Raw genomic sequence first — 57671 nt, forward strand, 5'->3', positions numbered from 1 at the left:
CCTCACTACGAACCTAATTATTTTTACAATTTAAGTCTAATCTTTAGGAATTAAGAAGGACTAAAGTCCTCACTACGAACCTAATTATTTTTACAATTTAAGTCTAATCTTTAGGAATTAAGAAGGACTAAACTCCTCACTACGAACCTAATTATAGGTTCGTAGTGAGGACTTCAGTCCTCTCTTTTGACCGCGCCCTCAGACCAAACAGGTAATTGATTAATCTTTTCCAGCGTGATATCTACATACTTTTGACCGTCCGCCCCCACATTTTCCCCAAAATATCCATCATCGCCGTCGTGCTTGTGAGGGCCGCTGACAGCTTCTGCATGGCGGCCTTGCGAACGCGCTTGATTGAAAGGTGAAGTCGCGTACCAGTACCAGCGAGTGGGAAAAACGATGCCACCAATATCCTCAATTGTATCGCGAGTGCCACGAAAATGAAAAATGCGATCGGCTTCTGCAAAACCATTTTCTCCCGAAAACACGCCCCCAACCGAAACAACTGTAATTTCTGCATTCAGCCATTCTTTAAGATAACGAGTAGCACCTAAAGCAACTTGTGCGCCCCCGCTAGTGCCAATTAAAATAACTTGCAAAGGTTTTTGAGGATTAGCTGCAATCGGAGATTTAGCATTCATGCGATCGATAATTGCATTAGCAATTCCCTGATTGTATGCAAAACCGTAGCGATAATCTAGAGAAATTGCAAACCTCCAGAGATTGCGAATCTTGATGAATATGTCTCCCGCAATCGGCCCGATTTTTTCCTGTTCTGCAAACCGCCAAAAAGGAGCTAGCAACCGCTCTCCTCCCAAACTTTTGTTAGAAGCTGAATAAGGAAAAATATCGCCCACTGCTACGCACTGCGGGTGATTTTTAACTAAACGCTTGAGAAAAAACTCTTCTCCCGGTGTTAATTCGTTCCCCGAAAAATCGCCAACTCCCGGTAAAAAGATGATATAACAATTGATCGGCGAAGACTTGCGCGCTTCTAGATTCCCGTTGTTTGAGGGCAATATCCCCGGCGGATTTTTCTTGATACCCAAAGTTTCGGCACTTTGACCCAGCCACCAGATCACAGTTCCGATCGGCGAAAGAATGCCCCAAATTATCAGGATTACACCTGCAATGCTCAACAAATTTAAACTTCCCCCGCGCAGCCACGCAAGTATCTGCAAAATGAATCTTAGCATTTAATAAAATCTGGTAGAATGCCTGTTATACCAATTTAATGGGTCGTTGCACATATTCCGATCGCGCTTGGATCAAGGTACGTAGTTGCGCTTGGGCGCTCTTTATAATATTAGGAAAGAGCGCCCAAGCGCAACTACATACCTAATTTGTCTGGCGACAATAAAATTGCCCTGCTTATTCGGTGATTCTGCTGTATTAGAGCTTATTTTATCCAACTTGTCAACTATCTAGAGGAGCAGGGATTAAAGGTGAAGGGAGAAGATTCAATTACAGGTTTGCGGGCAACGCTTTGGAACGCACTTTCTTTGAACGGCAATTTTTATGAAAAAACTCCCTACACTGGCAAAACTAAGCGGATAGCTTTAACAATTGTAATTTTAGCAGCGGTGTCTCGTGTCTTGGGCAATGCTGTTATTTTGTTAATCAATCGAACTGAACTATCTGTGTTATTCTTAGCACTTTGGATAGATGGTTTGGCAGTCGTGGGTGGTTATTATTTTTGGAGTTTCACTATCTCGAAAATCGGGGACTGGCTGAAACCGGGTCACGTAACTTATGGGCAGTTGCTGGTGCCGATCGGATTTGCCTACGCCCCCCAAGTGCTGAATTTTTTAACGTTGATTCCGTTGCTGGGAGAAGGCATTGAGCGGATATTAGCTGTGTGGAGTTTGCTGGCTGTAATTGTGGCGGTTCGCCAAGGTTTGGATATTCAAACTCGCTGGGCGGCGTTAATTTGTCTGGTGGGTTGGCCGTTGATTCAAATTGCGATCGGCTTTGTGAAAGTTATTGAACAGTTGCTTGCACAATGGCTTTAAACAGTTGACAGTTGACAGTTGACAGTTGACAGTTGACAGTTGACAGTTGACAGTTGACAGCGAATTCTAAAATTAAGTCTGAGGATTGGAGTAATGAATAGTCTGATTTTAATTTCTCTATCAAAGGGCTGGGGCTTTCAACCAATTATTTCCGGTAAAATCAGGAAAGTCTTATGAGTTAAAAGGCAAAATCTCCGCAAAAAATGCTGAGTCTCAAGCCCTCGTAATTTATTGGGAAAGTAGGCGACTAATAGCAATTTAAAAACGCTGTCGATTTGGCCACAGGCGATCGCACGCCCGCAGCCGTCCCTTGACCTGTTAAAATAAAATTGCTTTAGGGTGCAATACTTTGGCTCAAAGCACGTGATTTGAAACAAAAGCATTCCCCGATCGCTCGAAGAGGCACTTTCGCTTGCCAATTTGAGAAAATGCTTGACACAGTGGCAGCCGCCAAGTAGAGTGAGATCCAATATTATTAGCCTTAATTTGCATTGCCACTTGTAGCTCGTATTGTAGAGCGTACTGCGAGACGGCAACCACACCCCTGCTATTCGGCTCTCCCCACTGTCCGCCCCTAATTACTAGCGATACATTGTTAAAGAAGGAAATACACAAAAATTTACATATATAATTTGTGTAGTATTTCAAATCGCTCCTCACCAGCAGCGATACAGCCCTCGCCAAGACAGTAGGAAGGAAAAAATATGTTTGAACGCTTTACAGAACAAGCCATTAAAGCAATAATGCTAGCCCAAGAGGAAGCGCGGCGCCTCGGTCACAATTTTGTAGGCACCGAGCAAATCCTTCTCGGACTCGTCGGCGAAGGCACTGGCATCGCTGCAAAAGTATTACTGGATATGGGCCTCAACTTGAAAGAGGCGCGCAATGAAATTGAAAATATCATCGGTAGAGGTTCCGGGTTTCTCCCGCCAGAAATTCCGTTTACACCCCGCGTCAAGCGCATTTTTGAGACGGCGTTGAATGAAGCGCGGCAGTTAGGTCACAATTACATCGGTACCGAGCACATTCTGCTTGGGTTGATTCAAGACGATGAAGGTGTGGCGGCGAAGGTGCTGCAAAACCTGGGGATCGATCGCCAGAGAGTCCGCACGCAAGTCATTCGTGCCGTGGGAGAAGTCGCGGCAATCCCCGGAGGCCGAGGAGATAGCGGTGGCGATCGCAAAATCCCAACTTTAGAAGAATTCGGCACTAACTTAACTAAGTTAGCAGCCGCCGGCAAACTCGATCCAGTCGTGGGTCGCGAAAATGAAATCGAGCGCGTGATCCAAGTGTTGGGGCGCCGCACGAAGAACAATCCAGTGTTAGTAGGCGAACCCGGAGTCGGCAAAACAGCCCTCGCCGAAGGCCTCGCCCAGCGGATTGTTAACAGAAACGTCCCGGAAATTTTAGAAGACAAACAAGTAATCAGCCTCGATATGGGTTCGCTGATTGCTGGTACAAAATTCCGAGGCGAATTTGAGGAACGGCTGACGAAAATCATGGCGGAAATTCGCGCGGCCGGCAATATCATTCTGGTAATCGATGAGATTCATACCTTAGTTGGTGCAGGCGCAATCCAAGGAAGCATGGATGCTTCCAATATGCTCAAACCAGCCCTCGCCCGAGGCGAATTGCAGTGTGTCGGCGCGACTACGTTGGACGAATACCGCAAGCACATCGAGCGCGATGCAGCCCTAGAACGCCGTTTCCAACCGATTAAAGTTGGAGAACCGAGTGTGGCTGAAACAATAGAAATATTGTACGGTTTGCGATCGGCCTACGAACAGCACCACCGACTGACAATTTCCGATGCAGCTTTAGAAGCAGCGGCTACACTGTCTGACAGGTACATTAACGATCGATTTTTGCCAGACAAGGCGATCGACTTAATTGACGAAGCAGGTTCTCGCGTGCACGTGCTGAACTCGCAAACCCCGCCCGAAGTTAAAGAACTCAAAAAACAACTTCCGTCCGTCAGTAAAGAAAAAGATGCTGCTGTGCGCGAACAAGACTTCGACAAAGCTGGTAAATTGCGCGATCGCGAATTAGAAATCGAAGCCCAAATCGCCGAAGCTACGATCAACAAAAGCCAAGTCAGAATCTCTCCCATCGTCACCGAAGAAGACATCGCCCACATCGTGGCAAATTGGACGGGAGTACCGGTTAGCAAGCTGACAGAATCGGAATCGGAATTGCTGCTGCACATGGAAGACACGCTGCACCAGCGCTTGATCGGTCAAGAAGAAGCTGTCAGCGCAGTTTCTCGGGCTATCCGCCGCGCGCGGGTTGGCTTGAAAAATCCCAATCGCCCGATCGCCAGTTTCATCTTTTCGGGCCCCACAGGCGTCGGTAAAACGGAACTGACAAAAGCCTTAGCAACATATTTCTTCGGTTCCGAAGAAGCGATGATTCGGTTAGATATGTCCGAATTCATGGAACGTCACACCGTATCTAAACTCATCGGTTCGCCTCCGGGTTATGTCGGCTACGACGAAGGCGGCCAACTAACAGAAGCAGTGCGGCGCCGTCCTTATACGGTAGTCTTGTTCGACGAAATCGAAAAAGCTCACCCGGATGTCTTCAACATGATGTTGCAAATCTTGGAAGACGGTCGTTTAACTGATGCCAAAGGTCGCACAGTAGACTTCAAGAATACGCTGCTGATCATGACATCAAACATCGGTTCGCGAGTCATTGAAAAAGGTGGCGGCGGTTTAGGTTTCGAGTTTGCTGAAAGTGCCGCAGACGGTCAGTACAACCGCGTTCGCAGCTTGGTAAACGAAGAATTGAAACAGTTCTTCCGTCCAGAATTTATCAACCGCTTGGATGAGATTATCGTCTTCCGCCAGTTGAACAAGGCAGAAATTAAGCAGATTGCTGACATCTTGTTGCAGGAAATTTTCAATCGCTTAACCGAACAGGGTATCACTTTGTCGGTGACAGACAAGTTCAAGGATTTGTTAGTTAAAGAAGGCTACAATCCCAGCTACGGTGCTCGACCTTTGCGCCGCGCCATCATGCGGTTGTTGGAGGATGTACTGGCTGAGGAAATGCTGTCTGGGAAGCTGAAAGACGGCCAAAGTGCGATCGTAGATGTGGATGAAAACGGTGTGGTTAAGGTGTTGCCCGGTGGCGAATCTGAACCGAGATTGCCGGAATTCGCCTTAAGCCATTAAGTGCGATGACAAAGCGATAAATAACATCTGATTAAAAACCCGGTTTCTTGCAGGAACCGGGTTTTTAATTTAAAAATACCAGTTTGTAGTGCAGTTTGTAGTGCGGACTTCAGTCCGCAAAATGAAAGCGGACTGAAGTCCGCACTACGAAATAAATCGCATTTTTTGGCATTAATCCTAATTAAATGAACAAACTAGCCGAAACTTTAAAATAATCGCCGAGTGCCTTAGCTTGTGCTTTGCTAATTGCCCGCTTGCCATTGACAACCTCAGAAACTACACCACTCGATCCAATAATGCCAACTAAGTCAGCTTGACGGGTGCCGCTGGCTTCCATGATGTGTTGCAAAATCTCGTGAGGCTCGGATTTGTCGATCGCATAGTTTTGCTCCTCGTAAACTTCAATTAAAGTTACCAATAACTTGTGTAAAGCTTTTTCTTCGGGAGTGCGGTTTTTGGCGAACGTCAGCCTCTGGGCGACTGCTAGGAGGCGATCGTATTCTTCCTCGGTTTCGATCGCCCGTGGAGCAACCTCTGCCAGCAAATGGCTATAATTAGCTCGATCGAAAGTAAGGGTCATTTTTCCATTTGTCCTTGTCGTATCAGGATGTCATAGATTCCTTCTGCTAAATAGGTGGTTAAACCTTGATTCATTGGAGAATTAGTTTTTGTTTGAGCCGATCGTAGTCGATTGCGGGCGATCGCACAAACTTTACCCAGAAGAATGGGTTTAAAACCTCATCCTTCGAGGGGGGAAATAAACCAAAATTATTCACTGTTTCAATCCTCAGACTTCTAGGTAGAGGTCGATCTCAAACTGTCAACTGTCAACTGTCAACTGTCAACTGTTAAATGTCGCCCCTGCTTTTCGTCAGACAAAGACTGCTGTTTTAGCAGTTTCTCCTCATGGTCTACAAGAGCTTTCTCTAACAGGAATGCTGCCAAATTGCTAGTGGATCGCCCTTCTTGCTGTGCCCATTCCTCAAGGCGAGTATAAATTCCGTCTGCTAAATATGTTGATAGGCGTTTGGTCATTAAAGATTCAGTTTTTCTCAATTTTAAGTGTATCGCCGATGATTTCGCACCAAGCTTATTGTGGATTCTGGTTTTGATTAGACGGCGGTGGCTGTTTTTGGATCTTTTCTTGATGTTCTCTAACAGCTTTCTGCTATACAAATACTAGACAAGTCTAGACATTTGCTTCTTACTTCATCGGGAGCATGGGAGCGGTTATCCCTCGGTAAGCTTTCACGGTTTAGCCAACCGTGATAAATTTATCGCTGCATTTAAATCCCTGTCCATCGAATGACCACAACTTGCACAATTATAAGTCCTTTCTTTTAGTGGCATATCTTGGATGTGTCCACAACTTGAACAGGTTTTGCTTGATGGAAACCAGCGATTAGCAACGATTATCTCACAACCAAACTTTTTAGCTTTGTACTCTAACTGACGTTGAAATTCATGGAATCCACAATCAGCTATTACCTGTGCTAGTTTGTGATTCTTTAGCATTCCACCGATATTCAAATCTTCTACTACTATTGTTGCGTGGTTTTTGCATAAGTAAGTAGTGACTTGATGTAGAGTGTTTTTCCTGAGATTTGCTATCTTTGCATGGTGTTTCGCTAACTGGATTTTAGCTTTATATCTATTTACAGAACCTTTGACTTTTCTCGCAAGAACTCTTGATAATCTCTTGAGTTTTGTGAGATGCGCTTTATAGTGCTTTGGGTTTGGAAATACTACGCCAGTTGAAAGGGTAGCCAACTCTTTTACTCCCAAATCTACTCCTACAATGTCATGACTTTTGACCGTTGGTTCGTGACTTTGTTCGTAAGCAAAAGCGATAAACCAATTGTCGGCAGTACGTGAGATGGTGATTGACTTACAGGTAGTGTGAGGCAATCCTTCGTGGGTTTTTACCCAGCCGATTGTTGGCAGCTTGATAGACGTACCGCCCACGGGTATCGGCTTGCCACCTGCATCAATCGTGAAAGAGTCGTGATGTCCTTTTTTTTTGAATTTGGGGTATCCACCCTTTTTAGAGAAGAAACGAGAAAAAGCATCACCTAAATTGTCAAAAGCATATTGAGTTATCTTCTGGCAAATTCCGGTCTCTTTTATCCATGTAAACTCAGGTTTCACATGATTGTTGAAGAATTTTTTGAGCAGGTATTTATTGGGCTTTAATCCATCTTTATAGAGATCGCTCCAAGTAGCCAGTCCCCAATTATAAGTAAACCTTGCTATTCCAGCGTGCTTACTCATGACCGTTTCTTGACTCTTATTTAGCTTTAGCTTTGTTTTGATGGATAAAAGCATTGCTCGACCTCCGACAGTTGATATTTCGCCCCTAAGCATTGTCTTTACTAACAATCCAAGGTTTTTGCGAATACACGCGAGTTTGAACAAGATGGTATATCGTAGATTTGTCTACAAGTGTACCACTTTGTCTATTTAATCACTACCTAGGTACTAACTCTAAAAATCAAAGAGAGCTATTACCATGATAAAACGTTCCAGCGACGAGAGCGAATTTTCTCGCGGCTATCAACAGGCTTTGGAAGAATTCGGCATCACACAACTTTTATCCTGCATTCGCAGCTACTCGGATGCGGATTTCGATGCCCAGCGGGTGCAGTTGCAGGAAAAAGAGGTCAAAAGCTTAGCGGGCCATCTAATCGAACAGTTGGCGGCCAACCTCACAGGCAGCCTCATCGCCAGTTATCTCGACATTCTCCGAAAAGCAGGTGCTAGGATAATTGCCGAATATTCTCCAAATCCGCAAGTAGCTGCACAGCCGGAAGATAATCTGCAAGTTACGAAAACCCCTGATTTATTAAAGCCGGATTGTGCTAAACCTTGGGTGATTGTGCGAGTTTTGTCGGATCCTCGAAACCACATTGTGGCGCGTTTCTGCAATCGCCAAGATGCGGACGATCATTTAAGGGCTTTGCGTCGGTTTGTGCGATCGGGAATTTTTGAAATTATGTTCGATCGCCCTTGCGAACCCGAGCGAGATTAAAGATTAACAGTGCTGCTTTATGGTGGGCTTCGGCCCATCTTCCCCTACAATTCTTTGCTGATTGTGGTTTAAGTTAGGCTCTCAAATCGCGGCGCAAAAAAAGGAATTTTTACCTATTGATTTGGGTTGATTTTTAAGGTATATTTTAGATAATGGAAGTGGTGACTTGAGTTTTAAAATTGCCACCACTTCCATTATGATATAATACCTTTTTGAGCGGAGAATGTCAAGCTTTTGACCCAAAAAAAAGGGCGTTTTTTTTACATTTTATCAGAAAAAAATATAGTTTTGGGAAGCTCGCTCTTGGGGCGCAACAGGATTTGAATAGAGCAACCGCAGATGTCATGCAGATAGACGCAGATTAACGCAGATATGAAGAAGGGAGTAAGAAGTCTATTGCGGAAAACTTAATCCCAAGATTGCAATTGTACAACCCAATGCTGCACGAAAGCCGAAATGCGATCGCGCCGCGTCTCAAAAGTAGCAGCAATCCAGATAAATACAATCCCAAAAGCCAAGCCAATTGCCCATTTAATCAGGGGATAGTCAAAAATCAGCACCACCAACTGATAGAAAACATTGATTAAGAAAATTCCTGTCCCCACAAACAAAAATGCCCGCACTCGCAGCGCTAAACCGGCTGCAATCGCTACCAAGCTAAAAAATCCTGCAACTAAACCGTGGTTGTGCTGAGTCAAAAGAGGTATCCCGCAAATCACCGCTGTGGCTAAGATTCGCAGGTTGTGGCGGAGGGTTTTTTGGGCTGGGAGTTGCAAAGCGCGATCGTACTGAGCAACATATAGGAAAGAAAGTCCTAAGGGTGTAAAATACCATTCGGGTTGAGTCAATCCGATTTGTCCAAACCAGCGCAGCAATACCCAGTCAATTATCGCTACACTCACGTAGGTAAAACGGACTTCGCGCTTTTCCCAAGCTAGGAAAACATAAAAGGCGGCAGCTATGAGGAAGCTAATCGGATAAAACTTAGCGGGACTTTCCACAATCGCGATAATGGGAATTACAGAAGCGATTATTTTCCAGGGATTTTTTGACCAACCCCAGCGCTCCCAAGGTAAGATGTAAATGAAATAGGCAAATAGAGAAGCGATCGCAACTTTCCACGGCCCGAGTGGCCCGGAAATGTACTTAACTAAAGGTGTATTGATCCAGTAAAGCCGGATGCCAAAGGCTTCTACCCATCCTAAGTAAATCCAAATGTCTGCCCATTGGCGATCGAGATTGTTTCGCCCTTGCAGGAAAGCGTATTGTACTAATAGAGCACCAGTGACTAATCCTAAATTTAGCCCGGATTTAATATCGTAGATTGAAGCTAAAATCAGGAGTAAGCTGCTAAAAGCCCAGTGCAGGTGAGCAAATATGTTTACTTCGGCATTGGTTAAACGTAAATAGCTGCTCAGCCAAGGAGATAAAATCCGATAGATGTATGTTAAAGTTGTGCCGAGAGTTGCTAGCACAATTAAGCCGTCGCCAAAAGCTCCTCCTCGTGTTTGGGAAAGTTGATATAGTAGGGATTCGTAAGCGGATGCTGATACGCCAATTAATCCTAAATAAATCAAAGGTTTAAATTCTTGCTGCCGCCTACCAATGCCGATCGCAATTAAAGACGCACCCAACGAGATTAAACCTGTACTATTGGTAAAGGTGTGCGATCGCAAAATCAAACCCAATACGCCGTAAAGTAGAGGTATCGCGTGAATGCTGGGTAAAATTTGGCGGTAGTCGGGGTTGCGCCACCGCCACCAATCGCCTAACAATTGCGTAACTAAGCCTAAGGCAATATTCGCGACTGCCAAATTAATCGTATTGCGTCCAATAAAGCTCAAACCGAGTGCTGTCAGCAACTCCAAACTCCAAGCCAAGGCATAAATTGCCAGCGGTGAAAGTTCGCTCAAACTTCGGAAAACAATTGCAACTACAGTTACCAAAGTAGCAGCCAGCACTTGAGTAGAGGCTGGTAAACTCAAGGTAGTGCGTGAATCGTAGAGTTGCAAGGAATAAAGAGTGATGTTTGTCAACAGCAAGCTGGTGAGTAAGATTGCCCAACCATCCAAAGCTCGATCGTAAATTTCAGCTAATGGGGAAGGTTCGGGCAAGGTGCTAGAATAACGAACGATCGTGCTGCGAAGCAACCAGAGACACAAAAGTGCGATCGCCCCAGCAATTGCCCAAGCCCAACCAGACAAAAATCCTAATTGATAAATTACCGCTGCTACGAAGCTGATGCCAAATCCGACTTGGATCGCAGCGGCTGGTAGTTCAATTAAATAGTAAGTATTGACTAACATCAACAGTGCAGCCAAGCCGAAACCGATTAACCTGTATACCGGAGAGTCAAAAATCAGCAATTGTGCGATGATTAGCGCGATCGAACTCAAGGTACTTGCAAGTTGTTTGTGCGAAGTTTCACTATATTTAGCAACAGCAGTCAAAGCCAAAGGAGTCGCCAGCCACATCAAACCTGACTGAGAGTGCATATTGCTGTACAGCAAAATAAAGCTCAATCCTGCCAAAACCAATCCCAGATACCAGGAACTTTGGAATAATGCAGGATGCCAGCGAAAGAATGCAGAACTTTCTTTGGTATTTGCCGATTTCATCCAGACAAAAAATCCCCATTCCGCCACCATCAAGATCAATAAAATTCCTGCCCAAACATTCTCTTTCTGGTTTGGCAAAAACAAGTCAATTCCCGAAGTGAAGCAGCACAAACCAGTAATGTGAGTCAGCAAAACCCACAATGCCGGATTTCCCTTGGAATCAACAGCAGAAACAGGCATCCCCACGAGTGGGGACTTCTCGGGAATTACGTATTCCCAAGCAATCCAACCTAAAGTTAGAGTAGAAATTAGTAAATTGAGCGATCGCCAAAACGGATTGACTGCACTAATAATAGTTAAAACACTGCCCAAACCCAGAGCAAGATTTTCGCCAAAATGGGCAAGTGGAAACTTTCGCGATCGGTAGAGCCACTGCGCCGCACTTACCGTTAAAATTAAATAAGGCAATAGCAAAACACCCCAAAAAGACAAAGGAGTTTGCCCGGGGTTGGTATTGCTAAGCTGATTTAAAACAGCAATAAATTGTGTTTGAATCGCTAAAGGAACTACTCGCCAAACCAGCCAAATGCTTTGAAGTCCCACGGCGAAAAGCATTAGCAAATCCAACTTTTGCCAAAACCGCACTAAGCGGTTATAAAAAAACCAAACAGCCAAGGCGCTAATTGCGATCGCCTGTAGGGGAATTTCGCGAAAACAAACCAGCCACCCCAAACCTAACAAACCCCCTCCGGCTAATTGCCAGTTAAAAAAGTTGCCGGGATTTTGCTCGTTGGATATATTGTTTCTAGTGGTTCCAGATGCAAGGGATTGCGGCCAATCCAGCCACGCTAAAAGTACGCCGCAAATTCCCAAGGCTAAACCCATTTCATGGATGTTGACATCCTTGACAAATATCGCCCGACCCAGTAAAATCCCCAAAGAATAAGCTACTAAAGCGGCTTTTTTGTAAGTCAAAAAATCTCGGCTGGAACTGAAAGCAGTAGGGAAAGTTTCAGTGTTTCCCCGACGTGTGATATATTGTACCCGTTGTTGCTGAACTTGATAAACCGTAGCAGCAGTAGTTCCCACCGTACCCAAGTAAACCGCAACTAGGGCAAACCCTCCAAATCCCCAACCCCAGTGCAAATAACTCAATCCCAAGTGATTGAGGGCGATCGAGGTAGTTACATTTTTCCCCCACAAACTTTGATACTGATCTTTAATAATTCCGCGCGTTATCCAAGTCAAAATAAATGCAGCGACGGTGGCGACTGCCCAATCCCAAGGATATTTCCACAATCCAAAGGTGTCCATCGCCCAAAAATTTATCGGCACTAGCAACAGAGTAACTTCTTGCAAAGTTTGAGCAGTCAAATGTAAATTAGACTGTTTTTTTGCCCAACTAGCGATCGCCCAAAAAGTTAAAGTATAAGCTAACAAAACTCCATATTGTCCGGCAGCAGGAAATTTTTCCCACTGACTGGCAGCCAAGACTCCTGAGGAGACAACTACCATGAAGACTCCTAAAAACAACAGCCACACAACGCTAATTTCGGCGATGAGCGACTGCAAAATTTGAGAGACAAAAGTTGGGGTTTGAGGGGTTTCTGTCCGCTCGGCAACCTTTTTTGTGGTTCTGGGTAAAGCTTTTTGTGTGGATGTCGCCGCTACTTGCGGTTCGGGAATAGGAGAGTTGGCGCGATCGTCAATTTCAGAAAGGCCCACAGCGGGCTCGGGCAGCGGGCAGACTAAATGCTGGCTGCACAATTGCTCAACCTCAGCGGGCGAAATCAAGCCTAGCCGCAGCCACGCATCCAAACCCGTCAACAACTGAGGATTCGAGGCTGAGATGCTGAATTCTATTTTGCTCGATCGACCTTTGGGAGACGACATCGGCTTAAACTGCTACTAGCTACATTCCAGCTATAGCCTAGATTTCTGCCGATCGCACATCTCCACATTCCGCCCTAACAATTGGCACAATGAGTATTTATTACTAGATGAGCGATCGGGCGATCGCAGGAGTTTTATCTGTTTTTATTAAGATAGTTGGGGTTAAAAGTGCGATCGTCTGCGAGGGCTTCGCGATCGAGGTGATGACATCACTTCGATCTACCTCGGATTTATTTGGGATTTAACAAACCTCAGTTTTCCTCAGTTTTCCTCAATAGCGATCGATCGCCCTGCTAACAAACCTCATATTTCCTCAGGAAATACCAGGATAATTCTTATTACTTAGTCATCGATCGTACTTGTTGTAAAAGTCATTACTTATATATTATATATTTTTGTAAAATAATCGCTCAAGTGCGCTCTACCTGTTTATATTGGGTTCACAGAAATCGGTTATCTTCATTTTAGTCAGCGGTGCAGTGCTATATATTTTAACCCAAAAAGGTTTGAGTATTCAAACCTTAGAGGGCTTTTATTGCAAATTTTGACCGATTAACTTCAGTAATAGTCGTTTCATTTTTTACAAAGAGCAGGTGTGTTATGCCAACCAAATTAATCAGCCAAGTGTCCGCAAGGGCGATCGTATTTATCGACAGCCAAGTCGAAGATTATCAAAGCCTGATGGCAGGCGTGATGCCCGGAACCGAAGCAATAGCGATCGACTCCCGTGCCGATGGAGTCGCGCAAATCACTCAAGTATTAACAAATCGCACCAAACTTGACAGCATTCACATCGTTTCTCACGGCAGTCCCGGCTGCTTGCAACTCGGAAAAACTCAACTTTGCAGCAGCAATCTAGAAACTTATCGCAAGCAATTGCGACAGTGGCGGCACGCTTTAAATCTTTATGCAGACATCCTGATTTACGGTTGCAACGTAGCAGCAGAAACCGAATCGGACAATACTGACTCTGAAGCAAATTCCACCAACGAATTAGACTCTTTTAAAACAGGCATAAATAGCGCCAACTTCCTCCAACGCATGGCGGCACTCACCGGAGCAAATATTGCCGCATCTACCAATCTCACCGGCAGTGCAGCCAAAGGTGGAGACTGGGAATTGGAATACACAACCGGAGATATTTCTGCTTCTCTAGCATTCAAACCGGAAACTTTAGCAACTTACAATAATGTTCTCCCACTTTTCGATCCAGCAACAAACTTTCCCGTAGGATTTAGCCCCTGGGCTGTAGCTAACGGTGACGTTAACGGAGACACTTTCCCCGATCTAGCTGTTACCAACTATCACAGTCATAATGTGTCAATACTTTTGGGTAACGGCATGGGTGGCTTCAGTCCCGCCACCAACTTTAGCGTCGGCGGAACCAAGCCAGTTCCCGTCGTTATTCAAGACTTTAACGGTGATAATTTCCCCGACTTAGCTGTAGGAAACTGGGAAACAGTTGATGTCTCAATACTGTTAGGCAATGGCCGAGGTAGCTTTGGTTCTCCCACTAGCTTTCCGGTATCACTACGTCCCAGTTCCATAGCTGTCGGAAACTTCAACAACGACAGCTTCCCTGACATGGCTGTCACTAACAGGAGTAGCGATCAAGTCTCAATTTTGTTGGGCGATGGTACGGGTCGCTTTAGTTCTCCCAGGACTTTTAATGTGGGATTTAGTCCCAGATTCGTAGCTGTGGGCAATTTCAACGGTGATAATTTTTCCGACTTGGCTGTAGCGAACGAAGACTCTAACAACGTATCAATTTTATTGGGGAATGGTACGGGTAGCTTTGCTCCTGCTACCAATTTTAGTGTCGGATCTAGTCCGTGGTCCGTTGCCGTAGCTAAATTTAACGGCGATAACTTTTCCGACTTAGTTGTCACAAATCAACAATCTAATAACGTCTCAATTTTGTTAGGAAATGGGGCTGGAGGTTTTGGGCCTGCCAACAACTTTAGCGTTGGAACAACGCCGAAAACTGTCGCTGTGGGAGACTTTAACACCGATAATTTCCTCGATTTAGCGGTGCCGAATGCCGACTCTAACAACATCTCAATTTTATTGGGCGATGGTACGGGTAAGTTTGGAAATCCTATCAACTTTAACCTGGGAATTGCTCCCCTGACTGCAACTGTCGGAAACTTTAACGCTGACAGCTTGCCCGACATAGCGGTAACAAACGTGAATTCCGCAACCAACAGTAGTCCTGCTTACATCTCAGTTTTGCTGAATTCTCTTAACATAAATTTCCAATCTCCCACCTACAGCGGCACAGAAGGAAATGCAGACACAGTAGTGAACATTCCTGTGACGCTCGATCGAGTTCCCACTCAAAACATCACCGTACCGATTAAACTCGGTACAGTCCCCGCTGGCAGTACCGCCGCGACTGAAGGTACTGACTTCATCCTTAATACTACCTCCGTCACCTTCCTCGCAGGCGCTACAGGTACAGCTTTAACTCAAAACGTTGCTGTCACCGTCAAACCCGACAACTTAGCAGAAAACGACGAAAAAGTTGTCCTAAACTTTGGAACAATTACAGGTGCAAGTGCCGGCATAATCCCTCAAACAACCCTAACAATTCCAGCGAACGATCGCATAATTTACGATATTGCAACCACTTCTCCCACAGTCATCGAAGGCAATTCTAGCACGACTCCACTAACATTTACCGTCAGCCGCAGCGGCAATACAGACGCAGCCAGCAGCGTCAATTATATCATTGATGGAACTGCCAATAACGGCAGCGATTACAACAATATCGGCGGCACTTCGGGGGGAACCAGCACAACAGGTATAATACTTTTTGGAGCGGGAGTTTTATCGAAAACTATTACCGTTGATGTCATAGGCGACACCGTAGCAGAACCCAATGAAACTATTACCGTTAGCTTATCAAATCCGGTTGGCTCTGGTTCTATTGCCAGTTTTGGTACAAGCGTTGCCACAAGCACGATCGTTGATGATGAAACTTTGGGTATTGCTGTTACTCCGACTAGCGGATTAGTCACCACCGAAGCAGGCGGCACAGCCAACTTTTCAGTAGTCCTCCAAACTCAGCCTACTGCACCTGTTACTATCGCGATCGACAGTTCTAAACCTTCGGAAGGAACAGTCTCTACTAATAGTTTGACCTTCACGGCAAATACCTGGAATGAACCGCAGACAGTAACAGTTACAGGTGTTGATGATAGCGTAGTTGACGGTACTCAAACTTACAGCATTATTACGGCTGCTGCTGTCAGTCTCGATCGCAATTACAACAATCTCAATCCTGCCGATGTCAGCATCATTAATACCGATAACGACACCCTAACGCCAACTCCAACACCAACTCCGACAATTTCCCCAACTCCCACAATTTCCCCAACGCCAACAATTTCCCCAACTCCGACAATTTCCCCAACGCCAACAATTTCCCCAACTCCGACAATTTCCCCAACTCCAACAATTTCACCAACTCCGACAATTTCACCAACGCCAACAATTTCCCCAACTCCAACAATTTCACCAACTCCGACAATTTCACCAACGCCAACAATTTCACCAACGCCAACAATTTCCCCAACTCCGACAATTTCCCCAACGCCAACAATTTCCCCAACTCCGACAATTTCCCCAACGCCAACAATTTCCCCAACTCCGACAATTTCCCCAACGCCAACAATTTCACCAACTCCAACAATTTCACCAACTCCGACAATTTCCCCAACTCCGACGCCAATCAAAATCAACCGCGCACCTGTACTTAATTACAGCCTGGATACCACCCCGTGGCATTACCAATTCCTAAAAACCAGCAATTCATCACAGTTTGAATACACTTTCCCGCAGAATACCTTCACAGATTCCGATCCTGGAGATACTCTGACTTATTCAGCTACTTTGATAGACGGAAGTCCCCTACCGAGTTGGCTGAATTTCAATCCAAATACTCGCACTCTCAGCGGCAAAAGTCCGACACTTCAAAGCCTCCGCATTAAGTTAACGGCAACCGATAAATCTGGTGCGAGTGCGAGCGACAATGAAGGAATGTTGATAACTGTTAGCTGTCGTGGCGTAGTCATTGACGGTTACATTTCCGGTTCAACTCTGTTCTTTGACGCTAACAAAAATAACGTCCGCGATGACAATGAACCATTCACTACTACTGACGGCAATGGTGGTTTTGAATTAGACATTCCCTTCGATAAGTTTGACACTAACAAAAATGGCCAACTCGAACAATCGGAAGGCAATATTGTTGCTGTTGGTGGCTTCGATACTGCGACTGGTTTGCCGCTGGAAACACCTGTATCTGCACCGCCAGATTCTACAGTTGTCACGCTGTTGACAACTCTCGTAGCAGATTTGATGACTCAGGGAATTTCCCAAAATGAAGCGGAATCGAAAGTCAAAGCTGCTTTGGCAATTCCAGCAAGTGTGGATTTGACCGATTTAGATCCAATTGTTGCTACTAAAAACAGTCAATCTGGCGGTGTTGAAACTTTGGCAGCAATGGTAAAAGTCCAAAACTTGATTACCCAAACTGCCACCTTTATTGATGGTATTTCCACCGCTGGTTATCCAGCCATTAATAAAGGTGTTGTCAGTGCGATCGCCAATCAAGTTCAATTCGGTACTAAATTGGACTTAACTAATCCGGCACAGCTATCCGCAATTATCCAGCAAGCTGTTGCCAATACCAAACAGGTTGACTCGAATCTCAACAGCCAAAAATTACTCTCAATTGCCCCGCAAGTCGCCCAGGTAATGGCCCAGGCGAATCAAAAGGTCGATCGAGTTATTGTTAACTTTTTGCCGAATTGGATTCCTGCTGAAATGGCTCGCGTCCAAAAAGTCGCACTCAGGGATACTGCATTGGATTTAAAAGCAGTTGCAGCGGGCATCAAACCCATTTCTGAGGTGGTTGCCGAAAATACTGGTACTGCTTTAGATGCGAAGATTCAAGGCACTGCGGCGCCTGAAATACCTGCAAGTGCGATCGCGACTGGCGACATTACACCTGTCAGCAATTCGATCGATTCGGCTGTGGGTACGAATGGGGATGATACTTTAATTGGCAGTAATGCTAACGATTTCATCAGCGGCAAACGCAGCAACGATTCCCTTGACGGCAGCCTCGGTGACGACACGATTTACGGCGGCAAGGGCAGCGATACGATCGTTGGCGGTAACGGTGAAGATATCTTGTTTGGCGATCGAGGATTTGACAGTCTCATCGGCGGTGAAGGCAACGATACCCTCTACGGCGGTAAAGGCAACGATACCCTGATTGGAGGCCTCGGCAACGATTGTTTAATTGGAGGTGCCGGTAGCGATTACTTTGTACTATCTGCCGATCGTGCGATCGATACAATTGTCGATTTTGAGGATGGAAAAGATTTGATTTTCCTGACTAACGGCTTGACTTTTGCACAATTAGATGTTAGTCAAAGTAATGCTGCAACTTTGATTAAGCTATCATCCAACGGGCAAGTTTTAGCTTCCTTAACTGGGGTAAATGCTGGGGCGATCGACACCACTGATTTTCTGTATTAAAAAGGTTCGTAGTGCGGACTTCAGTCCGCTCTATCTTGCAGTAAGGTGCGTCGCTTGCAGAAAATCTCAACTGATTTTCTGTATTAAAAAGGTTCGTAGTGCGGACTTCAGTCCGCTCTATCTTACACTAAGGTGCGTCGCTTGCAGAAAATCTCAACCAAAATCCAAAATTCCACAGCGACGCACCTTACCAGAAAGAATTGGTTGAAAGCCTCTGGCTTGGGCATAGAAATTAAAATCAGACTATTCATTACTCCAATCCTCTGACTTTTAGCCAGAGGTCAACTGTCAACTGTCAACTGTCAACTGTTGAACCAACCACTAGCTACAAACCGTGCTCTAATTTGGCAGAGAGTTCAGCAAAGTTTCCACACTAGCATTGTGGTCTATGAACGAAAACAAATGTTTAAATAGGAGTTTGCCCTCTGCATCCAAAACAAACTGAGCCGGCAAAGGAGCACCCAAAGCCTGACCGGTTTCATAGGCCCGAAATACTTGACAGCTTGGATCCGACAGCAGAGGCATTTTCAAGCCTAAATCTCTCACAACGATTTGGCTTTGCCGGTCGTCGGTGCTAGTTACCATCAATAATTCTATATTGCGATCGGCAAACTGTTCCCACTTTTGATTCAAAGCTTTAATGTGAGGAAAACAGAAAGGACAATATTGCTTTTCAGTAAAAATCCGCGTAAAAGCCAGAACTACCGGCTTATCGCCCCGATAGTTCGACAGCCGCACCAATTTGCCATTATTAATATCCGGCAATTCAAAATCTGGTGTCCTCTGTCCCAGCTTCAGAAGATTAGTCGCGGGAACAGGCAATAAATTTTGGAAAAACCGCTGATTTAACAAGCCGCTAAAATCAGTAGAAGTCAGCATATTTGCTAATTTGGGAATGGGGAATTGAGCATCGCTGCACTGGGCGAAGCGAAGCGGAGGGATTGGGCATTGCACCGAAAGTTTCGAGGGCGGACACTCACAGGCGCCGCCCTACAACTCAAAACGATCGAGTTAGACAGCAGCAAAGAATACTTTGGACTTAACTGGATCGGGTGTCATGGTTTTGTCACCGGGCTGCCAGCCAGCGGGACAAACTTCATCGGGGTGAGACTGGACGTGTTGGATAGCTTGCAGAGTGCGGAGAGTTTCGTCTACGTTACGGCCGAAGGCAAGGTTGTTGATAGTAGAGTGTTGGATGATGCCTTCTTTGTCGATGATGAACAGACCTCTGAGGGCAATACCTGCTTCTGGGTCGAGGACGTTGTAGTCGGAACTGATGGTTTTTTTGAGGTCAGCTACTAACGGATAGTTGAGGTCGCCGACACCGCCGGATTTGCGGTCTGTTTGTATCCAAGCGAGGTGAGAGAATTCGCTGTCAACTGAGACGCCGAGGATTTCGGTATCGATTTTCTTGAAGTCCTCATGGCGATCGCTAAATGCTGTAATCTCAGTTGGGCACACAAAGGTGAAGTCCAAGGGGTAGAAGAACAGGACTACATACTTTTTGCCTTTATAGTCTGACAGTTTAACTGTCTTGAATTCCTGATCCACTACGGCTGTTGCTGCGAAATCGGGTGCAGCTTGACCAACCCGGAGGCATTCACTTGTCATAGATTTTGTTTCCTTTTTTACGAACTGTTACAAATATATCATACTCATAACGACTACAAGTATGTTCTCGGCAAGTCTAAAAAATCACGCTCTCAAAATAGAGAGCGTGATTTTTTCTATTAAATCATGGCTCAGGCGGGATTTGAACCTGCGACCTTGGGCTTATGAGTCCCCTGCGCTAACCACTGCGCCACTGAGCCAAACTTACTTCACGATTTACCATCGTAGCATGGTAGGTGGAAGTATGTCTGTATTCCCAACAACCGAATTTCTAATACCTTCCGATCTAAGTTATGAGTTTTGGTAATGATTCAAAACCCATAACTTCAGACCAGTCGTTATCGAGAAGCGCTGGAGGTATCGTTAGGCAGAAAAGCCATTGGATTGACAGCACCTTGTCCGGCGGGATGGATTTCAAAGTGCAAGTGCGGCCCGGTACTGAAGCCGGTGCTGCCCATTTCTGAAATCTGTTCGCCGCGCTCGACCTTCTGACCCTTTTGCACCAAAATTCGGCTGTTGTGGGCGTAGATCGTTTCTGATCCGTCTGGATGGGTAATTTCCACCAGATAGCCGTAGCCTCCGTCGTTCCAGTCTGCATAGGTAACCACCCCGCTGTCGGCAGCCATAATTGGCGTGCCGATCGGCCCTGCAATATCAATTCCCTTGTGCATCCGTCCCCAGCGCCAGCCGTAGCCAGAAGTGAGAACGCCCTTAGCCGGCCAAATCAATCCGTTAGCCGACTGCTGTTTGCCGCCGCCGTTAGGCAGATAAGTATCAGCGCCCGAAAGTGGAGGCAGTTCTGGAGAAACCATGCGTCCCAAAGACGGGTTGCTCAGGGGGTCATAACCCTCGGAACCCAAAGGAGCAGTTGCTACCACCGGCCGTTCTTGAGTAGAGGTAGGCGTTAGGTTGATCGGTTGCAGTTCGGCTGCACGAGCGGGATCGAAACGCTCTTGCTGCTGTTTCTGAACTTCCTGGGACCACCCTCTCGACGGCGGTCTGCCGATTTCATTCTGCACCGCTCCAGCGTATTCGGGGGTGTAGAGGTCGGGATTGACGCTTGGGAGTTCTTCAGACGGGTTGGAGGCGAGTTTCGCTTCTGGGCCCTCAGTTGGAGCCAGGGAAACCGCATTTGCCCCGATCGAATTGCGCTCGGCGCGATATTCCTCTCGCAGTCTGACAACTTCTGCTCTCAAACGTTCGGAATAAGGGTTGAGAGCGGTAGCGGTGGGTAGATCCTCCGCATTAGACTCAATTACAGCATTGGTGGGAGAAGGATTTAAACCCTGGGCGCTAACATTTTGCAAGCCCATCGGCTGCGGGTATGCAACAGCGAGGTTGGTAGCAGTTGCACTTGCTGGCTGCGGCAGGGCGCTGGTGTCAACGGCACCTGTAAATGTTGGTTCGCCTTGAAGTTCCAGCTTTCTGTTGTCGCTAATGGTTTGAGAAACTTGAGTTAGCGGAATGCTGTTAATTTTGGGAACCATCGGTGCTGAAATATTGTTCAGACCTTCCAAGTTCGCCAAGGGAGAGACAACCGCCACTTTTGGAGTGGGTGCTGCAACGCCAGCACCGGTTATTTCCGAGGTAGACGAACTAGGGTTCAAAGATGCGGGAACCGAAGTCGCCGACCAGACAGATGTAGAGTTAGAGGCAGAATCAGATGCTGCCGCCTGCACCGCTGGATTATTTGACCGAACGTTGGGAATTTTCAGCCGTTGATTGACATTCAGCAAGTTGGGATTGCCCAGCTTGTTGACGGCGATCAGCTCTTTGGGCGATACCCGGTAATTAGAGGCGATCGCATCTAACGTATCTCCCGGGCGCACGTTGTAGAACCCCTGGGCTGGTCCTGCGCTACTGCCTGCTGGGGACACTACCACAGCGGAGGGCAAACTAGGTGTTGCGAGAGACTGTTCAATGAACTCCAACGATCGATCGGTCGATGCTGCTTGACCCACCGAGGCATTGGGAATTACAGGTGTGGCCCTGAGGTCAGGAATTGCTGGCGAGGTGGCATATTCGGGGGATGCCAGCGTCGGTACAGCAGGTGTAGATGAATTTGCTCCCACCTCAGAGTCCAACAGGAACCGACCTGATGCTGTAGTGCGGTTTTCCTGTTTTTTCAAACTGTCGATCGCCCCGTCTGCGTTCGGGCTGTCGATCGAGCTTTGTGCCGGTACCGTCGCCATCTCTGGCGTTGCCGTTGGCTGCCCGTACTGGGCTGCACTATCCAACGACTCGGAGCCAGTTAGATTTAATTTTTGTTCTGGATTGACTGTGGCAGTATTGCCAGGGTTCTCTTGTGGCGAGGCTTCTAGAGCCTCCGGAATTCTAAGTTCTTGGCCGGCTTGGAGTGCGGTATCGGGTTTGATGCCGTTGGCAGTTGCTAGTGCCTTCGGTTCAATTTCATAGTCCCGAGACAGATCCCAAAGGGTTTGTCCCTGCTGAACCTTAACCCCTGCCTGTTCGGCTGAGGAGCCGTCAACTTGTCCGGTGGTAGCGGGCCCGTTGGTCGATACAGGCTTTAATTCAACGGTCGATTCTGCTGTCGGTGTGAGTTCAGACGCGCGAGCGCTGTCTCCGTTTCTCGGCAGCAGGATGCCAGAAGCACCTACCGATATTGCCAGCCCGATCGTGGCGAGAGAGCGAACTCTGCCTGTGCTGAGCGTTGTCTGCTTGGACGGTTCCGCAGAACCGTCTCTGTCGATTTCACTAGCCTGAACAGGCTTATTTTTTTGGGGATATGTTCGTTTCAAAAAAACGACCTCCTACTGAGAAGCGCTAACTGTCCTTGGAAACACTCAAGGGATTGCATGATGCTGAATTTAAATCAACAACCAAAAATATTCTGATTGTTGAAAGCGATCGTGCTTAGGCAAGATTACCTTGCTTTTTTAATTTAGACAAGCTCGAACCGTAATAATTTTTAAAATTCTCGGTCAAACCCGCTGCAATTACACCCCACAAGCCTTACACCGCAATAGTTGGAACGAATACATAAAATATCCGTTCCCGCACAGGCTAAGACTCTCACCTATTGTCCGACTCTATGCTAATTTCCGGACAACCTACAACCGTATATTCACTAGATATCAATAGCCTTCAGGCACAATCAGCCGATCCCTGGCGCCTTAAATCGCTGAAATCCTCTGTTTTTGTGGCTACATCCTCGCAGCGACTAATTTGGTATTACTGATAACAATCTGTTTTTGGATGAATAAAATATATTAATCTCCGCTATCTAGATTTTCACCGCTTTGATACAAATTTCTTATATTTAAAACGAGAGTTGGCTGTAGCCGACAGCTATTAAATATCTATATATGTATGTATCTGTCGATCGCGATTTATCCGAGTTCGCCCAACTGTCGTTTAGCCTCAAATAAACCTACAGCGGCGCTGACAGAGAGATTCAAACTCCTGACTCCAGGCTGGCTCATGGGAATAAAAACTGTGGCATCGCAGGCATCCAAGACCAATTTAGGAATGCCGACAGTTTCTGAGCCAAACATCAACCAGTCGCTGGGCTGAAATTGGAATTGGGTATAACTGCATCGTCCACCAGTGCTGAATCCGATCGTTCGCCCTCCTCGCTCCTGCTGAAATATCTCAAAAGCAGCTAAGTCTTCGTGACAGTGGAGATTGACATAGGGCCAATAATCTAAGCCGGCCCTTTTCAGGTAGCGATCGCTAATTTCAAACCCCAGCGGGCCGACTAAATGCAATGTAGTGCCTGTGGCAGCGCAAGTGCGGGCGATATTGCCAGTATTCGGGGGAATTTGCGGGTGAATCAAGACAAGTTGGGGCATGAAGCTTTAAACAGTTGACAGTTGACAGTTGACAGTTGACAGTTGACAGTTGACAGTTGACAGTTGACAACCCCCATCGCCCCAAGGATAGCAATGGTTTCAGCGATTAAACACGTCTTGGCAGTTGCTATCAAAGCAAAAAATACAGCTATTGGCACATTTAGAAATCTACCCAAAGGTAGATACTATTCATAGCTTTTATTTATAACAGGTGCCGACTGCCATTGATTAAATATTCTGATTTGTTTTGCACTGCTACTGTTCAAGCGACTAACTGGCCGCACAAATTGTCTTCCAGCTCCCATTCCTGGTGAGCCATGCCATCAATCCCTTGGAGAATAATCGTGCGCGCATCCAAACCGCCCTCATGCAGTTTCAACCACTGTTGGGCGGTGTTGCCTTCCCGGAGAATCTTTTTGAGCGGCGAGAGAAAGCAACTAAAGCCACGTTTTTTGGCGATCGGCCAGACTTCCTGGTAAATTTCCTCAATCCAATCTCGCGCCAAAATCTTTCTGCCGTCTTGCCAGTGGGTGAGTTCGGCATCCAAACTTTTCCGGGATGCAGCAATTTCGTTGGCGTCGGTGAGGGCAACTAAGTCTTGATTGCGGGTGGCGGCCGGTAAGGTGCTGAGTGCTAAGGGGTCTAAGCCGGGGTCTTCCATCATCTGCCAAATACGAGCTTCTAGCAAGGCAGTGATGGCCAACAAAGCCAGAGGATTGACTTCAAGATCGCAAATTCTCAATTCGAGGCGGTTGAGACAGTAGGGGCGACGATCGCCATTTGGCCGCACAGCAGACCACAAATGGCGGACGTTTTGCATACTGCCGAGTTCTAGCTGTTCTTCAGTCCACTGGATGTAATGCTTGTGACTTTCAAACAGGGGGACGATCGCGGGAGTTTTGGGAAACAAACCCCACCGGGTAGAATGATAGCCCGTGACTTCGCCGTCGAGGAACGGGGAAGAAGCGCTCAATGCCAGGTATAGCGGTGCTTCGACGCGGGCGAGGCGGATGGCGCGCATCAGCATTTCTGGTTCGGAGATGCCGATGTTGATGTGAATGCTGGCAGTGACGACTTTGGTGCCGTAGGTTTGCTCGATGTAGGTGTGATAGGGGTTGTTGGGATCCGATCGGTAAAATCGATCGCTCCCACCGAGAGACAGGGTACTTCCCGGGAGCAAGGTATAGTCGCCCAACTGTTTGAGATACTCGCGCAGCCGGACTCGCGGCTTGACTAGGGCGCACAGCAGGCGATCGTAGCTGCACAGGGGGGCAGTCGTGTACTCCACATTGCGACTATCAGGCTCCCGCACAAATCCCTCTAGATCGGCGACTATGCGATCGGAGAGACCGACAACCTCACCTTCGGGCGTGCCGGTATACATTTCTACTTCAAAGCCTTTTGATAGCAGCACGTTTGTTCCTCAGCTAAGTTGAGTGCTAATTTCTAGTATCCCAAAAATTGAGCTATTCGTGCTATCTGCCACAGGGCAGATTCAACAGTTGACAGTTGACAGTTTGTAGGGGCGGTGGATGGTGCGGGCCCGCCCTCTCTTAACAGTTTGAGAGCGACCTCTACCTAGGGCGTCGGTTCAGTAAAAGCAATTGACACAAATCGCTTCGCTTAATCTCAATCCGGTAGTGATATTTTTTGCACTGTTAATAGGCGCGAGAGCGGCTGGACTTTTAGGCATATTTCTTGCTATTCCGCTAACGGGAGTGATAGTTAGTTGGTTTGATATTGAAGAAATGCAAGCGGAAGGTTAATTGATAGAACATTTCTCGTGTGGTGTCAGGTGCGTCGCCGTGAAATTGTCGATTTTTATCAGGGATTGTTTGTGGCGACGCACCCTACGAATACTGCTATTTTGGTGTCAGGTGCGTCGCCGTGAAATTGTCGATTTTTATCAGGGATTGTTTGTGGCGACGCACCCTACGAATACTCAAAGTCAATAGAAAAAGCAACGTAGGGTTTATCACTTGGCGGATATCTGACGGGGTAGAGTCAATTAATAAATTGTAAGTCAGTAGGAAATCTTGCTTCTTCTGGTTGGGGATCGTAAATGTAATCGCAGTCAAAGCGCATAGCTTGAGAGTGGCGGCTGATCGAAAATCCGCAATGAGTCACCATTTCTGTAGTAAAAGTAGCCATGACTAACTCGATAAGTTTTCTGTAAGAAATGTTAGGCTGTTGAACGTAATAAGCGCGTCTGGCAAAAAAGATTCTCTCATCTTTCGGTACAATTATGGCATTGATTTTGTGTGCGTGTTGAATCGGCTTGATATAGCTTTCAATAAACTGCGACTGATTTTTTTGTAGTCTGGCTAATCTTTCGTGTTGCAACCAACTCATTTGAAACACAATTTTAATAAATTCAAAACCCAAAATGTAGTTAAAAACATTATTGCGTTCTTCTGTACTCAATACGAAACGCAGTGCCGACTCTAAATATTGGTCTGTTTCCCGGAGCGCTTGTTGAGATGAGTGGATATAAAATTGTTTGATGTAGCTTCTTAAATCAGATTCGTTTAATTCTTTTTTGACTCGGAATCTGATTAAATACTCTTTGACTCGATGTAGAGTATCTACATCTTCAAACATTTTTGAGACTAAGCCGTCTGCTGTGTACTCATCTAAAAATTCTGCTTGAAAATCGGGAGTAGACGCGCACAATATGTAGGAGAGCGACAAAACGTAGCGCCGCTGGTTCCAAGGCAAGCTTTCTGCCCACTCCTTAACCTCTACAGGGAGTTTTTCCAGGACGGTATCTGTGTGGGGACGTTGAGAAAGGTCGGCATATTTATATTGTTGTTTAATCATTGCCTAAAACCTTGTATTAGTTAATTGACCGGGTAGTATATCGCAGTAAAGTAGAGGCCGGCAGTTACCACTTATATAATTTTTTATATACCTCTAAGGATAAACTATTTAGCGAGTAAAGGCGGTGATCTGTCTCACACTCTTGCGGACTTACCATCACAACTATGAACTTTATATATCACATTTTGGGGCCGCGAGTGTCACAGGAAATAATTATTCACGTCACTGGAGTAACGGTGGATTCGGTTGATGATGTAATCAGGGTGATTTATAACTTTTTGTTAATTAGGATTACTGAGGAAAATCATGAACTCGACTACAAGTATTTTACCTAAAAATCTTTGCCCAGACTTGACTTTTCGCGATCGCCTCGTTCAACCAGTGCGACAGTGGCTCTAGGGGCATTGAAGTGGGCGATCCTCTCCGAGGGCTGCGCTAACGGAAAATAGCTAGGTTGTTGTGTCAAGTTATACCCGCACGGTGCCCTTTTGAGAGAAATATCCATTTATTCGGACACTATGTTTTCCATATACCCCCGATGTGCAAGCTAAATCCTGTATATGAAGAATTAGTGGGGTTGCGTTTTCGATCGCTCTCGTTTTTGGCTGATGTATGCGGGGAAGATGTCACCCCGTACTGCTGATTGATGGGTCTGATACCTCGATCGCCTATCGATCGACCGTAGTGCATCTAGATTGTCTATGATAGTCGATGGGGAGAGGTAGAGAGCTCTAACAGCCTCACTCTTCCGGTAAACAGAGGGAGAGGATTTGAGGCGTTTTAATTAGGCATTAAAATATACAATTTAAATGCTGTAGAGCTTATCAATTATTTATTGGGTGCAGCGCTCTGCCAATTGCTCGATCGCCAATCTAGATCGCAATCGTTAATATCAGTGGATGCTTTGGATGCTTTTAAATGACAGCGGGCGTCCATCATTACGGTCAAGTCAACAACAATATCAAATCGTAGCAACAAAAACAACAGATATAACAATAATTTAACAATTTATTTTGCCTAATGGAAGTGAATATGTTTAACGCAACTGAACTGCTAATTAACGATTTTGTTTGGAGGCTAATTGAAGGCTATCGGCACACCTACGGTGGCTTTAAATCTGACTATGGCGAAATTATTGCTTGGGTAGCGGATATGGCTTTGGAAAATATTGCGAATAGCGATGCTCTTTACCACAATGTGGAACACACTATTTTAGTGACATTGGTGGGACAAGAAATTCTGCGTGGGAAGCACATCCGCGAAGGCGGTGTTTCCTGCGAACATTGGCTGCATTTCCATATTGCTTTGCTGTGTCACGATATCGGGTATGTCAAGGGCGTTTGTCGGCAAGATAGAACAGATTTAGGAGTGTATGCGACGGGAATAGGTGACATGAATTTAACGCTACCTAGGGGTGCAACTGATGCGAGTTTGACCCCTTATCATGTCGATCGGGGAAAGATGTTTGTTGAGGAGCGCTTTGGGGGTCACAGACTAATTGATGCCAACCTGGTTAAGCAGAATATTGAGTTAACTCGTTTCCCGGTTCCTCGGGATGAAGACTATCAAGATACTCTGAATTATCCGGGTTTGGTGCGGGCGGCAGATTTAATCGGTCAGTTGAGCGATCCGCGATATTTGCAAAAGGTAACTGCGCTGTTTTATGAATTTGAGGAGACTGGTCAAAATCAGGTGTTGAAGTATCGCAATCCGGCGGATTTGCGGGAGGGGTATCCTAAGTTTTATTGGAATGTGGTTTATCGGTATGTCAAGGATGCGATCGGCTATTTAGAATTGACGCAACAGGGGAAACAAGTTGTTGCTAATCTGAACGCAAATGTGTTTAGGGTGGAGCATTCTGAGGCGGGAGTTGAGGAGGTGGCTTCTGTGCGTTAGGCTTGGAGTTGAGCTGGGGCGGGCGTTCTGGTTGCTGATGCGATCGGGCGATCGTCCTATTTAATGTTAAGCTTGTGCATTGTTCTCGATCGGGCGATCGCAATATAGTAAAATATAGCTATACCCACAGCCGCTAGCAAATTTTAAAATATTTTGATTGTTATTGCTAGATAGATTGATTCGTTCAACTATTAAGAAAGAGAGAAGCCAACAATGAGATTCATTAATCCGAAAACCGATTTTGCCTTCAAAAAAATATTCGGCTCCAATCAAAGTAAACCAATCTTAATCAGCTTTCTGAATGCCATGATTTATGATGGCAATCCCACCATCACCGACCTAGAAATTATCGACCCCTATTTAGCATCGAGAGTCCAGTATCTCAAAGACTCTTACCTGGATGTTAAAGCCAGACTTACAGGAGGCGCAACTGTAATTATCGAGATGCAAGTTTTAAATGTAGAATCTTTTGCCAAACGGGTAGTTTACAATACTGCGAAAACTTACTCAACTCAACTGGTTCGCGGTGAAGGTTACTTTAAGTTAAAGCCTGTAATTGCTTTGACAATTACGGATTTTGAAATGTTTGACAATGACCGAGAAGTAATTTCTCACTTTGTGTTCAAAGAGAAAAAGCGTTTATTTGATTATGTGGATCCAGAAATAGAACTGATATTTATCGAATTGCCGAAATTCAACAAACAATTGGATGAGTTGGAAACTTTGACTGACAAGTGGGTTTATTTTATGAAAAATGCTCCCAGTTTGGAAGTTATACCGTCAACAATGGAAACTGTCTCGGAAATACAGCAAGCTTTTGAAATTGCTAATGAAACTAACTTGAATCCAGAGGAGTTGGCAGATTTAGAAGCACGCGAAAGGTATATTATGGATCAGCAGGGAATCTTGCGAAAGGGAATTGAAGAAGCACTTGCACAAGGAATGCAGCAAGGAATGCAGCAAGGAATGCAGCAAGGAATGCAGCAAGGAATGCAGCAAGGAATGCAGCAAGGAATGCAGCAAGGAATGAGAGAAAAGGCTTTGGAAATTGCTAGGCAACTTCTGAATGTACTTGACAATCAAACTATTAGTCAAACTACTGGTTTGAGTGTAGAAGATGTTCAAAACTTGCGGGAGGAATAGAAAGGAAAGATGCTCAGTGAGAACGATCGCACCAGAATCAAATTAGTTTGATCGTTTGGGCTTCAGTCGCGATCGAACGAGAGAAGACTTCAGTCGTGACTACTAACCTGTAGACGACTCTGCCATCTGTCTAAAGGAAGATTTTATTAAACGAGTAAATTACGTATTATGCTGTAAAAGTCAGGCAGAGGGAAAAGCTATCTCCGACTCTCACTCCCAATAGCTGACCAATCTTACAGTATCAAAAATAAATCTCATGACACCAGTCACTCCCAATCAAACTTCATCTCAATACGAAACTACCCAACCTGAAGAAAAAATTGACTCTCTGGTAGAAGAAGTTAAGCCAGAAACCGAACTCGATTTAGAATTCCTGTACACCAGAGATATTGAATTCCGCCAAGAAACAATTTATTTCATTGTAGTCGATCGCTTCTACGACGGCGACTCTACAAACAACGAAGGGCCAAACCCAGAACTTTACGATCCTGAAGGCAAAAATTGGGGCAAATATTGGGGCGGCGACTTGCAGGGAGTTATCGACAAACTCGATTACTTAAAAGATATGGGCGTTACTGCGGTATGGTTGACTCCGCTTTTTGAGCAAGTAGAAGCATTATTTGTCGAACAAGCTGCGATTCATGGCTACTGGACTAAAGATTTTAAGAGGCTAAATCCCCGGTTTATTTCCAAAGGTGACAATCCTTCTGTCAACCAAACACAAGAAACTAAAGATACGGTATTTGACAAATTAGTTGACGAGTTGCACCAGCGAAAAATGAAACTGGTACTCGATATTGTCTGCAATCACAGCAACCCGGATTTTAGTGGTAAAAAAGGGGAACTCTACGATGATGGCGTGAAAATAGCTGACTTTAATGAGGATAAAAATAACTGGTATCACCACTACGGGGAAGTCCAAAACTGGGAAGATGAATGGCAAGTCCAAAACTGCGAACTGTCTGGTTTGGCGACTTTCAACGAAAATAATACTGAATACCGCCGTTATATTAAATCAGCAATTAAACAGTGGCTGGACAGAGGGGTTGATGCTTTGCGGGTTGATACGGTTAAGCATATGCCGATCTGGTTTTGGCAGGAATTTAATGCTGACATTTTAGCGCACAGACCTGATGTTTTCATTTTTGGTGAATGGATTTACAGCGACCCGAGAAATGACCTTTCTGTCGAGTTTGCGAATGAGTCGGGGATGACTATTTTGGATTTTGGTCTGTGCGTGGCTATTCGAGAAGCTTTGGGATATTGTGCGGAGGCGGGATTTAAGTTAATTCAGGATGTTCTGGATTTGGATAGCCGCTATTACGGGGCGACGGAGTTGATTACTTTTATTGACAACCACGATATGCCGCGGTTTCAGTCGTTGAATGCCGATCGACAAATGCTGCGGTTGGCTATATGTTTAATGATGACGACTCGCGGCATTCCTTGCCTTTATTACGGTACCGAACAGTACCTGCACGATGATACGGAAGGGGGAAATGACCCTTACAACCGCCCGATGATGGAAAAGTGGGATACTGATTCGCCGATTTACCGCGATGTGCGGTTGCTGTCTGGGTTGCGGCGGCTGAATCCTGCTATTTCGATGGGGAGTCAGTGGCAAAAATATCTAACTGCTGATGTTTATTGTTACGTCCGCCGCTATCGCGATTCTGTGGTGTTTGTGGCGATGAATCGGGGCGAGTCTGTGACTGTTGAAGCGGTTGATACGGAGTTGCCAGATGGAGAGCATACGGAGGTTTTATCGCGCCGCAAGTTTGAAGTTAAAGACGGGATGCTGTATAATTTGGAGTTTGGCGATCGCGAAGTAATGATTTTTAGCCGCGTGGGAGAGCGAGTTAAGGGGAAAACTATTGTGCGGGCCCAGCTTAATAGTGTTAAAAGTCAGCCTGGGGAAAGAATTGTGGTGGTTGGAGATTGTCCTGAGTTGGGGAATTGGGATATTAGTAAGGCTTACCCGCTGGAGTATATCAATACTAATACTTGGTTTGGGGAAATTCCTTTTAATGAAAGTGCGGGGAAGTTGGTTTCTTATAAGTATGCGCTGCTGCGGGAAGGAATGTCGCCACTGCGAGAAAATTTGGTTTGTCGGCGCTGGGTTTTGGCTTCGGAAGGGACTGTGAAATGGCGGGATAAGTGGGTTTCGGGACGGGAGTCTTAGTTGGGATTTTTGATTTTGGTGTGAGAGAGTCAAACAATTTTAGGGTGCTTGTGGGCGCACCTTAGCGATGATTAAGGTTCGTAGTGCGGACTTCAGTCCGCAGCTTTTTGCGGACTGAAGTCCGCACTACGAACCGTTTTTGTTATGGTAATCGACCGGACATCATAATAAAACCGGGTTTTAAGAACAGCAGAGTGCAAAAATCCTGCATGAGATTCGGAAACAGCGATAAGGGTCGATCGCTCGATTCAAAGGACTTAAGCTTTTATGCTGTGTTAGTTGAAGCATTTATGTTTAACCTGATGTATATTTCTCCAGAGCAAGACCAAAAAATTCGCTACATCATCCGAGAGTGCGGTCAAGAAGCCCACAAGCTTGCAGCGGAACCTTTTGAAGTTTCCGAGAAAGGCCCAGATGACTACGTGACGAGTATCGATCGCTACTTAGACCGACAACTATCAGCAGCATTTAGCGCTTTGTTTCCTGAAGATGGCAGGATCACGGAGGAAAACACGTCCTCCAGAGCAGCTTACCAGGCAAATTACCGGCGCCTCTGGTGCATCGATCCCCTGGACGGGACGGAGGGATTTATTCAGGGAAAACAGCACTATGCTGTGATGGTGGGGCTGCTGTTGGAGGGGGAACCGGTGGCCGGCTGGATCTACGCCCCGGCTTTTGACCAAATGTATTTTGGCGGCAAAGATTGGGGATTGTTCCAAACTGTAGGAACCTCTTCGCCGCAGCCGATCGCTATGAGCAAACCCCCCGCTCCGACACCGTTAAATTGTAAAATTATTCTCGGCGACAGAGACCAGAAAAACTATGCCGCGGCGATCGCCCAAAGCATCCCGGGAGCAGAATTTTACTCGCTGGGAAGCTTTGGCTTAAAAGTTATGGAAATCATAGAAGGTCGAGCCGGTTTGTACCTGTATTTCAACGGTAGAGTTAAAGTGTGGGATACCGCCGGCCCTCTGGCCCTAGCAAAGGCAGCCGGATTGGTCTGTTGCGACTTGCAAGGTCAACCGCTGAGGTGGACGGCAGATGCGATCGAGCCGGAGTCTCTGGCCCACACGCAGTCGATCGCGATCGGTTGGCCGGATTACATAGAAGCTCTGTTGGGGAAAGTTCAACAGGCAGTGGGAGGCTGTTCGTCAGTTGACAGTTGACAGTTGACAGTTGACAGTTGACAGTTGGGAGCTACCCATAGCCGTCGATAGAAGAGGATTGGAGCAATGAATCATTTTGTTTGATTTACCCCGTTTAGGGGGAGGCTTCAGATCATCAGTTGACAGTTGACCTGTGACAGTTGACAGTTGAAGCTACCCATAGCCCAATACGGTTTACTTAAGATGGTCATTGTGAGGAACGTTAGCGAAGCGATCTCTTATGAAAGCAATCTCCTTATCTATTTTTCATAGCGGTTTACTCCCAAGGCGCTATACCAGTAAACGGTATTGACCCATAGCCGTCGATCGAAGAGGATTGGAGCAATGAATCATTTTGTTTGATTTACCCCGTTTAGGGGGAGGCTTCAGACCCAATTTTCAAGCGTAAAACTGTTTGGGATTAAAGAATCTGCCAATTTTACGCGAACCGCGCCTCTGCACCCTTATCATCTAAAGGAGTAACGGATTGTTTGTGTTCTCAAACAGCGATCGTTCCCTAGCTGTTGGGTGTCGCCTAATCTAATTTCCCACCTCCGCGAGTTTGCATGAAGACAGAAGCTTTCAGTGAGCTGTTCCCTCTATTTAAGGGTGCTAACCCAGAAACCTTGGGAGGGCTGCTATCCAATGCCGTTAAGCATGAGTATCCCCCAGGCCGAGCTGTGGTGATGGAGGATTCTTGGGGTAACGCGATTTATTTTGTGGTGTCCGGCTGGGTCAAAGTCCGGCGCCTGTCAAACGATCGAGCTGTATCAATGGCTATTTTAGGACGGGGAGCTTTCTTCGGCGAAATGGCCATTCTTGACGAATCTCCCCGATCGAATGACGTACTTGCTCTATCGCCCGTGCGGCTGATCAGCGTTACGGCTCAGCGATTTATCCAAACCCTGTTTAAAGATCCGCAATTGCATCACCGGATGCTGCAACTGATGGTGCGGCGCCTGCGCCAAACCAATCTTCGCTCTCAACTACAGAACCGCCAGCCAGCGGTTAAACTAGCAAATACTTTAGTTGAGCTGGGAGAAAACTACGGTCAGAAAACTGCTGAGGGCAGAGATATCTTCAATATCCCTTATGAAGATTTAGCTGACGTGACAGGTATCGCCCTAGATGAAACCAGCAAAATTATGGAAAAACTAGATAGTAAAGGCTGGATCAAAATCGATCCAGAGCGCCAAACTATCCATTTGATCAACCTCAAGCACTTGATGAATTTGGCAAGTCAATGACCGATGTCACTTATGAGGATACCTCGTCCGCTGCCGATCGCGCGATCGGACAACTAACAGCACCGACTATTCACTATTCGGTGGCGATGCCCAATCCTGAATCCCACCTGTTTGAAGTGACTTTGCGCGTGCAAGGTTGGGCGGAACCTGTTCTCGATTTAAAAATGCCTGTCTGGACTCCCGGTTCTTACTTGGTTCGAGAATACGCTCGCCACCTGCAAGATTTTCGATCGCAATCCGGCGATTCCCTGCGGGATAGCTGCGCCACGCGTGCTTTACCTTGGCGCAAGATTAGCAAAAATCACTGGCAAATCGAGACAAATTCAGTGTCGGATGTCACGGTTTGCTACCGGATTTTTGCCAACGAACTGACTGTACGAACCAATCATTTAGACTCGACTCACGGTTATTTTAATCCAGCAGCTCTGTGCTTTTTCTTGCCCGGTTTTGAGCGCCACTGCTATACCGTGACAGTTGTGCCACCGCAGCCCCAATGGCGCACAGTCACAACGTTGCCAACTGTTTCGGGCGATAATCTTACTTTCGCTGCTGCGGATTTTGACACCCTTGTCGATACTCCTTTTGAGATTGGATGTCACGAGTCCTACGATTTTGAAGTGCTGGGAAAACCCCATCAGCTTGTAGTTTGGGGACAAGGCAATTTAGAACCAGAACGGGCAATTCAAGATATCAAGAAAGTCATTGAGGTAGAAGCAGAAATGTTCGGCGGTTTGCCTTACGACCGCTATGTGTTTTTGTTGCATTTGTCTGGCTCTGGTTTTGGCGGCTTGGAACACAAGGATAGTTGCACTCTTAACTATTCGCGTTTTGGTTTTCGGGCTAAGGAAAAGTACGAACGGTTCATTCAATTGGTGGCTCACGAGTTTTTTCACCTCTGGAATGTCAAGCGCATTCGACCGAAAGCTCTCGAAATATTTGACTACGAACAAGAGAATTATACTCCGTCTTTATGGTTCTCTGAAGGCACGACAAGTTATTACGATTTGCTAATTCCTTTTCGAGCGGGTCTCTATGGCGTGAAAGGTTATATCCAAAATATTGCTAAAGAAATCACTCGCTTGCAGACGACTCCGGGGCGGAACGTGCAGCCTGCGAGCGAGTCGAGTTGGGATGCTTGGATTAAACTTTATCGCAGGGATGCTAATAGCGACAATTCTCAAATTTCCTATTATTTGAAAGGGGAATTAGTTTCGTTTTTGCTGGATTTGTTGATTCGAGCTAAACACGGCAACGCGCGATCGCTCGACGATGTGATGCGTTTGATGTGGTGGCAGTTTGGCGGTGGTTCTCCTGAAAATGAAGATTTTGACCAGAAGTCGCCAACAGAGCCAAAGCCGGGGCATTTGACATCAAATGGCAAGTTAAATGCTCCCTCGCGGACGGCAGAAATAGGCTTTACTCCCGAAGAGTTGCAAAGTGCGATCGAGTCTGTAGCCGATATGGATTTGAGTGACTTTTTTGCGCGCTATGTAGACGGTACAGAAGAGTTGCCTTATAACGAATATCTGGAACCTTTCGGGCTGCAAATTTGGGTAGATGAAAGCGAGCAAACGCCTCGGATGGGTTGGACGTTGGGAGCGGAAAACGGGCGGCAAATGGTTAAATTTGTCGAAGCAGAATCTCCGGCACAATTGGCGGGAATTGACGCTGGGGACGAGTTGCTGGCGATCGCAGGTTTTCGAGTAAATGCCGAACAAGTGGCAGAGAGGCTGAAAGACTATCAGCCGGGGGACACGGTAGAAGTGACAGTTTTTCATCAAGACGAACTGCGGACTTGTTCTGTTACTCTCGCCCAGCCGCGCCCCGGCCGTTATTCGATCGTACCAGTCGATCGGCCAAGCACTATTCAGAAACAAAACTTTACTGGATGGCTGGGTGTTCCTCTGTCGAATTTGTGAGATAAATAAAGGGAAGGGGAAGGAGAAGGGGGAACACAAAAAAGGACGATCGAATTACCAATTACCAATTACCAATTCCCCATTCCCCATTACCAATTTTCAATTCCCAATTAGCAATTACCAATTTTAATTATGCAAACCCCACCTCCTCCATCAATTACGCCTCGCCAGATGAACCTGCTGCGAATCGTTGCCTCTATGGCCTGGGCTGATGGCGAACTCGCGACAGAAGAAGTTAATTTAATGCTCGATCGCTTTTGCCGTTTGTTTGCCGCAGATGACGACGCCCAACAAATGCAACAGGAACTGCGGGATTACATCATGCAAAATATTCCCCTTGATGAGTTGATTCACCAACTAGAAACTCAAGAGGAAAAAGAATTAGTCTTGCAACTCGGCTATGAAGTGATTGCATCTAGTTCTCGCACTCCCGACGAACCAAACATTAACTCTGAGGAAGCCGCAGCTTATCAAAAATTAGTGCAGTTGCTGAATCTTCCAGAAGATGCAGTCAAGCGTATTGAAGCAGAAGCATCATCTGCGACACCTACTTCGGAGGGAATTGTAGAGAAGATAGCTCACAAATTAGAACAGTTCATCAAACGCTAGTTTGGGACTGGCGCGCGGCTGATTCCTGGTTGATTCCTGTATTTCTTGTTACTAAACCTGAAATTTTTAAGAGCAACCGGGAATAAATCCCATGGGTAATTCTTTTTTATTTAATACTTTTGGACTGGGTAATATAGCCCTTCTCAGATAGGTGAGGTACGTTGTTGGGCTTTAGCCCTCTTCGTTTGGGCTTCAGCCCTCTTCGTTTAAGCGGTTATATAAGCAGTCAGTCATACCTCATCTTTCTGATAAATGCTATACAATTTTTTCCAAATAATGGAACCTAACAATTATTGTGCAAGAGTCTTAGAAAGAGTTGTTGATTCTCTCGAATGTGTAATATCAAATCCGGCTGTCCCGGAATGATTGAACCGCAGAGGGCGCAGAGAACACAGAGGGAGAAAATAGAGAGATGAATCATCTGACGATGAAAGAGCAGATTTGATATATAGCCTTTCTCAAAAGGATGAGGTAGGTATAACTGACAGCTTGTATAACCACTTATTAGAATTAAGAGGGCTGAAGCCCAACAACATACCCGATGTTTTTAATAACACCAATAACCAATAACCAATAACCAATAACTAATAACCAATGACTAATAACTCTTTAAAATTATTGTTTCTATCAACTTCTGTAGGTCAACTCGGTTCGGGGTTGGGCGGCGGAGTCGAACTTACAGTCCTCAACATTGCTAAAGAATTGCAGCGCAGAGGTCATAAAATAACAGTTGTAGCGCCGACAGGTTCAGTTTTAGAATCAATTCCAGTTATCGAAATTGCGGGGGATTTGCAAGTAACAGCCCAAACACAAGATTACCACGATCCTATTGTGATGCCGGCCGATCCTGTGCTGGCGAATATGTGGGAATATGCTCGCCAAGTTCAGGATGATTGGGATTTGATTGTTAACTTTGCCTACGATTGGCTGCCGTTTTATTTGACGCCATTTTTTAAGACTCCGATCGCACATTTTATCAGTATGGGCTCCATGTCGCGATCGTTCGATCGCATCGCCGGACAAATCGCCGTCAAATTTCCCGGTACGCTGGGAGTTTGCACTCTTACCCAAGCCCAAACCTTTGCCTTTGCTAGCGAGTGCAAGTTGGTGGGAAACGGCGGCATCGATTTATCGCTGTACGAATTTTGCAGCGAACCGGAACTAAAATTAGCTTGGCTGGGCCGCATCGCCCCGGAGAAAGGCTTAGAAGATGCTGTGGCGGCGGCAAAAATTACAGGCATTCCCCTAAAAATTATGGGCAAAATGCAAGATGAGGATTATTGGCAAAAAATTTGTACAGATTACCCGGATGCTCCGGTAGAATATTTAGGGTTTCTGACAACAACCAAAATGCAAGAGCAAGTCCGCAAGTGCCGAGCATTGTTGATGACGCCGCGCTGGGTGGAAGCTTTCGGAAATGTCGCGATTGAGGCTTTAGCGTGCGGTGTGCCTGTGATTGCCTACGAGCGCGGGGGGCCGGCGGAAATTGTGCGAGACGGGCTGACGGGCTTTTTAGTGGAACCTGATAGTGTAAATGGCTTGGTAAGCGCGATCGACCGTTTAGATAAAATTGACCGCAGTGCTTGCCGGCGACAAGCAGAGGTAGAATACAATTTAGTCGTGGCGGGCGAACTTTTTGAACGCTGGTTCAAGTCTATTGTAAAATTGAGTCAAATAAACTCTTAATCGACCACAATAAAAGACCACAAAAATAACTATGGCAACTGAACGTTTAGTGCTTTTATCGAGCAGAGAAATCGAAAAAATGCGTCAAGCTGGCCGCTTAGCAGCTCAGCTTCTCCTGCATCTTGAACCAATGATTAAACCGGGTGTCAGCACTCTGGCAATTAACGACGAAGCGGAACGCTGGACTTTAGCCCACGGTGCAAAAAGTGCTCCGTTAGGTTATAAAGGATTTCCCAAATCTCTGTGTGCTAGTGTCAATGAAGTTGTCTGTCACGGCATCCCGAATGCTAAACAAATTCTCAGGAAAGGTGACATTGTTAACATTGATGTAACACCTTTGGTTGATGGCTATCATGGCGATACTTCTAAAACTTTTTTTGTTGGGGAACCTTCACCTGTAGCTAAAAGGTTAGTTGAAGTAACTGAGGAATGTCTCAGAAGAGGAATTGCGGAAGTTAAGCCTGGTGCTCGTACCGGTGATATCGGTGCGGCGATTCAAGAATATGCCGAAGCCCAAGGTTTTTCGGTGGTGCGAAATTTTGCGGGACACGGCGTGCATCGCGTTTTTCACACTGAACCGGAAATTTTGCATTACGGCAAGCGGGGGACTGGAAAGAAGCTCAGACAAGGCATGGTTTTTACCATTGAGCCGATGATTAATGAGGGCACTTGGGATGTGGAAATTTTGGCCGATGGTTGGACTGCGATCACTAAGGATGGTAAGCTTTCGGCTCAGTTTGAACACACTCTGGCTGTGACTGATTCTGGGGTGGAAATTCTGACTTTGCCGTAGGTGTGAAGGGTAGAAATTCGCCGCATGGAATTCCGACTTAGGTACGTTGTTGCGCTTGAGCGCTCTTACTATTATATATGAAAAGAGCGCTAAACCTTATTAGGTACGTTGTTGCGCTTGAGCGCTCTTACTATTATATATGAAAAGAGCGCTAAACCTTAAATGCGTACCTTAAATGAAGTTTGAGATTGTAGGGAATCAGCGTTATTAGTACATATAAAAAAGAGCGCCCAAGCGCAACTACGTACTTTAAATGCAAAGAGCGCTGAAGCGCAACTACGTACCTAAGAGCGCCCAAGCGCAACTACGTACCTTTTTGAGCGCTAAAGCGCAACTACGTACCTTAATACATAAATTATTAATATGAAATGGCTGCAACCGGGAGATTTGCTGCGGGTAATTGCACCTAGCGGCGCGCTGCGAGAATTGACTAATTTTGAACGCGGTTTGGAAATTTGGAAATCCCGCGGCTATCGAGTTGAATTAACACCCGGTTTTGACGATCGCACTGGCTATTTGGCCGGTTCCGACGCAAACCGCGTCCGACAGTTGGCAGATGCCCTCAGTGACCCGGATTGTCGCGGTATTCTGTGTGTTCGAGGCGGTTTCGGCAGCACTCGACTTTTGGAAAAAGCAAAAGTCGGACAAAAGGAAAACCCGGAACTCCAAAAAAGTGAAAATGCCCGATGCCCAATGCCCGATGCCCAATTCCCAATTAGCAATTCCCATGCACCGAAATGGTTAATCGGCTTTTCCGATATTACGGCTTTGCTGTGGAATGACGATAAATTGGGGATTTGGGGGGTTCACGGGCCGCTGCTGACAACTTTGGGGGCGGAACCGGATTGGTCGGTCGATCGACTTTTTGACTGCATCGAAGGCCGTCCGTTACAATCTTTGCAAGGTAAGGGATGGGCTGGTGGCAAGGCTTCGGGGCGACTGTTGCCGGCGAATCTGACGGTGGCTACTCATTTGCTCGGAACCCCGTATCAACCGAATTTGACTGGTGCTATTCTCGCATTTGAGGATGTTTCGGAGGCTCCTTACAGAGTCGATCGTATGTTAACTCAGTGGCGGATGGCGGGGGCTTTTGCGGGGGTGCGGGGGATTGCTTTGGGACGGTTTAGTCGCTGCGAGGTTGGCCCGGATAGTCCTAGTTTTAGTATAGAAGAGGTTTTGCGCGATCGGCTCTTTGACTTGAATATTCCCATTGTCTCGGATTTGCCGTTTGGGCATGAAGGGGTTAACGCTGCTTTACCGATGGGAATTGAGGCGAGTCTCGATGCTGAATCGGGATTGCTGATTTGTGGGGATACATCGCAACTTTAGATGCGACATCAACGTCTGTAAGTTTAACTTGATATTTTGCACCAGCTAAATAGCTGATCCCCCCTAACCCCCCTTAACAAGGGGGGAACCGGAAGCGCTCTTTCCTCCCCCTTCTTAAGGGGGATAAGAGGGGGATCGAGACTCTGCTAAAAGCGAGATTTCTCAAGGGTTTTTGGCCCGCCGATCCCCCCTAACCCCCCTTAAGAAGGGGGGAACCGGAAGGGATCTTTCCTCCCCCTTCTTAAGGGGGATCGAGACTCTGCTAAAAGCGAGATTTTTCAAGGGTTTTCGGCTTAAGTTGAGACTAATGGTTAACACGGTTGGCAGAAATTAGATTTAAAATAGAGAGTGTATGCAAATGTCGGCGCAAACAATGCAAAAAGATTTTAAAATTTTTGAGAGGTTGATATGAAAGCACACAACTTGTTAAATAGTATTGCTGCCACTGTGCTAGTTGCGGGATTGGCACTTACGGCGATTCCTCAGAGTGCTGTTGCCGAATTGATACAAAATAACGATCGCATCGATGGAGTAATCCGCCGCAATTCCCCGATTTACCGTTTCCGAAATATGTGGACGCCCGGTGCTCCGACGGAAGAATTGCGCGGTCAAGAATACACTTTCAACGCTCGGGAAGGCGACAACATTGAAGTGTTTTTAGATACGGATAGAAGTCGCGGTTTTACTCCCGTCATGGTACTATTTTACGGAAATAACAAACAAGTTGCTTTTACCCAAGACCGTTCTTTTAATTATGTGATTCCCCGCAGCGGCGATTACAAGCTTTTGGTGTTAGCGAAAGATGCTGCGAGGGGCGGTAGCTACACGGTGGAAGTTTCGGGAATTGATGGCGGCGACAGACGGGCTAGTAATAATAGATGGGATGACAGAAGCGATAGGGGGCGTAGCATCAGCAGCTACGATGGAGAACGAATTTTGCGAGATGATTTTGGCTTAAACCCGATCGACTGTCGCCTCAGACGTACTATGGTAAGAGTAAGATTTGATAGTGCCGGCAGAGACGGGACTTATTGCGCTGTACCGACTAGGGCTGTTCCCGCGGGCGATTATTATTACAATTCGCGGACTAGGGATTTAGATTCGGCGAGGGCGGATGATGGTAGATTCGATCGATCTAATGATAATAGCAGGTTCGATCGTCCCGAGCAATGTCGCGTATCTGTAGGCGGAGTGTGTGTGACTAGGTAAGCCGGAAAAAATCATCTTTTCCGAGGAATTGTAGGGGCGGGTTCACCCTGATTTGTAACTCAAATCAACAATATTTATAAACCCGCCCCAACCCAACCAACCAACTCTGATTAGGAATAGGTTTTTGTGGTTCTGCGATGGGTGGGTGCGGGTTTTTGAGTGAGTCGATTTCATTGTAGATTTGGGTGAACCCGCCCCTACAAATTTTGGTGGGTTAGATATTTTTTTGGATTCATGAATATGTGATTGCATTAAAATAAAGTGCCGTGAAGCGATAGCAAAAATTCGACATCTAAACTGTTTGATCCGCGTCGCGTATCTGTAGGCGGAGTTTGTGTGACGAGGTAAGCCGGAAAAAATCATTTTTTCCGAGGAATTGTAGGGGCGGGTTCACCCTGATTTGTAACTCAAATCAACAATATTTATAAACCCGCCCCAACCCAACCAACCAACTCTGATTAGGAATAAGTTTTGTGGTTCTGCGATGGGTGGGGGCGGGTTTTTGAGTGAGTCGATTTCATTGTAGATTTGGGTGAACCCGCCCCTACAAATCTTGGTATTTTAGATGATTTTTGAGATTCATGAATATGTGATTGCATTAAAATATGGCGGATGATGGTAGATTCGCTCTAATGACAATAGCAGATTCGATCGTCCCGAGCAATGTCGCGTATCTGTAGGCGGAGTGTGTGTGACTAGGTAAGCCGGAAAAAATCATCTTTTCCGAGGAATTGTTGGGGCGGGTTCACCCTGATTTGTAACTCAAATCAACAATATTTATAAACCCGCCCCAACCCAACCAACCAACTCTGATTAGGAATAGGTTTTTGTGGTTCTGCGATGGGTGGGGGCGGGTTTTTGAGTGAGTCGATTTCATTGTAGATTTGGGTGAACCCGCCCCTACAAATCTTGGTATTTTAGATGATTTTTGAGATTCATGAATATGTGATTGCATTAAAATAAAGTGCCGTGAAGCGATAGCAAAAATTCGACATCTAAACTGTTTGATCCGCAATAAATTGGTATATATTCGACCAGCTAATTAATTTTTTTTTATGATTGTAGTGCGGGTTCAAGAACTCGGTTTCTTGGTAGAATCAGGTTTTTTATTGTGTCGCGAGTTTCCATTCCATTAGTTTCCCCAGCGAGTGGGAACCCCTCCATTATACACCCTATACAGCGCAAAGTTTCCAGAGGCTGTTTGCGACGGTCAGGTATTTTTTATGGAAGTCACATCTGTGTTAGCTAATAAGTTTTTTAATTTGAGTGAAAAAAAGCGATCGCTCATCAAAAGAGCGATCGCTTTTTTTTACATCAAGCTAGGGCGCAATCCTTTCCCAATCTCAACGCATGAATTAACCAGCTAACGATACCACGTTCGTAAATCCGTTAGCAGAAACAGGCAAGATCTGAATATTACAGCGGATCTCGTCATTGTCCGCTCCAGGATCTTCCTGAAGCAAACTCCTGAGAGCCTTAGCAGTACGCATACGTGAAAATGTCTGCGGAGTTCCGCCTGGTGTCACTTCAATTGCTTGGACTGGTAAGAATTTGTCTAGCAGAATTTCTCCAGTGGTACCAAACGGTAGCTCTACTCCAGTAACTTGGATAGTTTCCAGAAATTTCCACTCGAACGGCGATGCCGTTAAATTCCGTTCGGCGGGGCTGAAAGTTACATCATAGGTCACTTGAATAGTTACCTTTTCTGGGCTGCCGGCAATCGGAGTTATAATTAGGTTTGGGACAGAAATTATTGCCATGATTAGTTCCTCGGTGTACTTAAGTAATAGACTTCTCCAATAATTACTGTGGAACAGGCATCTTGCTTGTTCAAAACATTTTTTTTGGAGATGTCTAATTTGTAACTTCCTTCAATAGTGTGTTGCAAGTCGCTTTTTTGTGTTAACTCATTTGTGTTAACTCATTTGTGTTAACTCATTTGTGTTAACTCATTTGTGTTAACTCACTTGAGTGACACTCATGAACTTGTGGCGAGAAGTTAATCTAATTTCTAGTAATGGATAATGGGTAATAAGTCTCGAATCGATCGCCAGTTACAAATTACAAATTACAAATTACCTATTACCCGGTAGCCAAATATACATTTTCCTCAAGTATCCGAAAGAGCCTAATTTACCGCCAGCCTCGCAACCAACAACCCGACTCTCCAAAATCGAACTCAGCCGCTCCTCTCATCTCCTTCACGGCCGATCGCCGAATTTTCGATCGAAAAGGACGATCGCACAGTGGTAAGCTACCAAAGACATTAAAATATCTAAGGTAGAGACAAGTTAAAATGTCAGCATTAAATGAAGTTCCCTTGCTACTGCGGGCAGCCCGCGGCGAAACCCTAGACCGCCCGCCCGTGTGGATGATGCGTCAAGCCGGCCGCTACATGAAGGCTTATCGAGATTTGCGAGAAAAGTATCCATCCTTTCGCGAACGTTCTGAAATACCCGAAGTTGCGATCGAAGTTTCGCTTCAGCCGTGGCGCGCGTTTCAACCCGACGGCGTAATTTTGTTTTCCGATATCGTCACCCCAATGCCCGGTTTGGGCATCGACATGGACATCGCCGAAGGTAAAGGCCCGATTATCCACGCACCCATCCGCACTCAGCAGCAAATCGACGCCCTGCAACCGCTGAATCCAGAAGAAAGTTTGCCGTTTATCAAAACAATCCTCAAATCCCTGCGTGCGGAAGTCGGCAACAAATCCACCGTGCTCGGTTTTGTCGGCGCGCCCTGGACTTTAGCCGCCTACGCCGTTGAAGGCAAAGGTTCTAAGGATTATGCCGTTATCAAAAACATGGCATTTTCCGATCCAACTTTACTGCATCAGTTGCTCTCAAAATTTGCAGATGCGATCGCAGTTTACGTCCGCTATCAAATCGACTGCGGCGCCCAAGTAGTGCAAATGTTCGACTCCTGGGCCGGCCAACTGTCCCCGCAGGATTACGACACCTTCGCCCTACCATACCAAAAACAGGTATTCGAGCAAGTCAAAAAAACCCATCCCGACACCCCGCTAATCCTGTTAGTCACGGGTAGCGCGGGCCTCCTCGAACGCATGACAACATCCGGCGCCGATATCATCAGCGTCGATTGGACGGTTGATATGGCCGACGCCCGCAAGCGTTTGGGCCCCAACATGAACGTTCAGGGAAATCTGGATCCCGGCGTATTGTTTGGTTCTCAACCGTTTATTCGCGATCGAATTCTTGATACAATTCGCAAAGCGGGCGATCGCGGACACATCCTCAACTTAGGACACGGCGTATTGCCGGGAACCCCCGAAGATAACGTGCGTTTCTTCTTTGAAACCGCCAAACAAGCCGACAAATTGCTCGCAGTTACTGCTTGAATTTGACAGGAATTCAAACCCCAAAAACCCGTAGGGGCGGGTTCACCAACAACCTTAAAAGTTACAAACAAGTGAAATAAACCCGCCCCCAATACTTAAATTTGACAGGAATTCAAACCCCAAAAACCCGTAGGGGCGGGTTCACCAACAACCTTAAAAGTTACAAACAGGCTACATAAACCCGCCCCCACCCACCGAAAATCCCCTTTAAATTCTGGTAATAAAACCCGGAGATCCCCCCTAACCCCCCTTAAGAAGGGGGGAACAAGAGCCTTCAAAGTCTCGCTAAAAAACGAGGTAATCAAGAGCATTCAAAGTCCCCCTTCTTAAGGGGGATTTAGGGGGATCATACCTCAACTGTCACCCAAATTAATTGCCTACTAAAGCCTGAATTTCACACAAATAACTCCCCCTCTCCCCCAACTGTCAACTGTCAACTGTCAACTGTCAACTGTTGAACCCCTCTCCTCTCCCCCCTTCCCCTTCTGCAAATGACAAAAAAAATTTTCATAACGGGTGCAAGTGGCTGTATCGGTCACTACATGGCCGAAACCTTGATTCAACACACAAACCACGAACTCTACCTATTAGTTCGCAACCCCGATAAGCTAAAATTTGACTGGAAAGCGCGATCGGGTATCAATATCATACAAGGCGACATGAGAGATATCGATCGCCATTCCGAACTTCTGCAAACAATAGATGTAGCAATTTTAGCAGCCACAGCTTGGGGAGGCACCCAAGAAGTTTTTGATGTCAACGTCACCAAAACGCTGCGCCTAATCCAACTACTTTCGCCCCAGACTTGCCAACAAGTAATATACTTTTCAACCGCCAGCATTCTCGGTAGAGATAATAACTTGCTCAAAGAAGCAGGCGAACTGGGGACAGATTATGTTCGCTCCAAATACGATTGCATGACGCAATTATCTACGTTAACAAACGTACCTCCAATTACCGCACTTTACCCAACCTTAGTATTGGGAGGAGACGCCGAAAAACCAGTTTCTCACCTATCATCCGGTTTGCCGCTTGTCGCCAAATGGATTGGCTTGATTCGCTGGCTGAAGGCAGATGGCAGTTTTCACTTCATCCACGGTGCAGACATTGCTACAGTAGTTAATTACTTAGTCGAACATCCGTCCGATTCCGAAGAGCCGCGACATTTTGTACTCGGAAATTCGGCGATTACCGCGAACGAAGTTGTCGAACAAGCTTGCAAGTATTTGCATACAAAAATCTTCTTTCGGATTACTCTGTCACCTTGGCTTGCCGATTTCTTTATTTGGTTGTTCCGAATTCAGATGGCTGCTTGGGATAGATTTTGCATCAGCTACCGCCATTTTACCTATCAAAATCTGGTCAATCCCGAAAGCATCGGATTGCCGAGTTACTGCGGCACAGTTGCTGATATGTTAAGAACTAGCGGGATTCCAGATAAAAATACAAAGTAGTCCGTACACTCCGCACCAATATCAGAGCGAGTTCGGGGAGGGAGTAAGAAAAAGTTCACAAATGATATCATTTCTGGTTGTATCGGAATGATTTAACCGCAGAGAGCGCAGAGGACACAGAGAGAGAAGATAGAGATGAATACCGATGCAATCGGATTTGATATTTAGGATTGCTATAGAAGCCGATCCCACAAAAAAGATTGTGGGATCGGCTTATAGCATCGTCCCTAATTATTTTTGGGCTTCTCAAATCCCATCCCACAAGAAAAACAATTTGTGGGACGTTGCTCCTAGCCCGTCCCTAATTCTTTATCCTATTCAACTTTACTATTTCAAATTCTTTTTTGCCTGATTCGGGCACTTTTGAAGCGATTATCGTCAATCCATGGTGAGATACGATAAGATATCAACATTTGCTAACTATAACAGGGAACTGCAAGCTGAAAATTGCGCCCATTATCTTTGTGTTAGGGGGTGTCGCCCCTTTCTAGATAGTCGATCGCGCGCAAGATCGTAATTTTAGCCTTAACATTAAATATTGAGAGTCGATCGAACTCTCAAACGCCAGCCAGATCGCAAGTCTTTTAGTGATGTGAGGTTTAACATACTATGCGAGTGCTTCTAGTTTACCCCCTGTTCCCGAAAACATTCTGGTCTTATGAGAAAATCCTAGAATTAGTCGATCGCAAAGTGCTGCTTCCACCGCTGGGTTTGGTCACAGTAGCAGCCATTCTACCCCAAGAATGGGAATTCAAGTTAGTCGATCGTAACATCCGACAAATCACCGAAGCAGAATGGGAATGGGCAGAGCTCGTTATTCTGTCAGCGATGATTGTCCAAAAAGAAGACTTGCTAGACATCATCCGCGAAGCCAAGCGGCGCGGTAAATCCGTAGCTTGCGGTGGCCCCTACCCAACTTCCGTACCCGAAGAGCCCCAAGCAGCCGGCATCGATTACCTGATTCTCGACGAAGGCGAAATCACCCTACCGATGTTCGTCGAAGCCATCGCGCGCGGTGAAAAAAGTGGCATTTATCGATCGGACGGCGTCAAACCCGATGTTACCACAACCCCAGTACCCCGCTTCGACCTGCTCGAATTAGACGCCTACGATTCGATGTCAATTCAATTTTCGCGCGGCTGTCCTTTCCAGTGCGAATTCTGCGACATCATCGTCCTCTACGGGCGCAAACCCCGCACCAAAACCCCCCAACAATTAATAGCAGAATTAGACTGTCTCTACAACTTAGGTTGGCGGCGAGGCGTCTTCATGGTAGACGACAACTTTATCGGGAACAAACGCAGCGTCAAACTGTTGTTAAAAGAATTAGAAGTTTGGCAAATAGAACACAAATTCCCCTTCAACTTCAACACAGAAGCATCCATCGACTTAGCCCAAGACCAAGAATTGATGGACATGATGGTGAAATGTCATTTCAACGCAGTATTCCTCGGAATTGAAACCCCCGACGAAGAAAGCTTGCAAATGACCAAAAAATTCCAAAACACTCGCAACTCCCTGATAGAATCAGTAGAATTAATTGCCAAATCAGGTTTGCGAGTCATGGCCGGATTCATCATCGGATTCGACGGCGAAAAACCCGGTGCAGGGCAACGCATCGTCAACTTCGCCGAAGCAGCAGCAATCCCCAGTACAACCTTTGGAATGCTGCAAGCTTTGCCGCACACTGCACTGTCGCACCGACTAGCAAAAGAAGGCAGATTGCGCGACAAATCCGGCAATTTGAATCAGACTACATTAATGAACTTCATTCCCACCCGGCCGCTAGAAGACATCGCCAGGGAATATGTCCAAGCATTTTCTGACGTGTACGATGCTGAGAAATACTTAGACCGCACCTACCGCCACTTCTTGATGTTAGGTGCACCTACAGCAAATATACCATCAAGAATCCCCAGTTGGATCGACTTGCGAGCGCTGCTAACAGTAGTTTGGCGCCAAGGAGTCAAGCGTTCAACTCGCTGGAAGTTCTGGCATCATTTATTTAGCATTCTCAAACGCAATCCCGCCGTTTGGGATCACTATTTAACAGTGTGCGCCCACAACGAGCATTTCCTGGAATACCGCCAAATTGTGCGGGATGAAATCGAAGAACAACTAGCCGAGTTTTTGGCTGACGAAGCTCAACAGGCGCAACAAAAAGCCCTGATTGCTTCCATTGCTGAAAAACAAGTGCAAGTAGTTTAAGATTTACATTTATCTGGAAGGGTAATCAGAAACCGGGTTTTTTACAAATATCTTTCGTCGCAGTCGATCGATTAGGTAAAAACCCGGTTTCTTTATGCGCTATGTGAGTATATGTAGGGTGTGTCGCTATGAAAAGTCCCTAAATGCGATCGATAATTTCATGGATGCGCACCTTACAGAATAGTTCAGAAAACAAGTGTTAAGTTTTTTCCTCTCGCGATGGAACAGGTGCGAATCTATTAGACTGTCGCTCTTTCTTGAAGATTGTCGATGTATCCGCACCCTAGGACTTTGCGTGCTAGAAATGTGAGTCAGAAACCGGGTTTTTTACAAAAATATTTCGTCGCAGTCGATAGATTAGGTAAAAACCCGGTTTCTTTGCTATAAGCGCACTAATCTCGTTTCCAGGCTCTGCGTGGAAATGTGATATCCTGCGGCTCTGCCACCTCTTGAGAGGGTAATCTAGTTTAATATAGTAGATAATTATGATATCATAGAATCCAAAACTTATTGACTGAAACTATATGACCACAATAACTACAATAACAACAGCCTCCCAACTAGCAGATTACTACATTTGGTTTGCCAATGACGTAGGCTCCTACCTCAGCAACCACAAGCTCCAAAAACTCTTATACTACGCCCAAGCATGGTATCTAGCCTTTGAAGACACACCGCTTTTTGATGAGGATTTTGAAGCCTGGGTACACGGGCCAACTATCCCCACTTTATTTTACGAATACAAAGAACAATTTGACTGGAAGCCAATTCTGAAAGAAGTAGAAAAACCCGAGTTCCCCGAAGAAGTACAAGAGTTTTTAGACGAGTTTTCAGACGAGTATTTCTTTCTCGATGCTTATGAGTTAGAATTGATGGTGCGCCGTGAAGATCCTTGGATTAAAGCTAGAGGTCGGCTGCCGAAAGATGAACCTTCTCATGCTATTATTACGAAGGAATTAATGCAAGAGTTTTACAAAACCCGTGTCATCGAAGAAAATTAAAAAGGCAGATATACGTCGCCAGCAATCTTTATCTAGCATCAATCGTCTAGATATCAAAATACCGGAAGGAGTTAGTTTTTCCTTCAGGTATTATCAGGATGACAAAGATAAATTTTCACTAGCTAACCGAGATTCTAGATATCTAGCATCTCTATTGAGAAGGCTACGGGATTTATCACAATTGAATTCTCAAGAAATCATCAATAATCAGAGTAAAAGCCTGCGCTGTCATGGCATAGCATGGCAAGATACAACGGAGCCTAATGGTTTTGGGATTCCCAATGAAGCTATGCTAGTAAATATTCCTTACCAATTTCAAATATCTGCTAATGAATACGGTAGGGTGCATGGATTTTTTAGTGAAAATATTTTTTATATTGTTTGGCTATATCCAGACCACAATCTTTATAGTTAAAATATCAAAATTTTTAGCATTCAATCCAGATTATATCAGATAAAAAACTTATTTAGCTAACTCGCTGTAGTGTGAATCAAGATTTTTTTGGCATTACTGAATCAAAGTATGATTTTGCTTGTAGGGGTAGTGCCTTTCTTTGGCTACCCCGTCAGCATCTGGAGCAACCAGGCGTGGTTCGATCCCTATGATTTGATACCCCTATTGAGCAACGCCGAGGAAAAAGCGCAAGTTATTAGGAGTTGATAGAAAGGGCGATCGCTCTTTTATTTTAGGCGATCGCCCATCAGAAACCAGAAAGGGCGATCGCTCTCCGTGCAATCATCGCAGTGTTTGGTATTTGGTGTGAAGGGCGATCGGTCTTGATGCGCGATCGGTCATCGGAAACAAGAAAGGGCGATCGATCTTTGCGTGAAGGGCGATCGCCCAAGGCTATCAATTCGCTCTATCAATGGAAATCGCTGACTATTAAGCATGAGCTGATTCTTGGGCGGCAAGTAGAAGTTCTGATAATGTTTTAACTGATTCCATATCTGCCTGTGGAGACCATACAACTGCACTCGTTGATGCTAGTTGATTCAGAAGTACATTTTCTGAATTAGTATCTTCATCAGGTTCTAGGCTGCATCCTTGTTCCTTAGCAACTGCAAGTAGGAGAAAGTGAATGAGTCGCAGTTTATCTTGATGAGATAATTGAGCGACGGTGGGTAAAAGCTCGCTGAGAGGCATATCGCTTGTTTAAGATTACATACATTTATTTTAGCCTTTAAACTAGGGTTTTAATGGCGATCGCTCTTTTTTAACTGAAGCGGTCGCACTCCGTACAATCATCGCAGTGTTTGGTATTTGGTCTGAAGGGCGATCGCTTTTTGATTTTAGGCGATCGGTCATCAGAAACAAGAAAGGGCTATCTGTCTTGATGCGCGATCGGGCGATCGCCCTCCGTGCAATCATTTTTGAAAACTGTCCGCAGTATTGCTCTTAAAATTTTAGTAATAATCTAACAGACATCAAGAAGCAAACAGTAACTACAACTGGTCGAATCAAAGCAACCCCTTTTTCCGTGACCATTTTTGCACCTATGTACGCTCCGATGATTTGACCAACAATCATTACCATAGCAACCCCCCAATAAATTTTCCCAAATAGCACAAAATAAGTTAATGCTGAAAAGTTACTGGTAAAATTGTGTATTTTAGCATTTGCTGTTGCTTTAGATAGGCTATAACCACATAAAATAACAAATGCTAGAGCCATAAATGTTCCAGTTCCAGGACCAAAAAAACCGTCATAGAATCCTAAAACAGGAGCGATAAAAGCCGAAAATACTATATAAGAAATTCGTGGCTCTCGATCGACATTCTCAATAGTGGGAGACAAAAGAAAGTATAAACCCATCAATATCAACAAAATTGGTAGAATCGTTTTTAAAATCTCCGAATTAATCTGCAATACCAGCCATCCACCAACAAGAGATCCAATGAATGTCATAAAAATTGATAATTTAATTTTATTCAAATCAAACGATCCTTTCCTTAGAAAATATATGGATGCAACTAAAGTTCCGCTGCTTCCTTGAACTTTGTTGGTTGCTAAAGTTACTGCTGGCGGTATACCAACTGTTAACATTGCAGGTATGGTTATTAGTCCACCACCACCGGCGATCGTATCTACCCAACCAGCAATTATTGCCGCTATAAATAATTTTAATGCAATTTCAATACTCAGTTCCATTTAGATAACTCTCCAAGAAATTTTTTTTACTGTCTCTATATCTGCTTACAACATATTGTCTACAAAGCATTCTTCTACTATGAGAAGAATTACCAATTTGTATATGATATTCAGATTCATCTAGCTCCCCTCTTCCATGTGTAACATTTGTTTGTTGTGAATAGCAAGAATTAGGGATGAATAAAACTTTTGAGGAAGTCAGAAGAATTTCATGTACAGGCATTGATTTAACAGCTAATAAAAATTTATCGAATAAACTTTCCTCTGTATTATTGTGTCCTACATAAATCATCCTACCTTCTGCAGCATTAATACAAGTTCCCAAAATATTTCCAGATGAATCCATATTTATGGGGTTTGTTATGTTGCCCACATAACCAGAAATTTCACCATCAGCCGGCCCTGCTATATGTGCAATAGGCATTTTAGATAAGCATAGTAATTGCTCTTTTGTAAAACCTATATTTTGCATATGCTCTTGTAACTGGTTAGGCATCCCGATATGTGTTTTAGTATTTAAATTTACAATTCCACTCAGAATAGTTGCATCTACTCGTAAATATTTTCTACAAAGTACCTCACTTACAATTGTATCTTCCGTTTTTAGCAATCTCCGTGCAACTGTTTGAATATTTGTATTGAACTTGTTAAGTCTTTTTATTAAATCATTTATTGAACAGAAATCATTGTAAACAGTCGCATCACTATGCTGAAAAAATTTTCCACCACCTGTACTAGCTCCTACTTTTCTCAAAAAAATATCATCTTTCGGAATGGGAGAAATTAGATGAAACCGATTTCCTCCTCCATGTTCTGAAGGGTGAATAGTGCTATTATGATTCATCAATATTATTATACACCAAGAGAACCATTCAGTAAAGAAATATTTTTTCATTCTATCATTTTCATCGTTTCCATAGTTAAAACCTCTCTTGGTCTGAGTAGAAAGTAATGAATCAGTCGGTTCTTCAGGAGTATTGCTAATTAAAAAAACAGGTATATTTTTACCAGTATTTGCAAGATTGATGAGATATAATAATTTGTATATTTCAAATTCTTTATTGGCATAATAGATTTCAATTAATAATTGAAAAACTCTATATGCAAAGTCATAAGCAATATCTTCTTTGCAAAAATATGGGTTCTGACTTGCTAGATTTAAGCTTATATACTCAGTTATTCTAGCTTTGATTTCATTAGAAATTTTTATTTCAATAATTCCTTTGTTTAGAGTTAGTATATCCATAGTATGTAAATCAAACATATTATCTATCCTTTCATTCCGCTTTATGGGCTTGGCATATTCTGTATGTAATCGTTTAACGCTTTATTCAAAAAAATTCAAAACTGGTTTGTAAGAGACAGAGGTATCCATATAAGGAATATATAAATGAAGAGAAATAGAGTAGTCAGAATTTATATTGATAATTTCATGAATCCCTAGTTTGTTATTAATATGTGATATGTCAAATTGTGCTAGGGTTTTAGAGAATATTTTTACTAAAGCGTCTACATTTATTGCTTCAGCTTTTTGATTATTTGAAAATATATAACGATTTTCACTTAGCTTTCCATTTAAGCAAACCATTATACATTCTGAATCACCATGATCGTGAATTGCTGATTGTTGGTCATTCATCCAACATATTAAAATTAGTTCAAATTCATTAGTCCTAATTATTGAATTCCTCGTATATCCATTTTTTTGAAAATGTATATACGAACCAAAATTAATATCAGAAAAGCTAGTGTTTTTCATGACATCAAGATAATCATTTAAAACCAAGCACTTTTTAAGTTTCATCAAAAATGAATTCAAGTCTGGATTATGCATTAGTTAATTACATAAGGCACTGCTTTTCTCAAATTAATAAATCCTATTTTCCTTGTAAATCAAAGGTTTGTCTAGCCAAAAATGTTATATTTTGTTGGCAATTTTGTTGTCTACTACAATCCGTCCTACGTAAAAAATGTTTGTAAATGCCAGAAAATGTTGGAAAATGTTAGGTATAGTAGAAAAAATCACAACATCCACGATGCTGCATGAATCTTAAGGAAGTATTACAAATGGCTGACGAGATGGTTTTTGCCAAGACGGGTGAGCACCTCGATAACTTACAAGAGGCAATTCTGCGAGGAACGATACAAGGTGAGAAATATACCAAAATTGCTGAGGAGATTCACTGTAACGAGAGTTATGTTAGGCAAGTTGGTTCGCAATTATGGCAGATTCTTTCAGAAGAGTTGGGAGAAGATGTTAATAAAACAAATTTTAGATCGGCAATGGGAAGGTTTATCTTTGAAAATGTCTCTAATTTTGAAAACGTAGCAATTAGTAGCTTTAACACCTGTGGAGAAGCTAGACACCCGCCAAATATCCCAAACTCACACCCACCAAATCAGGAAACATCTAACACAAAACAACCTCAAACCTCACATCAAGATTTAAGCGAAATGCCAGAGTTGGGTAATTTCTTCGATCGCACTTCCGAACTCCAAACCCTCACAACCTGGATTCTACAACAAAACTGTCGCCTCATCACCCTCACCGGCGGACTCGGTATCGGCAAAACATCCCTAGCAGTACAACTCGTACAACAAATCAAAGACGAGTTTGAATACGCAATTTGGTGCACCCTAGACGAATTCCCCACCATCGATAAATTTCAATCAAACCTAAGACAGTTGTTTTCCCAGTCAGAAAACCCAGATTCATCCCCAACCAACCAGAAACCCTTACCTCTAATTAAATATTTACAAAACCATCGCTGTTTAGTAGTCTTAGATGACATTCACAACCTTTTCTGTGGCGGCGAATTAGCAGGAAAATATAAACCAGACTACGAAGAATATCGCTCTTTATTCAAACAGATAGAAAAATTATCCCATCAAAGTTGCTTTCTGCTAATCGGTTGGGAACAACCCAGAGAAGTGACTCAATTTAAAAATCAAAATACTCCCATTCGTACCTTACAACTCAAAGGTTTAGACATCGAAGCCGGACGGGAAATCCTGAGATATTGTGGGTTAGAAGAAATCGATAACAGTGAAGCACTCATTCATCTCTATCAAGGCAACCCGCTATGGTTAAAAAGCGTGGCGAATCTGATTCAAGAGTTGGGAATCGCCGCGACAGAATTATTACTAGATGATACCATATTGTTACCCGAAGATTTGAAAGATGTTTTACAACAGCAGTTCGATCGCACTTCCGAACTAGAAAAACAAGTTATGTCATTGTTGGCGACAGAAAACCAGCCAGTCAACCTAGCAAAATTGCTAGAAAAAGGACAAATATCATCATCAGATTTGCTCAATGCCTTGCAATCTCTATCGCGGCGCTGCTGGATCGAAAAAGAAGGAAGTCTTTACACTTTGCCACCTGTACTGAGGCAGTATATCAAAACTCGACAATGAATAAACGTTTCAAACAACACCGCTTGTCAACTCTTGTTTCCTCAAATTCGGCAACAATGCCAAAACATCCAAATACCACCACCAACGCTGAGGTGTAATCTCCTCAAATTTGCGCTTCTCGGTTAAATCCACAAATTTTGACAACTCCTCATAAAACTCCCTTGCTTGTTCCACTAACCGTCCATCCGCATTTGCTAATAAACCTTTCTCTTCCTCAGTCAGTTGAGATTCAACTTTTGCCAACTCATCTCTAAGTTGCAACATTTCTAAATGTTCAGCCCCACTCACATCTGGAAATTCAACCATCACACAATAGTTTTTGACCAAAATATTCATAACAAATCCTTAACTAAACCTTGTATTTTAAAAGTGATTTACCGTTGGGTGGGGGCGGGTTTAGGAGATTGTGGGTTTTAGGCAATTATTGTTGGTGAACCCGCCCCTACAAATTTTTGACAGAGGGTAAAATTTCAATTATACCAAATCTGGCTTAAATAACTCCTTTATTTTTTAGTCTGCGGAGGCAGACTTTGTTTGTGTAGAAGCGGTTTCAACCGCCCAATCATCTTATGAGTTAGAATTGATGGTGCGACGCGAAGATCCTTGGATTAATGCTAGAGGTGAGTTACCAAAAGATGAACCTTCTCATGCTATTATTACCAAGGAATCAATGAGAAAATTTTACAAAAGCCGTGTCATCGAAGAAGCATAAAAAAAGACAAGATACAGAAATTCGCATTAAAATGTTGTATAACCTGGAATTATGCCAACTATTTTACTAGTAGGCCCTTACCGACTTTACTTTTACAGCCATGAACCGAATGAACCACCTCATGTTCACATTGACCGAGACAAATCATCGGTAAAATTTTGGTTGGAGCCAGTCAGTTTGGCAAACAACCTTGGGTTTAATGCTAAAGAACTTCGGAAAATACAGTCGGTAGTACAAGAAAATCAACAAATGCTATTGGAGGCTTGGTATGGGTATTTTGGCGATTCGAGCGGACGAGAGAGTTAAGGAAATTCATTTTACCGAAGACACAATTAGCGTTGATTTGATGGATGGACGAATCATTACCGTGCCTTTAATTTGGTATCCCAGATTGTTTAATGCAACTCCCGATCAAAGGGCAAAATGGGAAGTATGTGGAGGAGGCTATGGCATTCACTGGGAAGAAATCGATGAAGACCTCAGTACAGAAGGAATGCTGCGAGGGGCACCTGCTCCGAAGCCTTCTGCTTGACAATTTACGATTTAAGAGATATCAAAAAACGCAGATGATTTGGACTCATCTGCGTTAATCTATCGTTTAACTCAACTCTGTGAAACTCAAGCCACAACCTTATCTAAAGGCAGCACTTCAGCCAGTAATTTGTGCAAAGCCTCACCTTCAACTACCTCAGTTTCTAACAGTTGCTGCGTGATTGTTTCCAACAATTCCCGATTGGATTTCAGAATATCCAAAGCGTGCTGGTGTGCAGTTTCCACAATCTCTTTGACTTCTTGATCGATCGCCTCCGCAGTTTGAGCACTCACCGCGCGACGTGCATTTCCCATACCATCGTTGAGGAACATTGCTTGTTGGCCGCGATCGTAAGCTAGAGGCCCCAACACCTTACTCATCCCGTAAGTTGTCACCATTCTCTCTGCTAAATCCGTCGCTCTTTGCAAGTCATTGGAAGCGCCGGTAGTGATGCTACCAAACACGACTTCCTCAGCCGATCGCCCTCCAAGTAGTGTAGCAATTTGACCGCGCAATTCCGACTCGTCCAACAAGAAACGATCTTCAGTCGGTACTTGCAACGTGTAACCCAATGCAGCCATACCGCGCGGGACGATCGAGATTTTCGACACTTCGCCGCCACCAGTCATCACAGCGCCAACCATGGCGTGCCCGACTTCGTGATAAGCCACAATCTTTTTCTCCTTTTCGTTGAGCACGCGACTTTTCTTTTCCAAGCCAGCTACAACGCGCTCAAATGCCTCATAAAAGTCTTCCTGTGCCACAGTGAGGCGCTTGTTACGGGCAGCTAGCAAGGCAGCTTCATTGACCAAATTTGCCAAGTCTGCGCCCGAAAAACCGGGGGTACGAGTGGCGACGGCCTTTAAGTCAATATCCGGGCCCAACTTCACTTTTTGCGAGTGAATGTTCAAAATTGCTTCGCGGCCAGATAAATCCGGGCGATCGACCAAAACTTGGCGATCGAAACGGCCCGGGCGCAACAAAGCAGCATCCAAACTTTCCGGGCGGTTCGTTGCAGCGAGCACAATTACGGTAGTATTGCCCGCAGCAAAACCGTCCATTTCAGTTAATAGTTGATTCAGAGTTTGTTCCCGTTCATCATTGCCACCAAAGGCCGCATTACTGCTCCGAGATTTGCCGATCGCATCCAATTCATCAATGAAAATAATACAAGGAGCTTGCTTCTTAGCCTGCTCGAATAAATCTCGGACTCTCGCAG

General features: G+C 45.0%; 54 protein-coding genes, 1 tRNA gene and 1 pseudogene (1 of these 56 running past the window's edge). 29 read left to right on the plus strand and 27 right to left on the minus strand.

Annotated features, from left to right (window positions below; translation table 11 throughout):
* Window positions 1–173: 173 nt before the first annotated feature.
* Window positions 174–1196 carry a hypothetical protein gene (locus QZ918_RS10780; protein ID WP_293334493.1) on the minus strand — a complete coding sequence of 341 codons (1023 nt, stop codon included), beginning with the start codon at window positions 1194–1196 and terminating at the stop codon, window positions 174–176.
* A 249-nt stretch (window positions 1197–1445) separates the two neighbouring features.
* Between QZ918_RS10780 and QZ918_RS10785 the strand changes: the two genes are divergently transcribed.
* Window positions 1446–2012: a hypothetical protein gene (locus tag QZ918_RS10785; protein ID WP_293334496.1), complete on the plus strand. Its 567-nt coding sequence runs from the start codon at window positions 1446–1448 to the stop codon at window positions 2010–2012.
* Here the strand turns inward: QZ918_RS10785 and QZ918_RS10790 are convergent.
* Window positions 1981–2157, minus strand: coding sequence for a hypothetical protein (locus QZ918_RS10790; RefSeq protein WP_293334499.1), 177 nt, complete (start codon window positions 2155–2157; stop codon window positions 1981–1983). The genes QZ918_RS10785 and QZ918_RS10790 overlap by 32 nt on opposite strands.
* A 209-nt stretch (window positions 2158–2366) precedes the next feature.
* A complete protein-coding gene (locus QZ918_RS10795) occupies window positions 2367–2627 on the minus strand; it encodes a hypothetical protein (protein WP_293334502.1) in 261 nt (86 codons plus the stop codon).
* An 89-nt stretch (window positions 2628–2716) separates the two neighbouring features.
* Here QZ918_RS10795 and QZ918_RS10800 point away from each other — a divergent pair, with 89 nt between their 5' ends.
* Complete coding sequence (locus QZ918_RS10800; protein WP_293145954.1) at window positions 2717–5188, plus strand: ATP-dependent Clp protease ATP-binding subunit; 2472 nt, start codon at window positions 2717–2719, stop codon at window positions 5186–5188.
* A gap of 181 nt (window positions 5189–5369) precedes the next feature.
* Here QZ918_RS10800 and QZ918_RS10805 read toward each other — a convergent pair whose 3' ends face one another.
* From QZ918_RS10805 to QZ918_RS10820, 4 genes are all read right to left on the minus strand, one after another.
* Entirely contained in the window at window positions 5370–5768 is a 399-nt protein-coding gene (locus QZ918_RS10805) for a helix-turn-helix domain-containing protein (RefSeq protein WP_293145951.1), read from the minus strand.
* Between the two features lie 70 nt (window positions 5769–5838).
* Window positions 5839–5964 (minus strand): hypothetical protein, encoded by a 126-nt coding sequence (locus QZ918_RS10810; protein WP_293145948.1) that lies wholly within the window; start codon window positions 5962–5964, stop codon window positions 5839–5841.
* A 58-nt stretch (window positions 5965–6022) separates the two neighbouring features.
* A complete protein-coding gene (locus QZ918_RS10815) occupies window positions 6023–6223 on the minus strand; it encodes a ribbon-helix-helix domain-containing protein (RefSeq protein WP_293334505.1) in 201 nt (66 codons plus the stop codon).
* Between the two features lie 213 nt (window positions 6224–6436).
* On the minus strand, window positions 6437–7513 hold the full coding sequence (locus tag QZ918_RS10820; RefSeq protein ID WP_293334508.1) for an RNA-guided endonuclease InsQ/TnpB family protein: 1077 nt from the start codon (window positions 7511–7513) through the stop codon (window positions 6437–6439).
* Window positions 7514–7697: 184 nt separating this feature from the next.
* Between QZ918_RS10820 and QZ918_RS10825 the strand changes: the two genes are divergently transcribed.
* On the plus strand, window positions 7698–8216 hold the full coding sequence (locus QZ918_RS10825; RefSeq protein ID WP_293334511.1) for a hypothetical protein: 519 nt from the start codon (window positions 7698–7700) through the stop codon (window positions 8214–8216).
* A gap of 407 nt (window positions 8217–8623) precedes the next feature.
* On the opposite strand, the gene QZ918_RS10830 is transcribed toward QZ918_RS10825, so the two are convergent.
* On the minus strand, window positions 8624–12667 hold the full coding sequence (locus tag QZ918_RS10830; RefSeq protein ID WP_293334514.1) for a hypothetical protein: 4044 nt from the start codon (window positions 12665–12667) through the stop codon (window positions 8624–8626).
* Between the two features lie 107 nt (window positions 12668–12774).
* Between QZ918_RS10830 and QZ918_RS10835 the strand changes: the two genes are divergently transcribed.
* Both QZ918_RS10835 and QZ918_RS10840 read left to right on the plus strand, forming a co-directional pair.
* A complete protein-coding gene (locus tag QZ918_RS10835; protein ID WP_293334517.1) occupies window positions 12775–12912 on the plus strand; it encodes a hypothetical protein in 138 nt (45 codons plus the stop codon).
* Between the two features lie 355 nt (window positions 12913–13267).
* A complete protein-coding gene (locus QZ918_RS10840; protein WP_293334520.1) occupies window positions 13268–18217 on the plus strand; it encodes a DUF4347 domain-containing protein in 4950 nt (1649 codons plus the stop codon).
* A 122-nt stretch (window positions 18218–18339) separates the two neighbouring features.
* On the opposite strand, the gene QZ918_RS10845 is transcribed toward QZ918_RS10840, so the two are convergent.
* The 8 genes from QZ918_RS10845 to gshA all read right to left on the minus strand — a co-directional run bounded on the left by QZ918_RS10845 (window position 18340) and on the right by gshA (window position 25054).
* Complete coding sequence (locus QZ918_RS10845; RefSeq protein ID WP_293334523.1) at window positions 18340–18468, minus strand: hypothetical protein; 129 nt, start codon at window positions 18466–18468, stop codon at window positions 18340–18342.
* 88 nt (window positions 18469–18556) lie between these two features.
* Window positions 18557–19096 (minus strand): peroxiredoxin family protein, encoded by a 540-nt coding sequence (locus QZ918_RS10850; RefSeq protein WP_293334526.1) that lies wholly within the window; start codon window positions 19094–19096, stop codon window positions 18557–18559.
* A gap of 132 nt (window positions 19097–19228) precedes the next feature.
* On the minus strand, window positions 19229–19828 hold the full coding sequence (locus QZ918_RS10855; RefSeq protein WP_293145932.1) for a peroxiredoxin: 600 nt from the start codon (window positions 19826–19828) through the stop codon (window positions 19229–19231).
* 127 nt (window positions 19829–19955) lie between these two features.
* Window positions 19956–20028 (minus strand) — tRNA-Met (locus QZ918_RS10860).
* 138 nt (window positions 20029–20166) lie between these two features.
* Window positions 20167–22587 (minus strand): peptidoglycan DD-metalloendopeptidase family protein, encoded by a 2421-nt coding sequence (locus tag QZ918_RS10865; protein ID WP_293334529.1) that lies wholly within the window; start codon window positions 22585–22587, stop codon window positions 20167–20169.
* A 591-nt stretch (window positions 22588–23178) separates the two neighbouring features.
* The gene (locus QZ918_RS10870; protein WP_293145927.1) at window positions 23179–23640 is read right to left on the minus strand and encodes a tRNA (cytidine(34)-2'-O)-methyltransferase; all 462 of its coding nucleotides are present in this window, start codon (window positions 23638–23640) and stop codon (window positions 23179–23181) included.
* Complete coding sequence (locus QZ918_RS10875; protein ID WP_293334532.1) at window positions 23622–23816, minus strand: hypothetical protein; 195 nt, start codon at window positions 23814–23816, stop codon at window positions 23622–23624. The genes QZ918_RS10870 and QZ918_RS10875 overlap by 19 nt, the downstream gene beginning before the upstream one ends.
* An 86-nt stretch (window positions 23817–23902) precedes the next feature.
* Window positions 23903–25054, minus strand: coding sequence for a glutamate--cysteine ligase (gene gshA, locus QZ918_RS10880; protein ID WP_293334535.1), 1152 nt, complete (start codon window positions 25052–25054; stop codon window positions 23903–23905).
* A 205-nt stretch (window positions 25055–25259) separates the two neighbouring features.
* Here gshA and QZ918_RS10885 point away from each other — a divergent pair.
* Window positions 25260–25406 (plus strand): annotated as a pseudogene (locus QZ918_RS10885) (AI-2E family transporter); the annotation flags it as partial.
* Between the two features lie 39 nt (window positions 25407–25445).
* Entirely contained in the window at window positions 25446–25595 is a 150-nt protein-coding gene (locus tag QZ918_RS10890; RefSeq protein WP_293334538.1) for a hypothetical protein, read from the plus strand.
* A gap of 49 nt (window positions 25596–25644) precedes the next feature.
* Here QZ918_RS10890 and QZ918_RS10895 read toward each other — a convergent pair whose 3' ends face one another.
* Window positions 25645–26460 carry a cobyrinic acid a,c-diamide synthase gene (locus QZ918_RS10895; protein ID WP_293334541.1) on the minus strand — a complete coding sequence of 272 codons (816 nt, stop codon included), beginning with the start codon at window positions 26458–26460 and terminating at the stop codon, window positions 25645–25647.
* 457 nt (window positions 26461–26917) lie between these two features.
* Between QZ918_RS10895 and QZ918_RS33100 the strand changes: the two genes are divergently transcribed.
* Window positions 26918–27103 (plus strand): Mo-dependent nitrogenase C-terminal domain-containing protein, encoded by a 186-nt coding sequence (locus QZ918_RS33100; protein WP_367275316.1) that lies wholly within the window; start codon window positions 26918–26920, stop codon window positions 27101–27103.
* A gap of 185 nt (window positions 27104–27288) precedes the next feature.
* Here the strand turns inward: QZ918_RS33100 and QZ918_RS10910 are convergent, their stop codons facing one another.
* Window positions 27289–27456: a hypothetical protein gene (locus QZ918_RS10910; protein WP_293334547.1), complete on the minus strand. Its 168-nt coding sequence runs from the start codon at window positions 27454–27456 to the stop codon at window positions 27289–27291.
* Between the two features lie 36 nt (window positions 27457–27492).
* On the opposite strand from QZ918_RS10910, the gene QZ918_RS10915 reads away from it, so the two are divergent.
* From QZ918_RS10915 to QZ918_RS10970, 12 genes are all read left to right on the plus strand, one after another.
* Complete coding sequence (locus QZ918_RS10915; protein ID WP_293334550.1) at window positions 27493–28356, plus strand: Npun_R2479 family HD domain-containing metalloprotein; 864 nt, start codon at window positions 27493–27495, stop codon at window positions 28354–28356.
* 213 nt (window positions 28357–28569) lie between these two features.
* Complete coding sequence (locus QZ918_RS10920; RefSeq protein ID WP_293334553.1) at window positions 28570–29499, plus strand: Rpn family recombination-promoting nuclease/putative transposase; 930 nt, start codon at window positions 28570–28572, stop codon at window positions 29497–29499.
* 256 nt (window positions 29500–29755) lie between these two features.
* The gene (locus QZ918_RS10925) at window positions 29756–31681 is read left to right on the plus strand and encodes an alpha-amylase family glycosyl hydrolase (RefSeq protein ID WP_293334556.1); all 1926 of its coding nucleotides are present in this window, start codon (window positions 29756–29758) and stop codon (window positions 31679–31681) included.
* An 83-nt stretch (window positions 31682–31764) separates the two neighbouring features.
* On the plus strand, window positions 31765–32847 hold the full coding sequence (locus QZ918_RS10930; protein ID WP_293334559.1) for a 3'(2'),5'-bisphosphate nucleotidase CysQ family protein: 1083 nt from the start codon (window positions 31765–31767) through the stop codon (window positions 32845–32847).
* A 545-nt stretch (window positions 32848–33392) separates the two neighbouring features.
* A complete protein-coding gene (locus QZ918_RS10935) occupies window positions 33393–34073 on the plus strand; it encodes a Crp/Fnr family transcriptional regulator (RefSeq protein ID WP_293334562.1) in 681 nt (226 codons plus the stop codon).
* Window positions 34070–35992: a M61 family metallopeptidase gene (locus QZ918_RS10940; RefSeq protein ID WP_293334565.1), complete on the plus strand. Its 1923-nt coding sequence runs from the start codon at window positions 34070–34072 to the stop codon at window positions 35990–35992. Before QZ918_RS10935 ends, QZ918_RS10940 begins: the two co-directional genes overlap by 4 nt.
* Window positions 35993–36124: 132 nt before the next feature.
* Complete coding sequence (locus QZ918_RS10945) at window positions 36125–36601, plus strand: TerB family tellurite resistance protein (RefSeq protein ID WP_293334567.1); 477 nt, start codon at window positions 36125–36127, stop codon at window positions 36599–36601.
* A gap of 594 nt (window positions 36602–37195) precedes the next feature.
* Complete coding sequence (locus tag QZ918_RS10950; RefSeq protein WP_293334570.1) at window positions 37196–38287, plus strand: glycosyltransferase family 4 protein; 1092 nt, start codon at window positions 37196–37198, stop codon at window positions 38285–38287.
* Between the two features lie 31 nt (window positions 38288–38318).
* Window positions 38319–39080: a type I methionyl aminopeptidase gene (gene map / locus QZ918_RS10955; protein ID WP_293334573.1), complete on the plus strand. Its 762-nt coding sequence runs from the start codon at window positions 38319–38321 to the stop codon at window positions 39078–39080.
* A gap of 363 nt (window positions 39081–39443) precedes the next feature.
* On the plus strand, window positions 39444–40409 hold the full coding sequence (locus tag QZ918_RS10960) for a S66 peptidase family protein (RefSeq protein ID WP_527250396.1): 966 nt from the start codon (window positions 39444–39446) through the stop codon (window positions 40407–40409).
* Between the two features lie 408 nt (window positions 40410–40817).
* On the plus strand, window positions 40818–41618 hold the full coding sequence (locus QZ918_RS10965; RefSeq protein WP_293334576.1) for a hypothetical protein: 801 nt from the start codon (window positions 40818–40820) through the stop codon (window positions 41616–41618).
* 1223 nt (window positions 41619–42841) lie between these two features.
* Window positions 42842–42985 (plus strand): hypothetical protein, encoded by a 144-nt coding sequence (locus QZ918_RS10970; protein ID WP_293334579.1) that lies wholly within the window; start codon window positions 42842–42844, stop codon window positions 42983–42985.
* On the opposite strand, the gene QZ918_RS10975 is transcribed toward QZ918_RS10970, so the two are convergent.
* Window positions 42974–43378: a hypothetical protein gene (locus QZ918_RS10975; RefSeq protein ID WP_293334582.1), complete on the minus strand. Its 405-nt coding sequence runs from the start codon at window positions 43376–43378 to the stop codon at window positions 42974–42976. The genes QZ918_RS10970 and QZ918_RS10975 overlap by 12 nt on opposite strands.
* A gap of 536 nt (window positions 43379–43914) precedes the next feature.
* On the opposite strand from QZ918_RS10975, the gene hemE reads away from it, so the two are divergent.
* The 5 genes from hemE (at window position 43915) to QZ918_RS11000 (ending at window position 50057) form a co-directional block, all read left to right on the plus strand.
* Entirely contained in the window at window positions 43915–44979 is a 1065-nt protein-coding gene (hemE, locus tag QZ918_RS10980; protein ID WP_293334585.1) for a uroporphyrinogen decarboxylase, read from the plus strand.
* 491 nt (window positions 44980–45470) lie between these two features.
* Window positions 45471–46433 carry an NAD-dependent epimerase/dehydratase family protein gene (locus QZ918_RS10985; protein WP_293334588.1) on the plus strand — a complete coding sequence of 321 codons (963 nt, stop codon included), beginning with the start codon at window positions 45471–45473 and terminating at the stop codon, window positions 46431–46433.
* Between the two features lie 609 nt (window positions 46434–47042).
* A complete protein-coding gene (locus tag QZ918_RS10990; protein WP_293334591.1) occupies window positions 47043–48641 on the plus strand; it encodes a B12-binding domain-containing radical SAM protein in 1599 nt (532 codons plus the stop codon).
* Between the two features lie 524 nt (window positions 48642–49165).
* Window positions 49166–49642 carry a Panacea domain-containing protein gene (locus QZ918_RS10995; protein WP_293334594.1) on the plus strand — a complete coding sequence of 159 codons (477 nt, stop codon included), beginning with the start codon at window positions 49166–49168 and terminating at the stop codon, window positions 49640–49642.
* Complete coding sequence (locus QZ918_RS11000; RefSeq protein WP_293334597.1) at window positions 49623–50057, plus strand: hypothetical protein; 435 nt, start codon at window positions 49623–49625, stop codon at window positions 50055–50057. The genes QZ918_RS10995 and QZ918_RS11000 overlap by 20 nt, the downstream gene beginning before the upstream one ends.
* A gap of 286 nt (window positions 50058–50343) precedes the next feature.
* On the opposite strand, the gene QZ918_RS11005 is transcribed toward QZ918_RS11000, so the two are convergent.
* The 6 genes from QZ918_RS11005 to QZ918_RS11030 all read right to left on the minus strand — a co-directional run bounded on the left by QZ918_RS11005 (window position 50344) and on the right by QZ918_RS11030 (window position 53625).
* The gene (locus QZ918_RS11005; protein WP_293334600.1) at window positions 50344–50487 is read right to left on the minus strand and encodes a hypothetical protein; all 144 of its coding nucleotides are present in this window, start codon (window positions 50485–50487) and stop codon (window positions 50344–50346) included.
* 38 nt (window positions 50488–50525) lie between these two features.
* Window positions 50526–50786, minus strand: coding sequence for a hypothetical protein (locus tag QZ918_RS11010; protein WP_293334603.1), 261 nt, complete (start codon window positions 50784–50786; stop codon window positions 50526–50528).
* A gap of 42 nt (window positions 50787–50828) precedes the next feature.
* Window positions 50829–51011 carry a hypothetical protein gene (locus QZ918_RS11015; RefSeq protein ID WP_293334606.1) on the minus strand — a complete coding sequence of 61 codons (183 nt, stop codon included), beginning with the start codon at window positions 51009–51011 and terminating at the stop codon, window positions 50829–50831.
* A gap of 27 nt (window positions 51012–51038) precedes the next feature.
* A complete protein-coding gene (locus tag QZ918_RS11020) occupies window positions 51039–51791 on the minus strand; it encodes a TSUP family transporter (protein WP_293334609.1) in 753 nt (250 codons plus the stop codon).
* On the minus strand, window positions 51775–53055 hold the full coding sequence (locus QZ918_RS11025) for a hypothetical protein (protein ID WP_293334612.1): 1281 nt from the start codon (window positions 53053–53055) through the stop codon (window positions 51775–51777). The genes QZ918_RS11020 and QZ918_RS11025 overlap by 17 nt, the downstream gene beginning before the upstream one ends.
* 63 nt (window positions 53056–53118) lie before the next feature.
* Window positions 53119–53625 (minus strand): cysteine dioxygenase, encoded by a 507-nt coding sequence (locus QZ918_RS11030; RefSeq protein ID WP_367275311.1) that lies wholly within the window; start codon window positions 53623–53625, stop codon window positions 53119–53121.
* A 209-nt stretch (window positions 53626–53834) separates the two neighbouring features.
* On the opposite strand from QZ918_RS11030, the gene QZ918_RS11035 reads away from it, so the two are divergent.
* Window positions 53835–55208 carry a helix-turn-helix domain-containing protein gene (locus QZ918_RS11035; protein ID WP_293334615.1) on the plus strand — a complete coding sequence of 458 codons (1374 nt, stop codon included), beginning with the start codon at window positions 53835–53837 and terminating at the stop codon, window positions 55206–55208.
* 9 nt (window positions 55209–55217) lie between these two features.
* Here QZ918_RS11035 and QZ918_RS11040 read toward each other — a convergent pair whose 3' ends face one another.
* The gene (locus QZ918_RS11040; protein WP_293334618.1) at window positions 55218–55544 is read right to left on the minus strand and encodes a hypothetical protein; all 327 of its coding nucleotides are present in this window, start codon (window positions 55542–55544) and stop codon (window positions 55218–55220) included.
* Between the two features lie 247 nt (window positions 55545–55791).
* Between QZ918_RS11040 and QZ918_RS11045 the strand changes: the two genes are divergently transcribed.
* The 3 genes from QZ918_RS11045 to QZ918_RS11055 are packed head-to-tail and all read left to right on the plus strand — an operon-like array spanning window position 55792 to window position 56452.
* Entirely contained in the window at window positions 55792–55920 is a 129-nt protein-coding gene (locus tag QZ918_RS11045) for a hypothetical protein (protein WP_293145825.1), read from the plus strand.
* Window positions 55921–55971: 51 nt separating this feature from the next.
* Entirely contained in the window at window positions 55972–56226 is a 255-nt protein-coding gene (locus QZ918_RS11050; RefSeq protein WP_293334621.1) for a DUF4160 domain-containing protein, read from the plus strand.
* Complete coding sequence (locus QZ918_RS11055) at window positions 56189–56452, plus strand: DUF2442 domain-containing protein (RefSeq protein ID WP_293334624.1); 264 nt, start codon at window positions 56189–56191, stop codon at window positions 56450–56452. The genes QZ918_RS11050 and QZ918_RS11055 overlap by 38 nt, the downstream gene beginning before the upstream one ends.
* A gap of 86 nt (window positions 56453–56538) precedes the next feature.
* Here QZ918_RS11055 and ftsH4 read toward each other — a convergent pair whose 3' ends face one another.
* On the minus strand, window positions 56539–57671 hold the 3' portion of the coding sequence (gene ftsH4, locus QZ918_RS11060) for an ATP-dependent zinc metalloprotease FtsH4 (RefSeq protein WP_293334627.1). The gene runs 736 nt beyond the window's last position; the window shows 1133 of its 1869 coding nt (coding positions 737–1869); the start codon falls outside the window, past its right edge — the gene reads right to left on this strand; it ends in the stop codon at window positions 56539–56541.

The organism is Microcoleus sp. CAWBG58, assembly GCF_020883045.1.
GTDB lineage: Bacteria > Cyanobacteriota > Cyanobacteriia > Cyanobacteriales > Microcoleaceae > Microcoleus.

What these genes read in the sequence shown, in the direction of transcription:
- QZ918_RS10935 (WP_293334562.1), top strand. Translation starts at nt 33,393, where the DNA reads ATGAAGACAGAAGCTTTCAGTGAGCTGTTCCCTCTATTTAAGGGTGCT.
- QZ918_RS10805 (WP_293145951.1), bottom strand. Translation starts at nt 5,768, where the DNA reads ATGACCCTTACTTTCGATCGAGCTAATTATAGCCATTTGCTGGCAGAG.
- QZ918_RS10855 (WP_293145932.1), bottom strand. Translation starts at nt 19,828, where the DNA reads ATGACAAGTGAATGCCTCCGGGTTGGTCAAGCTGCACCCGATTTCGCA.
- QZ918_RS10975 (WP_293334582.1), bottom strand. Translation starts at nt 43,378, where the DNA reads ATGGCAATAATTTCTGTCCCAAACCTAATTATAACTCCGATTGCCGGC.
- QZ918_RS10780 (WP_293334493.1), bottom strand. Translation starts at nt 1,196, where the DNA reads ATGCTAAGATTCATTTTGCAGATACTTGCGTGGCTGCGCGGGGGAAGT.
- QZ918_RS11025 (WP_293334612.1), bottom strand. Translation starts at nt 53,055, where the DNA reads ATGTTTGATTTACATACTATGGATATACTAACTCTAAACAAAGGAATT.
- QZ918_RS10845 (WP_293334523.1), bottom strand. Translation starts at nt 18,468, where the DNA reads ATGAATAGTCTGATTTTAATTTCTATGCCCAAGCCAGAGGCTTTCAAC.
- QZ918_RS11045 (WP_293145825.1), top strand. Translation starts at nt 55,792, where the DNA reads ATGGTGCGACGCGAAGATCCTTGGATTAATGCTAGAGGTGAGTTACCA.
- QZ918_RS10830 (WP_293334514.1), bottom strand. Translation starts at nt 12,667, where the DNA reads ATGTCGTCTCCCAAAGGTCGATCGAGCAAAATAGAATTCAGCATCTCA.
- QZ918_RS10800 (WP_293145954.1), top strand. Translation starts at nt 2,717, where the DNA reads ATGTTTGAACGCTTTACAGAACAAGCCATTAAAGCAATAATGCTAGCC.
- QZ918_RS10995 (WP_293334594.1), top strand. Translation starts at nt 49,166, where the DNA reads ATGACCACAATAACTACAATAACAACAGCCTCCCAACTAGCAGATTAC.
- QZ918_RS11035 (WP_293334615.1), top strand. Translation starts at nt 53,835, where the DNA reads ATGAATCTTAAGGAAGTATTACAAATGGCTGACGAGATGGTTTTTGCC.
- QZ918_RS10985 (WP_293334588.1), top strand. Translation starts at nt 45,471, where the DNA reads ATGACAAAAAAAATTTTCATAACGGGTGCAAGTGGCTGTATCGGTCAC.
- QZ918_RS10850 (WP_293334526.1), bottom strand. Translation starts at nt 19,096, where the DNA reads ATGCTGACTTCTACTGATTTTAGCGGCTTGTTAAATCAGCGGTTTTTC.
- QZ918_RS10970 (WP_293334579.1), top strand. Translation starts at nt 42,842, where the DNA reads ATGGAAGTCACATCTGTGTTAGCTAATAAGTTTTTTAATTTGAGTGAA.
- QZ918_RS10825 (WP_293334511.1), top strand. Translation starts at nt 7,698, where the DNA reads ATGATAAAACGTTCCAGCGACGAGAGCGAATTTTCTCGCGGCTATCAA.
- QZ918_RS10940 (WP_293334565.1), top strand. Translation starts at nt 34,070, where the DNA reads ATGACCGATGTCACTTATGAGGATACCTCGTCCGCTGCCGATCGCGCG.
- map (WP_293334573.1), top strand. Translation starts at nt 38,319, where the DNA reads ATGGCAACTGAACGTTTAGTGCTTTTATCGAGCAGAGAAATCGAAAAA.
- QZ918_RS10960 (WP_527250396.1), top strand. Translation starts at nt 39,444, where the DNA reads ATGAAATGGCTGCAACCGGGAGATTTGCTGCGGGTAATTGCACCTAGC.
- QZ918_RS10925 (WP_293334556.1), top strand. Translation starts at nt 29,756, where the DNA reads ATGACACCAGTCACTCCCAATCAAACTTCATCTCAATACGAAACTACC.
- hemE (WP_293334585.1), top strand. Translation starts at nt 43,915, where the DNA reads ATGTCAGCATTAAATGAAGTTCCCTTGCTACTGCGGGCAGCCCGCGGC.
- QZ918_RS11015 (WP_293334606.1), bottom strand. Translation starts at nt 51,011, where the DNA reads ATGATTGCACGGAGGGCGATCGCCCGATCGCGCATCAAGACAGATAGC.
- QZ918_RS10870 (WP_293145927.1), bottom strand. Translation starts at nt 23,640, where the DNA reads ATGCCCCAACTTGTCTTGATTCACCCGCAAATTCCCCCGAATACTGGC.
- QZ918_RS11055 (WP_293334624.1), top strand. Translation starts at nt 56,189, where the DNA reads ATGGGTATTTTGGCGATTCGAGCGGACGAGAGAGTTAAGGAAATTCAT.
- QZ918_RS10835 (WP_293334517.1), top strand. Translation starts at nt 12,775, where the DNA reads ATGAGCGATCGGGCGATCGCAGGAGTTTTATCTGTTTTTATTAAGATA.
- QZ918_RS11020 (WP_293334609.1), bottom strand. Translation starts at nt 51,791, where the DNA reads ATGGAACTGAGTATTGAAATTGCATTAAAATTATTTATAGCGGCAATA.
- QZ918_RS10815 (WP_293334505.1), bottom strand. Translation starts at nt 6,223, where the DNA reads ATGACCAAACGCCTATCAACATATTTAGCAGACGGAATTTATACTCGC.
- QZ918_RS10820 (WP_293334508.1), bottom strand. Translation starts at nt 7,513, where the DNA reads ATGCTTTTATCCATCAAAACAAAGCTAAAGCTAAATAAGAGTCAAGAA.
- QZ918_RS10915 (WP_293334550.1), top strand. Translation starts at nt 27,493, where the DNA reads ATGTTTAACGCAACTGAACTGCTAATTAACGATTTTGTTTGGAGGCTA.
- QZ918_RS10965 (WP_293334576.1), top strand. Translation starts at nt 40,818, where the DNA reads ATGAAAGCACACAACTTGTTAAATAGTATTGCTGCCACTGTGCTAGTT.
- QZ918_RS10950 (WP_293334570.1), top strand. Translation starts at nt 37,196, where the DNA reads ATGACTAATAACTCTTTAAAATTATTGTTTCTATCAACTTCTGTAGGT.
- QZ918_RS11040 (WP_293334618.1), bottom strand. Translation starts at nt 55,544, where the DNA reads ATGAATATTTTGGTCAAAAACTATTGTGTGATGGTTGAATTTCCAGAT.
- QZ918_RS10895 (WP_293334541.1), bottom strand. Translation starts at nt 26,460, where the DNA reads ATGATTAAACAACAATATAAATATGCCGACCTTTCTCAACGTCCCCAC.
- QZ918_RS10920 (WP_293334553.1), top strand. Translation starts at nt 28,570, where the DNA reads ATGAGATTCATTAATCCGAAAACCGATTTTGCCTTCAAAAAAATATTC.
- QZ918_RS11010 (WP_293334603.1), bottom strand. Translation starts at nt 50,786, where the DNA reads ATGCCTCTCAGCGAGCTTTTACCCACCGTCGCTCAATTATCTCATCAA.
- QZ918_RS11030 (WP_367275311.1), bottom strand. Translation starts at nt 53,625, where the DNA reads ATGCATAATCCAGACTTGAATTCATTTTTGATGAAACTTAAAAAGTGC.
- QZ918_RS11050 (WP_293334621.1), top strand. Translation starts at nt 55,972, where the DNA reads ATGCCAACTATTTTACTAGTAGGCCCTTACCGACTTTACTTTTACAGC.
- QZ918_RS10990 (WP_293334591.1), top strand. Translation starts at nt 47,043, where the DNA reads ATGCGAGTGCTTCTAGTTTACCCCCTGTTCCCGAAAACATTCTGGTCT.
- QZ918_RS10945 (WP_293334567.1), top strand. Translation starts at nt 36,125, where the DNA reads ATGCAAACCCCACCTCCTCCATCAATTACGCCTCGCCAGATGAACCTG.
- QZ918_RS10840 (WP_293334520.1), top strand. Translation starts at nt 13,268, where the DNA reads ATGCCAACCAAATTAATCAGCCAAGTGTCCGCAAGGGCGATCGTATTT.